Origin of the sequence: Paenibacillus sp. 598K, assembly GCF_003851045.1 — a bacterium.
GTDB lineage: Bacteria > Bacillota > Bacilli > Paenibacillales > Paenibacillaceae > Paenibacillus_D.
The window spans coordinates 2,457-49,479 of sequence record NZ_BFBX01000004.1 but is presented as its reverse complement, the minus strand read 5'-3'; the positions used below and the strand labels follow the sequence as shown (position 1 = coordinate 49,479).

The following is a 47,023-nucleotide window of genomic DNA, read 5'->3' as shown; positions in this document are numbered from 1 at the left end:
CGGCGAGGCTGCCAGATATCCGCCCAGCCAGAGCTTCTGCGACGGCGTCAGCGTCGGCAGCAGCTGGTTGAGCAGATCCGCCTGTTGTTCATTGAATGGACTGTTCGTTACATGGAACTGCATGGGTTCACCTCGTTCATGGATTGCCTAACCTATGACTCCTATTGTATCGGACGGAGCGATACCTGTCATATTAGTACTTTTGATATGATTCGACAGATTTTATTATATATCTGTTTACTTGGAAATGAACAGCAAAAAAACTGTTGCAGCAAGATGCAATAGCGTTGGGACACAGACGATTACGCACATGTTATACTGGTGGACACAGATTATTGCTGCTGAGGTGAACCGCAATGAAGTTAATCTATGATGAAATAGCGGAACGGCTGAACGCCGAACCGGTCGTCTTGCTCGATGTGCATCGGACGACGCTGGCGGGTGAGGGTCGTTACGAAGGACATAAGGAACGCCCCACCACGGCGCCGGCACTGCTCCTCGCATTGCACGGCGAGGCGGTATTTCGCTTTGGCGGCAGCCCGCCCATTCGTCTGACGCCCGGTTGCGCCAGCCTCGGCGGCTTCGATCGGACGCTGACGATTGATGTGGCGGCTGGCGGCTTCAGCTATGTGATTTTTCATTTCGAGCCGGTCGTGGCCGAGCGACTTGGCGGCTTGCACTGGCGAGAGGTCGCCCAGCTGTATTCGCCCCATTCTGTCGAATTGACCGGGCTGATCGAGCAGCTCTGCCGTATCTCCCCTGTCCCCGGTCAACTGGAGCAGCTGCATAAGCAGACGTTGTTCTATCAACTGCTGCACGAGGTGCTCGAGAGCGCGCGTCGATATCATAATAGCCAGAGCTCATCCGTCGTCGAGCAAGCGATCGCCTATATGCATGCCCGTTGCGACGAGGCGTTGACGCTTGATGCGCTTGCGGAGATGTTCGGGATGAAGCCGAAATATTTTTCTTATCTGTTCCACAAATTCACCGGCATACGCCCGATTCCTTACCTGATCCGCTATCGAATGAACCGTGCACGCGAGCTGATCCTGTACTCCGAGCTTTCGATTCGCGAAATAGCAGCGCAGGTTGGCTACTATGATCCCTATTACTTTAGCCGTCTGTTCAAGAAGTATATGGGGATGTCGCCCAGCGCGATCCGCGAGCTTCCAAGGTGAAAATGTCCATCCCTGCGAGGCGAAATCTCCATTCTCGATGTGTCAAGAAACATGATAAAGTAAATTACGATAATGAGAATCGTTATCACATATTCAGACAGATCTCGCAAAGGAGAAATACACAGCAATGAAAACTGTCAAACCTTACCTCGCGATAATGATCGCGACGCTCCTCCTCTCGGCGCTGCTGGCTGCTTGCTCGGACGGCTCCGACTCATCGAATCCTACGGCGCAGCCTCCAAGCTCAGCGAACGAGCCCAAGCAGGCGGACGAAGTCGAACCGTCTGTGGACCAACCCGAAGCCGCCGCTTACCCGCGAACCGTCAAGGATGCCAATGGTGACTTTACGATTCAGCAAAAGCCTCAAAAGATCGCGCTTGCGCATTGGGGATTAAGCGAGGTGCTGCTTACGTTTGATCTGGACCATGCGGCGCTGACGCTGCCGTTCACTGAAGATCAATCGCTGCTAGGCAGCGAGCAATACAAGCCTTACGTCGACAAGATCGGCGCGATAGAGATCATCGGAGAAAATACCGAGGTCAACCTTGAAGCGCTGCTCGAGTATGAGCCTGACCTTATTCTGGCGGGCAGCGATACAAACAAGGCGATCGCCGCGGAGCTGCAGAAGATCGCGCCGACTTACTTTCTCGACGAAGCGGCAGTTAATGTATGGGGGGACTGGCCGACTGTGATGCGCTTGTTCGGCGAGCTGCTCGCCCAGGAAGCGCAGGCCGAGTCCTATATCGAACGCTTCGAGACGTTGAAGACGGACGCCAAACAGCGTCTAGCAGACGTGGAGGGTACGACAGCGCTCTTGCAGGTAAGAAAAGATGCCGTATGGCTGCAAGGACCGGCCTATGCCGAATTGTATTATAGCGGCCTCGGGCTGACGCCGCCATCCGGCACGCTTGCCGAAGAAGGCGGTCAGCTCAGCCTCGAGGGACTGAGCGAGCTGGACCCGGATTATCTGCTCCTCGGCAACTTTACCGTCGGAGACTCATCGCAGCCTGCCGAGATCGAAGCCTGGAAGGACAGCCCGGTCTGGGCTAATCTGAAGGCTGTCAAGCAGCAACGCGTCTATGCATTCGATGGACAACTGGCGCTGGGCTACGGGCCGATCGGTCAGACGTATGGCATCGAGCAAGTGCTCGCAGCGATGGACTGATCCGCTGCGAGTTACCTCCCGCCCAGATAACTCACTTATGACAACAAACCAACGGCTTCACTGCCTTGTGCGCAGTGAAGCCGTTGGTCGTCCAGGCCCGCAGCACATTGCGCCCTCCCGGCTGTTAGTCGAGACGGGCTGCCTCCGCGACCTGCCGCTGCCTTACTCTGCCGCGTCGCAGCAGACCTACCATCGCCAGACCTACGCTGCCCAGGAAGCATGCGGCCAGCATCGGCCAAAACATCGTTCCGCCCCCTCCTGTCAGACCAAGACCAAGCGCCGAGCCGCCAAGGATGCCTAGATTGCGGGCCAGCGCCAGCAAGCCGCCGACTGCGCCCTTGTCCGTCGGCGACGCCCCTTGCATAGCGAGCCGCAGCGCCGGCGAAGCGAGCGCGCCCATCCCGATGCCCGAGAGCGCCAGCGCGCCCGTCTGGAGCCATAGCGCACCCTCGGCAGCGGACAGCATGGCTGCGGACAGGGTGATCAGCGCCAGTCCCAACCATACGAAGGGCATCGATCCGTAACGATCCGACCACCTTCCAGCGAGCGGACCCGTGCAAGCCAGGGCGAGCGGGTAGACGGCGACGGCCAAACCGGCATGGAGCGCTGTGTCTCCGATGGAGGCCATATGCAGCGGGATCGCGACCAAAGCGGCGTTGGCCATCGCAAAGGCAATCCCGCTCGCGATCAACCCGATCCGAACGCCGGACCGCCTCATCGCCGCAAGCGCAAGGAACGGCGCCGGATGCCGAGACGAGCGCCGAAGGAAGAGTGCCAGCACAGCTGCTCCCCCTGCGATCAACCCCAGCGATGTCGGGGAGAGCCAACCCCACGCATCGCCCTGGGCCAGCGCCAGGACGAGCATGCCGATCGCCAGCGTAAACATGGCCGCCCCCCAGCCGTCTATTCGTACAGCCTGACCTGCGGCATCGCGGGGAATCTCGCGGATCGCCCAGAATGAGGCTAGCGCCATGATCAGCGCGGGCAGCGCGAACAGCCATGGCCAGCTCAGCCAGTGCAGCGCCAGTCCTCCGGCGAGCGGACCGCTAACCGCGCCGAGAGCGACCGCCAGACTGACCCAGCCCATCGCCTGACCGCGCCGATCGGGCGCGACATGCGCGGAGATCAGGCCGATGTTGGTGGCCTGATACATCGAGGCTGCCGCACCCTGCAGCACCCGCGCGACGATCAGCATCGACGCGGATAGCGAGCAAGCGGCGAGCAGCGAGGTAGTCGCAAAGGCGATATAGCCCAGGTTGTGAATGCGTCGCATCCCGAAGCGGTCGGCAAGCTTGCCCATCATCGGCAGCAGAATCGTCAGCGTCAGCAAATAGCCGAGAACGATCCATTGCATCCTGTTAATCGGCGTATCCAGCGCATCCGCCAACGTTGGCAGCGCGACATTGGCGGAGCCGATCGTAAAGTTGGAGAGGAACGCGCCGATGCATATCGACAGCAACAGCATCGGCGAGCGGCGTGTGTGTGAATGAGTCATTTTGCAACCTCCATATAGTATAGAAACTAAACTATCATTCTATATAGTTTAGCTCCTAAACCTCAAACGCGCAACCGTTGTTTCTCCTTTGGTTTGGCAGGAGCGCATCGGTCATGCTACACTACTCCTAACTGAAAGAAAGGCGGAAGCGAGCACATGGAGCATACCTTTGTCATCCCCCCGGGCGAGTATACGCCGCTGCCGGATGAGGCGTCGCAAATCGAGAAATGCCAGGAGTGGGGTTTGTTGTCGGAGAAGGCGGTCAAGCTGAAGGAATTCGTCTATAAGGGCGGCGGGCGTCAGCTGTCATGTACGGTGGTCGGCTACATCGATGCGATGACAGCTGTCGTCGAGTTCGAGAACGGTGAACGGCACTGCATCCACCCCTCCTATCTCAAGGAGATGCAGGCCGCTTCGTTTAGCCAACGGATCGGCGCGGCAGACCCGGCCGCTCGCGTCGAATCGGCAGACGAATCCACCCCCGCGACGGCTGCCGCCGAACCCGCTGCTGCCGCGTCGGTGACGCCTGTCTCGGATCGGGACGAGCCCGCAGAGGAGCCCGTTCCGCGCAAGGAGCCGGCCAAAAAAGAGAAAAAAACGAAGCTGAAGCTGCCGGAGGAGAAGGTCAAGCTGACGGCGGTCGTCAAGGAGTTCGTCTCCGTACCCAATCACTTCACCGAGGAGGACGACGAGGTCGTCGTCTACGAGCAGGTACGGATGGTCGAACCGGAGCTGGACATCGGCGACGCCTGGTCGAGCCACAGCAACACGCTCAAGAAGCTGGAGCTGGCGGAGGGCGATGTACTCGCCTTCGAGGCTAAGATCATCGCCAAAAAACTGACGCGACACCCGGTGCCATACAAGATCAACAACCCCTCCAAAATACAAAAGCAATAATCGACAGCGGCTGGCAACGTCGGGCCGGGACGCCAAGCGTCTAGCCCCGGATGTCCAGCCGCTGTTCGCGCCTGCCCCTCCATAGCGCAAGCGCCAGAGCGCTCAGGCTCAACAACGCATAGCCGGCAGCCGATCTCCACCAAGGATCATAGAGACTCAGCAGGCGGTCCAGCAACGCATTGAACCCGACCGTCAGCACGATAAAGAGCAAGGGCACGAGCATGCCGATCAGCACCGGATAGCTCTCGATCATGCGGGACAGCCATACCGTCAAGAGGCAGACGCCAAAAGCGAGCGCATACGTACAGCCCACGGCAAGGAACATATACTGCGCCAGCGTCAAGTTAAGCCAATAGTTGCCTGCCATCAACGCGGAGTTTAACGTCCCTTGCATGAACATCGAAATATCATGCTGCGCAAGCAAGGCGAATAGCACGCCGAGCGCCACCGTCGTCCACGCCGCCGTGCCGATCATCGCTGCCGCCAGCTTGCGCCAATACAGCCGGCGGCCTAGCCTGCTCGTGTATTGCACCTGCAGCATGCCTCGGCGCCGATCGCCGATATGGATTGGCAACGTCAATACGACGACGCCGATCAGGATCGCAGCGGTCGTATACTTGTGCGTCATCTTGAAGTATTGCATCACCTGCTCCGGCAGGATCGTCCGGTATTGCTGCTCCTCGACGATCCGTTGCAGCGCCTGCTGCTGCGCAGTGCCAAACAAGCTGAATCGTTCCGTATCCGCACTGTACTCCATCCATTCCAGGATGTATCGCTTCGCATACAGCTCCCCGAGGAGATCTCTTAGCGCCCCCTTACCGAAGTCCTGCGCATAGCTCCGCAGCTCGCTTGGCTGATGAAGCTGCGAGTCATGATGGACGTACTCCTCGAAGGTCGCCACCCCCGCCTCCTGGAAGCGCGCATCGTCCTTGATCTGTTCGGCGAATACGTGCTGCCTCGCCTCGAATGCGGCGACAAACTGCTTTAACTCTTCGTCATCCAGCTTCGGCCCATAATCGGACACCATCTCGACTGCCGCATCAAATTCATACCCCTCTGACCCGTTCGGGAAATATTCAAAATAAAAAGACATAAAAAGCTGATAAATGATCACCCAAACCGCTCCGACAATCAGTAGCTTCTTCCAATGCAACAGCTTGCGAAGCTCGTAACCGATTACCCGCATAAGCTCCCCCTCCTCATCGCAGATCGCGCCGTATGAAGTGTCTTCGGGCGGGCCCGAGCAGCGCTGCGACGATAACGAGCCAACCGCCGACGGTCACCAGCTCATACGACGGATAAGTCGTGAACACATTTTTCATCATAAACCAGCCATGCGGCACCCATAACAACTGAAACGGATTGGCATACGCCGCAAAAATAAGCAGGCTGCCCGGCGGCGTCACCGTAGTGACGACCCACCCCGCGCCAAGCAGCAGCAAAAACATACAACAAACGAAATAGCTGTTGCGCACATAATGCGCCAGCCAGGCGGCAAAACCGGCAAAAATGAGCTGCAGCGCCATAGCCAAGCCAACGACAGCGCCCAAATACTCCGCAAACCGGAATGGCCACCAGGCGATATAGGGGGTGAACCGGAACTCTCGCATCAAGCCTGTGCTAATCGGCACTTGCCAAAGCTCGCTGTAATCAAACAGTCGGAAGTAGGCCGTCAGATTAACGGCCAGCAGGACAACTGCCGCGAGCAGCGAGGAGAACAGCGCCGCCGCCAGCTTGTCGCGCTGCAGCCTGCGCCCGCGCCGGGTCGCGTACATGAGCGGGTGCGTGTTGCGATCTGTCTCGTAATTCATGATCTGCGCAGTAATCAGCACGCTCAGGAGCATCATCTGGTACAGCATCAGACCGATGACATGCTTGTACAGGAAGCTGTGCATCTTGTGCACGACCCCCTGGAAGAACAGATGCAGGTGCTCGCCCTGCTCGCGAAGCGCAATGACCCGTTGCTCCAGCTTGTCATAGTTCGCATAGACGATGCTGTCCACCTTGTCGCTGGTCGGCTCGGTCATGATATCGAGCATGCCCTTGGCTATCTCCCGCATGTCCATGGCTGCATACTGCTCGCGCAGCTCCGGCACCGCCTGGACATAACGCTCGGTGACGAGCAGTCGCTGCGTCAGCTCGACCTCATCCTCCGTGAATGGACGGGCCGGATCGAGGAGCTGCGAGTTGCTCCCAGCAAACTCCGCCGCGCTGTCGTACGTGCGGCCCAGCTTGGCCTCTGTTATCGTATTAAACGCCGCCAGCTCGCTCTTGTAATACGCACTCAGCTGCTCGTACCCCTCGCCGTTCATGTCATGACCGAATCGCGAGACGAGCGCGCTCAGCATCTGCAGCTCCTCGCGCTGGTAGCTCTGGCCGTACATCACGAACAGATTGAGCGCGGTGAAGACGACGAGCAAGCCTGCGACGAGCGGCGAGCGCAGCGCCTTGGCCATCTCCAGCCCGATGATCCTCATTGCCCGCCGCCCGCTTCCTCGTCGCGGAACACATCGAGGAACAGATCCTCCAGCTGCGGCCGTACCGGTTGCCAGCTCGGGTCGCTGCGCTGCGTCGACAGGAAGCGGATGCGCAGCATCCCTTGCTCTTGCTTTTCCGAGAGCGACAGCACGTCCCGACGAAACTGAGGCGCTGCTGCATAGTCGATCAGCGTCTCGAACACCTGGCCCTCCAGCTTGCTGCACAGCGCTTCTACCGTCTCTTGATAGAGGATGCGCCTGTCCTTGATCATGATGATCTCGCTTGCGATCGACTCGACATCCGATACGATATGGGTCGAGAGGATGACGATGCGGTCGCGCGCGAGCTCGCTGAGCAGATTGCGGAAGCGGACACGCTCCTTGGGGTCCAGTCCTGCTGTAGGCTCGTCCAGGATGAGCAGCTGCGGATCGCCCAGCATCGCCTGCGCGATTCCTACGCGCTGGATCATGCCGCCGGAGAAGGTCTTCATCTTTTTGTTGGCCGCCCCCTCCAGCGCGACCAACTGGAGCAGCTCCTCGATCCTGCCTTTGGCCGCCGTCTTGCCGATGCCCTTGAGCGCGGCGATATACATCAAGTATTGACGAGGATTATAATGCTTGTAATAGCCGAACTGCTGCGGCAGGTAGCCGACCAGCTCCCGGTATCGCTCGTCCAGCTGGACGATCGGCTGGCCGTCGTACAGGATCTCGCCTGTCGTCGGGCGCAGCAGCGTTACCAGCAGCTTGATCAAGGTTGTCTTGCCCGCCCCGTTGGGTGCGAGCAGCCCATAGACGCCATGGGTGAGCTCGAGGTTAATCTCCTTCAGCGCGCAGAAATCGCCATAGTATTTGCTTACATTACGCAGTGCCAGCATCTCAGATATATCCCTCCTTGTGATGAATGGTGATCAATGCGCGCAGGGCGCGGACCATGCCATAACCGGCCGCTACGATCCAGATCGCATAGCCGAAGAGCGGCATCCGCTCCAGCACCGCCGTATAGAACAGCTCATGCCAGACATAAAGCGCCAGATTGACCGCCAGCCAACCGCCGACATAGACGAGCCGCATGCCCTTGGCGGACGAATAGCGCATCAAGGCCAAAAATCCGGTACCAAACAACGTCAACGATGCCGTCGAGACAAGCCATAGCTTCACAGCGTCCAGCTCGGGCAGCGTCCAGACGAGGACTGCGACCATAGCGGTATTGACCGCAGCCGCTACGGCGCCGAACACGGTCATGCGCAGCGCCGCAAGCTGATAGACCGTATATTTGCACACCATCTCCAACTCGTACGTGTCCTGATCGCGCTTGCCGGCGAAGAAGATGATCGCAATCGTCAGATAGAGCACGGGCGAGACGCTGAACAGCAGCACGTACGTCATCGACGGCTGCGGCGCCGCGCTCGACAGATAAGCGGTCAGCATCAACGCGACGATGACGATCGTCGTCAGCGAGACATAGACCAGCTCCGTCCAGTCGCGGAACAGATGCCGCAGTCCGACCTCGCGCAGCATGCGGACCAGATAGGCGACGAAGGTGTGCCGGGGCGGCATCGAGCGGCTCACGATCGCTTCGATCTCGCTGCGGACGACATCGTCGTCGGGATAAGGGACGACCAGCTTGTCACGTTCCATGTTGGTTCTCCTCCTCCTCCTCCTCGAAGTGGCGACGCACGGCGCGCAGCGTCGCATAATAGTCGGTCTTGACGGTGGATAGCGGCATATCGAGCAGCGCTGCGATCTCCTGGAACGGGTAGTCGGCGAACAGCCGGAGCCGGAAGATCTGTTGCGATCTCGCCGCCCGACGATTGACGACCTCGAGGACGCGCTCGACCTCGTCCCGGTAGGCCAGGGAGATCGTGAAGTCCTCCTCCGCTGGCAGCTCCAGCTCATCGATCGGCTCGTGCAGCTTCTGGGCGCGGTAATAGCGCGAGCGGTAGTAATCGACGAGCCGGTTGGTCGCGATTCGATACAGCCATGTGCGGAAGGACGCTTTGCCCGCGTCATAGGAGGCGATCGTCTGCAGCATGCTGCCGAACGTATCCTGCGTCAGATCCTTAGCCAGCTCGGCACTGAGCGTTTGCTTATAGATGAATCCATACATTTCGTTATAATACGCCGCGATCAGCTCGCCTGCCGCCGCCCGGTCGGACCGCCTTTGAATTCGCCTGATCCACCGCTGTTCCTCGTTCATGACTCACCCGCCTCTCCGCCGCGTTCCGGCCTTCCTCTATGTATTCGTAGTCAGTCTCCCAAAAGTTTGACCCTTGCGAAATAATTTTAGCCTCCCATGACGGCACAAAAAAAAGACTGCCTCGATGAGACAGTCTCCGTGGTGTGTCAACCTTATCGACGAGCGAAGTAGCCGAGCAACTGCTTGGTCTCCGGATGGAGCACGACCTTGATCGGCCCGATCAGCTCATCCATGTTGGTGTAATAAGTGACGATAACCATCTGGCCTTCTTCCTTCACCAACGTCTCCAGCGCTTTGGCAGCTACATCGCCGTCAGTCAGAATGCCAGCGGCGCTCGCTGGCGCAACCTCGACCTCTGCGATTTTGTGGTCGCTGATGACGCTTGGCTTCTGCTCATCGGAGACGAAGCTCCAGGCCGCGTCGCGGTAAGCATCGGCCTGCTCGCGAGTCAGCTCGGCGTCTTCGACGATGATGACATGCGCCGGGCTCTGCGGCGGCATGCTCTTCATGAGGAATGGACCGTAATACGCCTTGACGCGGACGCCCGGGTACAGATCGCTCCACTCCACCGGCTCGCCCGTCTCGGAGATGAGCAGCGTCTCTTTGCCGGCATTCAGCTCAAGCGAGGTTTGGAACTTACCGTCGACGCGCTCGCTGAATTGCAGCTTCCAGCCGTCATCCGTCTTGTTGACGCCCGTGATGACATCCTCGATCAGGGACGCCTGCTGCTTCACTTCGATGGAGGCCGCATGCGATCGTCCTGGATAGCTCAGCGCGACGATCGGACCGTATTGGGCCTCGATGCGCATCCCTGCCTTCAGATCCGCAGGCTTGACCGCGCCCTGCTCGCTGCTCAGCACCGTCTCCCCATCGACGCCCAGGATGATCCAGGAGTTCGTCCCATGTCCCATCACTTCGAGCGAATAGATGCCGTCCGCTTCCGTAATGTTGATGATGACGCCGCTCATGCTGATCAGATCGGCCTCCTCCTCTACATCGGTATCGCGATCCTTGAGAACCAGCTCCTGGCTGCTCCAGTTCAGATTATAGCCGAGCAGATCCGCCGTCTCGCGAGCGGGCAAGTATGCCTTGCCGTCGATATAGACCGGCTTTAGCGCTGTCTCGCTGCCGTCGACAGTCACTTTGACATCGCCATGCAGGATGCCGGTTACCTTCTCGACCAGCGCTCCTGCGCCTGCGCCCGCCGACGTGGCGAGCAGACCTGCCGCCGTTATTGCGATCAACCATTTTTTCTGTTTCATGACTCATCTGCTCCTTTTGAGTAAGATCTGTGATGATTGCCATTGTTCACAGTCTCAGACGCAGGAGCTCGTCAAAAGGTTACAACCGTCTCAAGAAGAAGTTGCGCTTGCCTTATACCGGTTCATTTGCTCGACCAGATCGGAGAGCTTTTTGTCCCGCAGATGCTGCTCCATCTTCTCCTCGGCCTCGACCATCACCTGCTGGATCAGACAGGTCGACGGATGGTCGAGCGAGCAATCAAACAGCGAGGCTGTCCCTTCGATCGCATGGATAATATCGAGGAAATTAATGTCGACGCTGCGCCGCAGCAGACGATAACCGCCATTGGCCCCGGAGGCCGACTCGATCAGCCCCGCCTTCACCAGCTTGGTCAAAATCTTGGACAGATAGGTCGGCGATACGCCTTGCGCTTCGGCAAGTCTCTGTACGCCCACCGGCTTGTCCGGAGAGGAAGCGACAAGATGCAGCATCGTATGCAATGCATAATTGGTCGCCTTGGAATATTTCATCGCTTTGTCCGCCCTTTCTTCCTGCCCGACTTCGTCTATCTATCTTAGCGCTCATCCTTGGCGGCCGTCAAGCAACGCGCCGACAGCTTATTCCCGTGTATTCCGGAGTCAGTCCGTTGTCGTTTCGGCATCTGCAGCTTGCTGGTAGGTTTGCAGCATGTAATATTCGCGGTACAACTTCAGCAGCTCGGCCTCCCTGTCCCGAATCCGTATCGTCAGCTCTTCGAGCCGACCCTGCACCTCGCTGTCCTGCGCTTCTCCCGACGGAGGCTCCGCATAGCAGCCGAACGTCTCCTGCGCCCATTGGATGGCGTCATACCTGCCGCCCTTTGTATAGATGGCCGAGAATTGCTCGAGGATGCTATTGATAATTTGCCGTCGTTCATAACTTAGTACGCCCAGGCCGTTTTTGGCGTAGGAGATCGCTTGCATAAGCTGGAACTCGCCCAGCTTGCCGCGCGTATTCTCGATGCGCTCGATCTCGCCGATCAGATCGGGATAGATCGCCTGGAACAGCTCGGCTTCCGCCAGCATATCTTCCATCGTGATGATTGTCTCGTTAGTCATAAGACACGTCCTTCAGATTCATGGTGGGGACTTTCATTATCCAGATTAGCGGAAAAGTGTGACAGGAGCCAATTAATTTTCTATAATCAAAGTCAAAAGCCCCGGACCTGAATCGGCGGGGCCATGTGTGGAGAGGAGTAAACTCAAGCAAAATGCGTCTTCATAAAGGAGAAACATTGTTCCGTCAAGGCGAGAGCGGTCCGCTCTATACGCTCGTCAGCGGCATGCTCAAAATCGAACGCATCCATGAAAACGGCACCTCGATCCTCATGAATATTATCGTACCCGGCGAGACGATCCCGCATCACTCCTTGATCAGTCCGCAGCCTTATCACGGGACGGCGATCGCGCTCGTCACCAGCGAGCTGGAGACGATCCCCTCACAGGACTGGTACCGGGAGCTGGAGCTCCATCCCGCCAAGGCGCTCGACATCGCCAAGCTGCTGCAGACCAAGCTGCGGATGATGCAGCAGCGCATCGACCAGCTGACCCATACCGCCCCGGCTGACAAGCTCGCGGCGCTGCAGGATTGGTTTGCCCAGCATATCGGCCCGCAGCCGCTGACCAATGTGCTGACGCAGGAGGAGATCGGCCAACTGATCGGGCTGCGCCGCGAGACGGTGAACCGGCTGCTACGCGCGTGAACCCGCCCCTGCCGGGGCCTCCTTCAGCTCAAGGCTGCCCATCGGGCCGAAGTACTCATAGCGGATTGCCTCACGGTCGACACCATTGCTCAGCAGGCCATGGTAGACCGCGCGCATGAACGGCTCCGGACCGCACACATAGCACGTTGCCGGCTCCGTCGGCAGCACATCCTTGAGCCATCCGGCGTCGACTCTTCCCTCCCGATAGGCGCGGCCGCTGGCACGGTCCTGCTCCGAGGGCTGGTCATAACAGGTATAGACGTGGGCGCGACCGGCAGTCGCCAGCGCTTCGGTATGCTCCCGCCACGCTTGCACGCCGCTATGACGCACGCTCTGGATGAGCGTGATCGGCCGCTCGGATCCTGACTCCACCAGATGGTTGAGCATGCTCATCAGCGGGGTGATGCCGACACCGCCGGCGATCAGGACGAGCGGACGGCGATCATCCGCCTCGAGGACGAAGTCTCCCGCCGGCGCCGATAGCCAGAGGACATCGCCTGCAGTAGCCGCCTCGTGGAGGAAGCAGGATACCTGACCGGCCGGCAGCTCGCCGAGCGGCTCCTCCCGCTTCACGGAGATACGGTAATACGGCTTGCCCGGCGCGTCCGAGAGCGAGTACTGACGGATATGGGTGTTGGCTGCCCCCTCCGGACGTATCCGGATGCTCACGTACTGTCCGGGGATAAAGTCGGCCAGCGGACCGCCATCCTCCGGCACGAGGTAAAAGGAGGCGATCAGCTCGCTTTCGATCACCTTGCGCTCGATACGGAAGGCCCGGAATCCGTCCCAACCGCCTGGCTGCGCTGCGGCCTCCTCATACATCGCTTGCTCGGTATCGATGAAGGCCGAGGCGATGACGCCGTAGGCTTCCGTCCAGGCCTCGAGGATTTCCGGCGTAGCGGCGTCCCCAAGTTCATCCTTGATCGCCTTTAGCAAGTGCTTGCCGACGATCGGGTAATGTTCCGGCAGCACGCCCAGACTGCGATGCTTGTGGGCGATCTGTCGAACGCTTGGCAGGATTGCCGCGAGGTTATCGATATGCTGCGCCGCCGCATAGACGGCATTAGCCAGCGCCGCTTGCTGCCGGCCTTGCTTTTGATTGGCATGGTTGAAGATGTTGAGCAGCTCAGGGTGCTCGGCGAACATCTGGGTATAGAATCGTTTGGTGATGGCAGTCCCGTGAACCTCAAGTACAGGTACGGTGGATTTGATCATCTGAATGGTCGTTGGCGACAACATCGGGTCACGCTCCTCTTCCTATACTGGAATAATTGGCATGATTCCAGTATAGGAAGAGGAGGCGGCCCGCCTTGTGATCTCAATCACATCGTTTGCCAACAGTCTGTGACGATTGCTCGAGGGGCGACATGCGAGGATGCAAACACACCCTAGCCGGACAGCTCCGCAGATACACGCTTACGACCCTCAGCCGGGCTCGTACGCGATGCCGCGATACGCTGGACGACCGCGAAGACGACATGCGCGAGCGCGACGCCGGCGAATACATCGAGCACGACATGCTGCTTCACGAATACAGTCGAGACGATAATTGAAAAGGATACCATACCGATGAACGTAACCGCGCGGCTGCTGATCGCTTCGCTGCGGCTGGCCGCGAGCAGCAGCAAATAGCTGGTGAGACAATGGATGCTCGGAAAGCAATTGAACGGCGCGTCGTTCGTGTAGACGAACAACACCATCCGGCTCAGCAGATCCTCGCCCAGCATCGCCTCTCTCGGCACAGTCGTCTGGAAAATCATATAGATGCTGTAACAGATCAGTACACAGACCGTGTAGGTGATAAGCGTCCGATAATAAAGCGAGCGATCCCGATAATAAAAATAGATCAGCGTCAAATAGAGAAACGGCATCCAAATCATATAAGGAATAATAAAGCCCTTGATAAACGGAATCTTGCCATCCAGATCAGTGACGAGCAGATGAATCTGGCCGGGCTCGCGGTTGATCCACACATAAATCCAGCCCATCAGCGGGATGACAAGCAACAGCAACAACGGATACGGCTTTGACCACTTACGCATAACGATGTCTCCTTACCCCTTCATTTCATGTAACTTATAGCCAATTATATGTACTTCGCCCCTATCTCGCTACCGACCATAGCCGAGTCCCGGACTGGACTTCAGTCCAAGTTGGCGACGATTCACTCCTAAGGAGAATAGCCGCCAGTCACAACAACAGGGAGGGTTGACCAATGAACCAGCGACGATTAACGATGATGCAGATCATTGATGCCCGCAAATCATTCACGGCTGCCGAGCTGGCTGAGCGCTTCGACGTATCGGTGCGCACGATCCAACGCGACCTCGCGTACTTGCAGCAACTGGGCTTCCCCCTCTACGCGAAGACCGGTCCGGGCGGCGGCTATCGCGCCTTGCCCAATCGTCTGCTGCCGCCGCTGCGGCTGACGCTGCATGAGGCGCTGGGCCTGTTCCTACTGCTGCAGGTGCTGGAGCGGATCCCCGACTTCCCCTTCGGCTCGATCCGCAGCCATCTGGCGGAGCAGTATTACGGCTCGCTGCCGCCCGACGTCCGAGATACGCTCGACAGGCTGCGGCAGCATACGGCGATCCGCTCGCCGGAGCCGCAGCTGCCCGCGCCGCTGACGACCAGACTGCTCGAGGCGGCGATGGAGCGCAGCCGTATCGTCTTCCGCTACGAGGGGCCGTCGGGCGAGCGCCAGTCCGAGGGCTACCCGCTCGGCATCTACTATGAGCATGGCCGATGGTACATGCCCTTGGCCTTGCCGGAGCGCACGCTCCTCTACCGGGTCGACCGGGTCGCCGAGCTGATCGCGGTGGAGCCGGGCGAGCCCATCGCAGACCTCCCGACGCTCGAGCAGTGGCTGCAGACGCCTCCCGCCCGCGAGGGGCTGCGCGTGAGACTGCAGTTCTCCCCGGCAGGCATCCGGGCTGCGTTGTCCGATCCGCTGCTGAAGCCTCACACCGAAGACGGGATCTGGGAGGACTGGGTGCCCGAGACGGAGCTGGAGTATACGTCGCGCCTGCTGCTGCGGTACGGCCCTGATGTGCGGGTGCTGGAGCCCGAACGGCTGCGGACGATGATGATCGAGCATTATCAGAGCAGCCTGGCCCAATATGACGAGCAACTTCATCTGTAGGCGATAGCGCTTCTTCCATTCGACCGGAGAAGCGTTATTTGCCCGGGATTCGCACCTCGTCTCTGAACTTGCTATCATAGATGCTTGCCTCGAATGGAGCCGGTTGCTCCCCCAGCTCTACATCATCCTTTAAAGTATCCTTGACCCACTTGACGAAAGCCAATCCGTCCTCGTTGATCTCCACATAGGTTAACAATCCTTTATACTCCATCACATATCTAAGCGCCTCTCCACGCGGAAAGTAAACATGTAGTTTGCTGCCTGTGCCGCTCGGTTTAATACTTGGACGGTTGTAGCCTCCCGGGAAACCATAGTAGGTTTGCGGCAGCTCCAGGGCCAGCGTTCTTGAAAGGAACAGACTGCCGGTCATTAATTTATGATATCTGTCCTTCCCTCTTAACGTCCTGACAATCACCCGCTTCTCCGACGGTTTATATTGGACATCAGCATCCATATATTCAGCAAAAAAACTTAGCGGAACGTAAGTATGACCCGTTTCATTTACCATAACCGGAGTCTTTAACTCGACCTCTTCCCCATCGACCAGTGCCTTTCGCTCCCCGTTCTTAATCGCAAAATGTTTATCACTAACAGGATCGAGGACTTCAATCGTCTGATCCGTATACCGGAAGGTAAATTCCAGGCGATTGGGCGCATATGCCCGGAGCGGGATCAATACATAATTGTCGACCATTATAATATCCTTCTGATGCAAGCCATCGATGAACACATGAACTGGTGTATTCGGCGCCGAGGCATAGGAAGATCCGATAGATACGATGCCGGTCAAAGTAAATAAAGCGACGACAAGCACCATCCACTTCCGCATGCTTTTCCCTCCTAACAAAATAACTCTTTAAGTAGAACGTTGATTTTACGGAAAAGGTTTCATTTTTTGCACGACTCCGGGCGCCTTCGCATAATCAACCAATCGATGTAGCAGACTAAATTGGCAAAGCCAAGGAGGTGAGGCGCATGAAGCGCAAGCAATCGTTGCTTGAGCAAACCCGGGTTCAGCTCGAGAAGAGTTCGGATGTCGTGTTTCAACCGTTCCGCGTTCCCCCGTTTCATTGTCAGCTGGCCTACATTAACAGTATCGTCAATACCCGTCTGCTTATTGAGAGCATCATGTCCCCGCTGCTCCGGGCTTCGTCGGAGGAAACCGGTGACCATCGGTGGCTGGAGCAGATCGAGAATCGCAGTTTTTTCCCGATCGATTATAATCGTTCGACGGATCAGAAGGAAATCGCTGATGCGATCCTCTCCGGGCACGTCGCCCTTTTCTGCGACGGCCTGCCCACCGTGCTGTTGTTCCCTCTGACCCAGTACGAAAAACGATCGGTGCCAGAGTCGAGCAATGAAGTCGTCGTCGTCGGCCCGCAGCAAGCATTTATCGAGGATCTGGAGGTGAACATGTCGCTCCTGCGGCATATCATCAAGCATCCCGACTTGACCGTCAAAAGATGCCAGATCGGCGTCTATACGCAAAGCACGACTAACCTAATCTATATCCAGGGACTGTGCCGGCAAGAGCTCGTCGACGAGATCTATAGCCGCCTTGAACGTATTCAAGTCGATGGCGTAATGGGGATAAATTATCTCGCTGAGTTTATCGAGGAGGTGCCCTACTCGCCATTCCCGCAGTATCAATATACGGAGCGTCCCGATACGGTAGCGGCCTCGCTGCTTGAAGGTCGGATCACGCTCATGCAGGACGGCACCCCTTACGCTTTGATGCTGCCGGTTACTTTTTTTACGCTTATGCAGTCCGCAGAGGACTATTACCAGCGTTTTTATTTCGCCTCCTTCATCAGACTGGTGCGTTTGTTTTTTATCACCATTTCATTTTTGCTGCCCTCCCTCTATGTGGCGATTACGACCTTCCATCCGGAGATCGTGCCGACGTCGCTTCTCATTACAGTGGCAGCAGCCCGGGAGAACATTCCGTTCCCTGCGCTGATCGAGGCGTTGATTATGGAGCTGACGTTCGAGGGCTTGCGCGAGGCCGGCATCCGTATTCCCAAGCCGCTGGGCCAGACTGTCTCGATTATCGGAGGCATTGTCATTGGTCAGGCGGCCGTTGCGGCAGGCATCGTCTCGGCGCCGCTTGTCATCGTCGTCTCGATTACAGGCATTGCCTCGTTTATCGTGCCGCATTTCGAGCTGTCGCTGGCGTTTCGCCTTCTAAGGTTTCCGTTTTTGATTATGGGCGGCACCTTGGGCATTTTGGGCGTGATCGTCTCCAGCTACCTGCTCTATCTGTATATGGTGAACCTGCGCTCGTTTGGGGTTCCTTACATGCAGCCGCTGGCTCCCTTTATCTGGCGCGATCTTAAGGACACCTTCGTTCGCCTGCCGATGTTTTTCATGAAGGACCGGCCCTCCAGCTATGGCAGCCCCAACAAGCGGAGACAGGGCGCTCGATGAACGGCCAGGCGCATCGCAAGCTGGCGCTGGCCTGTCTGTTGGCCGCAACGACCGTCCTTGGAGGCTGCTGGTCCAAGGTGGAGATCAATGAGCGGACCTTCGTGACCGGACTATACCTCGACCGTACCGAGGATGGACAAGTCGAGGTGACGATCAGCGCGCCGCTGCCCAATCGACTCGTATCGCAAGTCGGCGAGGGTGGCGGCGCGCATGGCAAGCCTTACGCCATCCTCTCCAAGAGAGGGAAGACGATCCCGGATGCGCTGGAGTCGATCCAGATCGATCTCTCTCGCAAGCTGTCCTGGGGGCATACACGCGTCGTCACGGTCGGACAAGCGTATGCGCGCGCAGGCATCGAGGAGCTCCTGGATTGGATTAACCATGAGCCTCTCTTCCACCTCAGCTGCTTTATTTTGGTCGCGGCCGGGCAAACGAAGGAGATCACTCAGCTTGCGCCTGTCTTCGAGGAGTCCCCCACCGAGGTGCTGCGCGAGTTTTCCAACCAGAAAAATCTGATCAGTACGCAAATTCAGGACTTGATGACGTCCAATGCGCTCGATCTTGGAGCAACGGCGCCGCTCCTGGAGACGCATACGATCAACATGGTGAGCGAGAACAACCAACCGAGCGTGTGGGCAGGTCAGGTTGGCGGAGCGATCTTCCTGGACGGTCGCATGGTCGACACGATCAATCTGGCACAGACTACCGCCGTATCGTGGGCGCGCGGTCAGTTGGACCAGACCTACCTCTCCTTCAAAGACAAGGAGCATACAGGCAGCGTCAAGCTCTATGAGCTCGAATCCAGACTCCGGGTTCGCAAGGAGGCAGACAAGCCTGTCTTCTACGTCATCCTTAAGGGCAAAGGCGCGCTCCGCAACAATATGCCAGATACGTTCAATAGTCTGGATTATGCAAAGCAGATCGAGTCCAAGCTGGAGGGCATCGTCAAGCGTGATCTGCAGGGCGCCTTGGACAAGGCCAGGCGTCACGGCTCGGATATCCTGCTGCTCGGATACCGGCTGCAATGGAAATATCCGAAGCTGTGGGCAAACTATCAGGCAAGCTGGCAGGACTATGTCAAGGATGCCATAGACATACGGATCGAAGCCGATATCAATATTCAATACTTCGGCTCGAAATCGCCCGATTAGCGTAACATTGCTTTGACGTTGCGAGGAGAGGGTTTTAGCTCGGAAAAAAAGTGATGGAGGATGTCTGATGTTGGTAATCGTCGCTTTTATCACGTTGGCGTTTGTATTGGGCCTGCCATCGCTTTCGCGCAATCAGCCTCAAAAAAAAGTATGGTTCTGGACGTTAAGTATCGGGCTGCTCATCTGGAACAGCTTGGCTGTACAGGTGAGCTGGTGGCCCTCCCCCAATGAGGTGTTCCTGCTGTTGTTCGGTTGGGTGGATCGATTGTTGAAAGGAGGGTGAGCATGGTCAAGCTGTCATCCGCGCAGGTATACCGTTTTGCGTTTGTGTACCTCTATTCCGAGCCCATCTCCTTTTTGATTCAGCGGTTGTTCCAGATGAGCAAGTATCAAGGGTGGCTATCCGTTTTGGGCGGTTTTGGACTCAGCTTGATCTTCCTCCTCTTCACCGTCAAGCTCGGACGAACATTCCCCGACCGCGGATGGGACGACTTCGGAGGCGATATTGTAGGTCAGCCGATCCATCGTTTTATGCTGCTGCTGGTCGGCATCTATGCTGTCGTGCTGGCCTCGGTCGATGTCGAGAACTTCGTGAGCTTTCTCCGTACCATCTACTTGCCCGATACGCCGGTATGGATGGTGACGCTGCTGACTGTGCTATGCATTGCCTTGACCAGCCGTCAAGGGCTGCTGACGATCGTGTATATGTCGGAGGGCATCTTCATCCTGCAGGTTGTCGCCAGTCTGCTCGTCTTCCCGGCTATTATAGAGGGAAGACAAAAGGCAATTTTGTCCTCCTTGGTTACGCATCACGATATCGGACAGATTGTCAGCGGCTCATTAAATACGATGCCCTGGTTTTCGGAGTGGGCTATATTTCTGTTTCTCGCCCCCTTCACCAGTTTTTTGCTGCCGATCGGCAGGGCGCTAATGTTAGGCGGCTTAACCGTTGTCCTCATCCTGATCACCTACTGGCTGCTCATCCTCATGAACTTTGGTCCGTATGTGAGCGAGGAGATGCAATATCCGCTGCTCGAGCTGATCCGCTTTGCCCGCTATAGCGACTTCATGTCCAATCTCGATCCGGCGCTCATCTCCTTCTGGTCGACGACGATGTTCATGCGTACCTCCTTCCAGCTTTATGTCGCTTCGCTCTGTTTGTCCCGCGTCACAGGCATCGAGGCCAAGTCGCTCGTCTTCCTCATTGCCAGCAGCCTGGCTGCTATCGTCCTGCAATATGCGGCAGACACGATCGAATACGAAAAAGCGATTCGTTCCTACGCGATTGCGGCTTATGCGATGCTCATGAACAGCTTTCCGATCCTGTATATGCTCGTCTACTGGTGGCGATTCGGCGCAGTGCCGTCCGACCGGCCAGTTCCTGTCGCCAAGCCCCCGCCATAGGACGAGAAAAAACCGCCGCTAAAAAATCAGCTGGCGGTTACTTTTACAGAAGATTGGCGTCTCAACTAGGTGAGATCGCTAAAATCAAAATCCTCGTCGCGCAAATGCTCGACGTTCATTGCGCGTACATAGCCATTACCCTTTTTGGAAAAGAAGTCATGCTGCTTGGTCCGCGTACTGAGACCGTTAAAGACGATCGGATTCACCTCGTCGTCCTCAAACACTGGATCAAAGCCAAGGTTCATCATCGCTTTGTTCGCATTGTAACGGAGGAACGACTTGACCTCGTCGGTCAGGCCAATCGGGGTATAAATCTCCTCGGTGTACCGCTCCTCGTTGGCATGCAGGAACTGCAAGAGGCCCGAGAGCGTCTCGTACAGATCCTTTTGCTCAGCCGCGTCGAGCGTCGCATAGATCTCTTGCGCCAGCATGCCGACGTAGACGCCGTGGATGCTCTCGTCGCGCAGGATGAGATCGATGATCTCGCCGCTGCATGTCATCTTGCCCTGTCCGGCCAAGTAGAGCGGGTAGAAAAAGCCGCTGTAGAACAGGTAGCTCTCGAGCAGAACCGAAGCCGCCATCGCCATATACAGCTCCTTGACGGAGCCGATATTCTCATAATATCGGCTGATCGTCCGCGCCTTCAGCTGCAGCTGCGGGTGCCCCTCCACCCAACGGAACACGTCGTCGATCTCAGAGGTCGATGCCAGCGTCGTGAAGATGCTGCTGTACGATTTGGCATGGATCTGCTCCATCATCGCCATAAAGCCGAGCACCGCCTTGCGCTGCAGGCCGTCGACATGCTCGAGGATCTTCGGCATGCCGACGCCGCCCTGCACCGTATCGAGCAGCGTCAAGCCGCCGAGCACCTTCATATAGCAGGCGCGCTCGGCGTCGCTCAGCGTAATCCACGACATTTTGTCGTCCGAGAGCGGGATCTCGTCGTCTGTCCAGAATTGCATTATGTTCTGATTCCAGAACATCGCCGTAAAATCGTCATCCGGGCGGTTCCAGTTGACCGCTTGTATCGCTTTGCCTTGCGTCATGTTCGTTCCGTTCCCCTTCCGCTTGCGCTTGATCCTGACGTTACACCGAGCAGCTGATGCATTCTTCGACGGACAGTCGATTCGTCCGCGTATAGTAGAGCGACTTCAAGCCTTTGCGAGCCGCATACACATAGTAGCGAGACAACTGGCGCGTCGTCACGTCACTGTTGACATGGAGGACCGTAGAGATGCCCTGATCGATATGCTCCTGAATCTCTGCGATCAGATCAAGCACCTTGAACTGGTTCATCTGGTACGCCGACTTATAATAGAAGAAATTGTCCGGGCTCATGTATGGCATCGGATAATAGGTCGTCGAGTTGGCATAGGTCCGAGTCTCGATCTGTTGCGTGATCGGCATGACGCTCGACGTCGCATTCTGCACATAAGAGATGCTCTGCGTCGGCGCTATTGCCAGTCGATACGCATGGTACAGGCCATGCTCGGCAACCTTGGCCGCGAGCTGCGCCCACTCGGCCGGTCCTGGCAGGTCCATCCCTGCGAACAGCTCCTGCACGCGGGCACTTACCGGACGATAGTCGGTCGCTGCATACCGCTCGAAGTAGCTGCCGTCGGCATAGTCGGACTGCTCGAAGCCGGCGAAGCGGATGCCGGTGTCGCGGGCAATCTCCATACTTTTCTCCAGCGAGTAGTAGTTCATCGCCATAAAGAAGGCTCGGGCAAACTCCTGCGCTTCCTTGCTCTCGTAAGCGATCCGGTTCTTCGTCAGATAGCCGTGCAGATTCATCGCGCCGAGTCCGACCGAATGCAGCTCGCGGTTCGCCTTGGCGACGCCTGGCGCATTGGCTACGGTCGTCATGTCGCTGACGGCGGTCAACGCGAGCATGCCCTCATGCACCGACTCGCGCAGCTGGCGGCGCTCCATGACGTTGACGATGTTGAGCGAGGCCAGATTGCAGCTGATGTCGCGGCGGATCACGTCGCCTACGCCATAGTCGTTGATCTCGGACGTCTCCTGGAGCTGGAAGATCTCGGTGCACAGATTGGACATCTTGACCGGGCCGATCTTGCCGAGCGCGTGCCCCTTGTTGGCATTGGTGCGATTCATAATGTACGGATAGCCCGATTCGAGCTGGACCATCGCGATCCGGGTGAGCATGTCGCGGGCGCTCATGACCGGCTTCTTGCGGACGCGGTCGTCGGCCATCAGCTTGTCGTACATCTCATCCATATCCATATCGTCCATATGGACGCCGTACGCCTGATAGATGCTGTAAGGCGCGAACACATGGAGCATCTCATTATCCTCGGCCAGCTTGTAAAACCGGTTCGGCACGATCAAGCCAATCGACAACGTCTTCAGACGCGTCTTCTCGTCGGCGTTGATCTTCTTGCTGTCGAGGAACTCCAGTAGATCCCAGCCGAAGATGTTGTAGTATCCCGCGCCCGAGCCCTTGCGCTGACCCATCTGGTCGGCATAGGAGAAGGCGTCCTCCAGCAGCTTTAGCACCGGCATGATGCCCTTGGCTGCGTCTTCGACGCCCTTGATGCTCTCCCCTCTTCCCCGCAGCTTGGACAGATTGACGGCAACGCCGCCGCCGATCTTGGACAGCTGCAGGCAGGTGCCGAGCACGTAGTTGATCGAGTTCAGCGAGTCGTCCATCTCCAGCAGGAAGCACGAGACCATCTCGCCTCTGCGGCTCTTCCCGGCATTGAGGAAGGTTGGTGTCGCCGGCTGCAGCCGCTGCTCCATCATCGAGACGGCCAGCGTGCGCGCGGTGCTCGCATTGCCTCTGCCCAGATGCAGCGCCACCGCCGCCACGCGGTCGCCGAAGTGCTCCAGGTACTGCGAGCGGTTGTTGGACTTGACGGCATAGTCGGTATAGAACTTCGAAGCCGCCATGTAGGATTGGAAGCGGAACGGATGGGCAGCCGTCAGTTCGAAGACGCCGATCACATCCTCGGCAGCGTACTTGGCGAAGAAGTCTTCGTAATAATCATTCTCGATCATATAGGCCAGCTTGGCCGCCGTATCCGCGAAGCGGACGCTCTTGCGCGCCACTTCCTCCATGAATGCGTCGACCGCCTCGCGGTCCTTGTCGAGTTGGAAAAATCCGCTGGCATCGCGTTTCATCAGCAGATTATTCAGTTCAATATGTTGCAACGCGATTCACCTCCGATTCAAAACTAAGGATATCCTGGCGTGTGCCGGACAGTTCAAACTTGTAAACGACAGGCACGCGGTATTGCTCGGCGATCAGATCGGCGCTGCGGGCAAAGTTGGCCCCCCAGTTGCGATTGCCGCTGGCGGCGACACCGCGCATCAGATGGAAGTTTCGCTTCAGAAACGCGGCGACACGCTCGGGGATCTGCCCGAAGCCCGTCGTGTATGTAACCAGCAGGAATGGCTCCTCGACTGTCATTTTTTCGTCAATTTGCACTGCCGGCATATTCAATTTTGCTATAAATCGCTTGACATTACCCGTCTTCGAATCATAGGCGATCAGCATGCTTCTCATTCCTCTCCCGCAAAGCTTCTATCCAAATATTTCTCAATATGTAGTGTGCGTTTACTTAATTTATAACAATATATAGACAAAGTCAATCGGAGCAAAACACAAAATGTTGTCCATATGTAAATTTGGGCTCCCCATATATGGACTAGAATCTACTTGACAACACCATATATGGCTTCGTGCAAGGGCTGCCGACGGTTATGAAAAATAGCTTTATAGACTTTCAGGACAAACTATTTTTTACGGCGAAATGACGACATATTTTGTCGTAAATACAAGCTACAATCAATATGTAGTCAGATAGACATGAAATGGAGGAAAACGAAATGAAGTCATTGCAAGGCAAAGTTGCACTGGTGGCGGGCGGAACCCGGGGAGCCGGTCGAGGTATCGCCGTCGAGTTGGGCGCTGCGGGCGCTACCGTCTACGTGACTGGACGAACGACGCGCAGCCAGCGCTCCGAGTACAATCGCCCGGAGACGATCGAGGAGACAGCCGAGCTGGTAAGCGCCGCCGGCGGACACGGGATCGCCGTCCAGGTCGATCATCTGGAGCCGGAGCAGGTGCGGTCGCTGGTCGAGCGGATCGACCGCGAGCAAAGCCGACTGGATATCCTGGTCAACGACATCTGGGGTGGCGAGAATCTCGTGCAATGGGAGACGCCGGTATGGGAGCACTCGCTGACGGACGGCCTGCGCATGCTGCGCCTGGCGATCGACACCCATCTCATCACCAGCCACTATGCGCTGCCGTTGCTCATCCGCCAACCGGGCAACCTGCTCGTCGAGATGACGGACGGTACTGCCGAGTACAATGCCGAGCATTACCGGCTGTCCGTCTACTATGACTTGGTCAAAACCTCAATCTCCCGCATGGCATGGGGCCTCTCCCAAGAGCTGGCTCCGCATGGCTGCACGGCGGTCTCCCTGACGCCGGGCTGGATGCGGTCGGAGATCATGCTCGATCAGTTCGGAGTGACCGAGGACAACTGGCGCGACGCCTGCGAGCAGGAGCCGCACTTCATCATCTCCGAGACGCCGCGCTTCGTCGGCCGCGCGGTGCAATCGCTGGCCGCCGATCCGGAGGTCGCCCGCTGGCAAGGCCAGTCGCTCTCCAGCAGCAGACTGGCAGCACACTATGGCTTCGACGATATCGACGGTTCGCGACCGGACTGCTGGCGCTACATGCGCGAGGTGATTGAGGCCGGTCTGCCTACTGACGCCGCGGGTTACCGCTGAGCTGAGCAGCTTGCGGGAACATGTAGGCTTCGTGAGATGGGACCGACGGGACGTGTGAGCTGTGTGCGGGGCATGTGATCATCTGCAAACCAAATGAGCCTGAGGGCGCAGGGAGACTCCCCGCGCCCTCAGGCGATGGATTGCTATAGAGTGGCGGATGCTGTCGCTCCGCCGTCGAGCACGCGTCGTCCGGCCTAGCTCTCGGCCCAGTTGCCGTCGCGGAAGATCGGCTCGACCGACCCGTCCGGCAATACGCCGTCGATGGATAGCGACGCCGAGCCGATCATAAAGTCGACATGGATGAGCGAACGGTTCGCGCCGGCCTCTGCCAGCTGCTCGGCCGACATCGCGGAGCCGCCCTCGAGATTGACCGGGTAAGCCTGTCCGAGCGCCAGATGGCATGAAGCATTCTCATCGAACAACGTATTGTAGAAAATAATGCCCGAGTTGCTGATCGGCGAGTCGTCCGGCACCAGCGCCACCTCGCCGATCCGCCCGGCCCCCTCGTCGGCTGCCAGCAGCTGCGCCAGCACCTCGTAGCCTTGCTCGGCCTGGAAGTCCACCACCTTGCCGTCCTGGAAGGTCAGCGAGAAGCCGTCGATCAGCTGGCCGTTGTAGTTGAGCGGCTTGGTGCTGCGGACGGTACCGTTCACCTGGTCCTTGTGCGGCATTGTGAACACTTCCTCGGTCGGCATGTTCGGATTGAAGTCGTCTCCCTTGGCATTGGCCTTGGCCCCGCCCAGCCACAGATGGCCCTCCGGCAGCCCGATCGTCAGGTTCGTGCCCTCGCTCCGGTAGCGCAGCTCGGTGTAGCGTTTGGCATTGAGACGGTCGACGCGATCCTTGAGCCGCCGGTTATGCTTTTTCCAAGCTGCCACCGGGTTGGCCGCATCGAGTCGTGTCGACTCGATAATACGCGCCCACAGCTGCTGCTCGGCTTCGTGGACCGGCAGCTCGGGATACACCTTGGCCGCCCACTCCGGCGTCGCATACGAGATCAGCGTCCAGGCGTTGGCATGATTCATCAGCTTGCTGCGATAGTTCTGGAGCGCCTGCGACGCCGCCTTGATCGTCTCGCCTACCCGACGCGGATCGATATCGCCGCTCAGCAGGTCCGGATTCGGCGCGTAGATCGTCACGAACGCCGCGCCGCTGTCGGCGTATTCCTCCCACGCCTTGGCCCGCCACATTGGATATTCCGAGAGCGATTCCTCGGGAGCGTGCTTGTACTTGACCAGCGACAGCTCCTCGTCGTTGTATTCGACATGGACATTATGCGCCCCGGCCTCGTAGGCGGCGACAGCGATCTGCCGCGCCAGCCGCGCCGCAGAGATTGGCGACATGACGACCACCGTCTGGCCCGGCTGCACATTGACGCCGATCATCGCGATCAGCTCTGCATAATCCATGATCTGTTTGTCCGTTGGCAACATCGATTCATCATCTCCTTCATTAAGTCCGACCATTCACTTTCCATTATAGGCTTTTATTGCCGCCGAACTCAAATCGCAGCTCTACCCGCACGCTAAAAAACCGCCCCGCCCCGACATCATGTCGGAGCGAGGCGGCCGCTATGCCGTCCTGCCGGGACGGCGCCGGTACCCGTGGCGCCTTGCCTTGCTATGATCCGCATCCCGCGCCTCTGCCGAACTCCAAGCTCTAGAGAGCGGCAGATCGGGTAAGGGACGCGCTCAACATAAGACTACTAATGTTGACGCACCTCCTTTCCTGATAACGATACTATACCATATGCACCCGTCCAGATGCTACACTATTGTTGGAATGTTCAGAAAACATGATCCTCCATCGCAAAATCCATAAGCAATAGAATCAGGGCAGCGACAGCCATGCCCTGCCCCGCTGCCTGCCGACGTGAACCGGCGTCTCGAAAAAGGCCGACAGCGTCTCGCTCTGCAGCAGCTCGTCCGTGCGGCCGCGAGCGAACACCTCGCCTCGGCGAATCATCAGCGTATGGGTGAAGATCGGCAGGATCTCCTCGATATGATGCGTGACGAGCAGCAGCGTCGGGGCATCCGGGCGAGCGGCGATCTCGGCGATCCCCGCCAACAGACTCTCGCGCGCCAGGAAGTCGAGGCCGTTGCACGCCTCATCGAGGATCAGAAGCTGCGGAGACGCCATAAGGGCGCGGGCGATCAGCAGCTTTTGCTTCTCCCCCTGCGAGCAGGTCTGGTACGTCCGGCCGACCAGATGCGCACAGCCGAGCTGCGTCATCAACTCGAGCGCACGCGTCTGGTCCGTCTCATCGACCTCGTCGTAGAGGCCGATCGTCGCATGCTTGCCGCTCAGCACGATGTGCTCGGCGCGGCTCGACGGGTAGAGACGCTCCTGGAGCGACGAGCTGACCCAGCCGATCGACTTGCGGAGCTGGCGCAGATCCACGGTGCCGAACGGATGGCCGAGCACGCTGACACGGCCGGAGGTCGGCCAGATATATCCATTAATGAGGTTAAGGATCGTCGTCTTGCCGGAGCCGTTCAGCCCCATGACCGCCCAGTGCTCGCCTCTGGCGACTTGCCAGTCGATCCCGCTGACGATTGGCTTGCCGTCTCTCGTCCAGGTTACCTGGTCCAACTCGATTACATTCTCTTGCAATGTCAGTCCTCCTATCTCAATCTTGCCAGTCGCCGCACAAGCATCCAGCCGCCCAACAGGACGAGCAGCAGACCGCCGATCGCCGACCCCCAGGTCAGGATCGGCTGCCACTGGCTGAAGCGGCTGCGCAGATCGACCTCGATCGTCGGTGTCTGACCCTCGCCGAACGCGGCTATATCCTCCATCGCTCTCGGACTCTCGGCGGCAGCCGACCTGCTGCAGTCCCTCACCACCAGATTGTCGCCGTCCTTGGCCGCATAGAGCAGATAGGACATGTCGTCCTGGAACGGAAACCTGCAGTTGGTCCATGCCGTGTAGACGATCACCTGTGTCGTCTCCACACCCTTCCAGGCGCGCTCGACCTCCAGGATGACCGCGTCATAGCCCTCGTCGCGCCGCGGCTGCTTGGCGATATCGATCACCCTGCCCTTGAACACAGCGCTCGCCTCATCCAGCGCCTCCTGCGCATCTGGCGGATACCCGCACTCGCAAGCGTGCGCAGCGGCAGGACGGAGCAGCAGCAGCACGGGCAACAACAGCAGGAGCATCGCCATCGCAGACCATGTCAGAGGCCGCCGTTCGCTTGGCGCTTGTCTCACTTGTATCCCTCCTTCGTCCTTCACTTCCGGCATTGTATCACGACAGGAGTCCCCTGCACAGAGGAGTATGCTATTATAGTAGGATATCAACGAAGGAACGCAACACTGTCGGGGAGGCCCTCCATGGAACACGAAATGTCCTACACGACCGAAGAAATCGCCAAGCTGCTCAAGGTGTCCAAGCTTACGGTCTACGATCTGATCAAAAAAGGCGAGCTGCCCTCGTACAAGGTCGGCAAGCAAATGCGCGTCGACGCCGCCGATCTGGAAGCGTACAAAGCCCGCTCGCGTCAGGCGACATCCGCAGCTGCAGCCCACGTTACGTCGGGGCCGGGAGCGGGGGTGACCGCTGCTGCGATGGCAACACCGCCGGGAACGATCGTCATCACCGGCCAGGATGTCAGTCTCGATATCCTCGCCAACCATCTCGCCCGCGAGCTGCCCGCGCTGCGACCGCTGCGCAGCTACGTCGGCAGTCTAGACTCGCTGATCGCCCTCTATCGCGGCGAGAGCGATATCGTCAGCACCCACCTGCTCGACGGCGATACTGGCGAGTACAACCTGCCCTACATCCGACGACTGCTGGTCAACGATCCGTATCTCGTCGTCCATCTGCTGGCGCGCCGCGCCGGCCTCTACGTGGCGCGCGGCAATCCGCGCGGACTCGCCGGCTGGGCCGATCTGGCGCAGCCCGGCCTACGGCTGATCAACCGCGAGCGCGGCGCTGGCGCGCGTGTGTTGCTCGATGAGCAGCTCCGGCTGCACGGCATCGACCGCCGCCGCATCCGCGGCTACGACGATGAACAGCCGAGCCATCTCGCCGTCGCCGCCCGGGTCGCCTCCGGCGGCGCCGACGTCGGCATCGGCATCGAGAAAGCCGCCGCCATCGTCGGCGATGCGGTAACCTTCGTCCCGCTCATCACTGAGCGCTACGATCTCGTCATGCGCAAGCGGCCGGAGCGGCTGGACTGGCAGGAGCGCGTCCTTTCGATCCTATGCTCGCCGTCGTTCCGCGAGGAGCTGTCCGCGATCGACGGCTATGACACGATGGACACCGGACGCATTCTGCTGGAGACGTAATCCTCGCTTAGATCGACTGCGGCGCCTCCAGACCGATCAGATAGAGACCGGTGCGCAGCGTCTGCGCCGTCGCGCCAACCAGACGCAGACGGGCTTCACGGACGGCTGGAGCCTCCGTCAGCACCGGACAATGATGATAGAATCGATTAAAAGCCTGGGCCAGCTCGATCAGCGTCTTGCTGATGACGGAGGGCTCGAGGCTGCGCTCCGCTTGCTCCACCCGCTCCGGGAAGCGGTGGAGCGCCTGAACCAGCGGCCACGCTGCGTCGTCCGTCAGATGCTCTGCTCCTCCTGCCGCCACGAGGGAGTCTTCATCGAATTGTTCCACCCCTCCATCCACCACGAGGGAGTCTTCATTGAATTGCTCAGTCCATCCATCCGCCACAACGGAGTCGTCAACGAGCTGCAGCGCCCCTCCTGCGGCTGCCGGGTTGTCCGGCTGTGGCGCAGCGCTCGCGCGCGCCAGCAGCCGACAGGCTCTGGCATGCGTATACTGGACATATGGGCCAGTCTCGCCGTCGAAGTTCAGCACTTGCGACCACTCGAAGGAGACGTCGTGCAGACGATGGCGGCTCAGATCGTGGAAGATGACCGCACCGACCCCAACTGCTCTCGCCACCTCGGCGCGGGCACGGCTATCCCTCACCTTATCCCGCATGATCGCCTCCGTCTTCTGGACAGCCTGCTCCAGCACCTCCTCCAGCTTGACGACATTGCCCTTCCTCGTCGACAAGCCTTCGCCTCCGAAGCTGACTCTGCCGAACGGCACATGCTCGAGCGCCGATGCCCACGGGTAACCCATACGCTCGATGACGGCGAACCATTGTTTGAAGTGAAGCTGTTGCGCGTAATCCGTCACATAGAGGATGCGGCTGGCAGCATAGTGTGTCTTGCGATAGAGCGCCGCAGCGATGTCGCGAGTCGGATAGAGCGAGCTTCCGTCTTGCTTGAGTATAAGCGCAGGCGGCATCCCATAGTCGTCGAGTCTGACCACCTGCGCCCCGTCATCCTCCTCCAGCAGCCCCTTGGCTCGCAGCTCCTCCAGCACCGCCGGCATCTTGTCATTATAGAAGCTCTCTCCCGTGTAAGCGTCGAAGCTGACGCCGAGCCGCTCGTAGACGCGGTTGAAGTGCGCGAGACTGATCTCGACGAATCGGGCCCAGCGCTCCGCCGCCTCCGGATCGCCTTGCTCCAGTCGGGCGAACCAGCCTCTCGCCTCGTCCTCCAGCTCCGGCCGCGCCTCCGCTTCGTCGTGGAACCGCACATACAGCCGCAGCAGCTCGTCGATGCCGTCCCGCTCCACCAGCGCCTCGTCGCCCCAGTGCCGATAGGCGGTCAGCAGCTTGCCGAACTGCGTGCCCCAATCGCCGAGATGATTGACGCCGATACAGCGGTACCCCGAGAAGCTTAAGATCCGCCGCAGCGACTGGCCGATCACCGTCGAGCGCAGATGGGCGATGTGGAACGGCTTGGCGATGTTGGGCGACGAATAATCGATGACGACCGTGCGCCCGGCTCCCCGGTCCGAGGAGCCATAAGCCTCTCCTTGCCGCTCCAGCGCCGCGAGCGTCTGCTCGGCGACCCAAGCTCGGTTCATAGACAGATTCAGATACCCCGAGACGGCTCGCGCTTCGGCCACTGCGTCATCCTGCAGACGCTCCGCCCAGTCTTCGGCGATGGCTTGGGGCGAACGTCTGAGCCGCTTGCTCAGCTTGAAGCAAGGCAAGGACAAATCGCCGTGCTCCGGCTCCGCCGGACGCTCGAGCCACGCCTCCAGCTCGCCGGCATCGGCACCTGGCTCCAGCGCTGCGAGTATTCTTGCTATTCTGTGCGTTATCGTTTCCATAGGGCAGCTCCTTCTTCATAAATTAAAAAAGCTCTCGTCTCCATAATTAGAGACGAGAGCTTGCTCCCGCGGTACCACTCTAAGTAGCGAATGCTAACATTCGCTCACTCGATCGACGGATAACGGCGTCTGCCGGATCTGCCTGCTGCGCGTTCGACAGATCGCCTCCCGAATTCCGTTTCCCCCAGACTTCCGTACCGGCTTCCACTCATTCCGGCTCGCTGCGACTCTCTGCCTGGCGTACTTGCATTCGTTCATTGGCGCTTCATGTAAATTAAAATTAGTTATAACGCATGCTCCAGGCTCTGTCAAGAGCGATTTCGCATAAGCCACAGCAACCATGAACGCCTCAAAACGAGCGGCGCCTACGACTTCCGCGCAGCGAATGCCGCAGATTGCGCCGCTGCGACGGTTGTCACTGTCGGTATTTTAAGGTACGCTTAGAACATGACATGCAGTCAGCGTCAGCTTTTCGGCCGCATATCTGAGCCGAACCCGACCGACCCTTACAGAATTGGAGCGAAAACGATGCGCAGATACAATTTTATGAGACCGCTTTTATTGCTGGCGGTCGCCTACTTCGTCTACAATGCCGTCTCCTCCCTCTGCATCCTCGCCTTCAAGATGACGCCAGAGGAAGCGGGCAACTATGCCTTCATGGCCATGATGATCAGCGTCGTTATCGCGTTCACGCGATTGCGCCGCAGCCAGATGAAGGGCCGCAAGCCGCCGGGCCAGTCTTGAGCTACTCCACGTAGCTCTCGTACTGTGCCTCATCAGCCAACGCCTGTACCTCCTCCGCCGTGATGAGGTAATAGCCGTAGCCCTCCCGTTCATGCTTGCGCCAAGCCCGTTGTTTGATGAACCTCGGGCTGGCTTCGCCGCGCTCTTCGTCATAGAACAACAAGATGCCGTCGGACTTGCGCAGCAGCAGGTCGTCGCGCGCCGCCAGCTGCCACGTCCCCTGATAGGGCTGCTGGCTGACCACCCCGTAGTAGTCGACCCGCTGCGTCAGCTCCCGATAATACGTCTGCTTCTCTTCCTTCCAGTTCGCCTCGGGATGCTCATACGCCGCCAGGATCGATACGCGAAGCCCGGGATACAGCTCCCGCAGCTCCAGCACAACCTCGCATGCCCACAGATCGACGCCATACTGCCCTGGCGTGATGACCCATTCCAGCCCCGCCTCAGCCAGCCCGATCAGTCTTGCCCGGATCGCTTGCTTGATGAACGGGATGCCCGGGTGCTTGTCGTCATAGATATTCAGCTCATGGGCGCGATAGCCCGTCACCAACAGATTTTTCATCCAGACCTTCCCTCTTGTCGCATCGTTATTTCCCCCAGTGTAGCGTGACTGCCGGACGAATGCAAAAAAACAGCTCGGCCGCGGCGCAAGCTACCCTGAACACAAAGGAGTGCATTGGAATGAAATCGAAATGGACGCGCACATGGCTCGCCGCCGGACTTGCCTTCTCCCTAATGACTGCACCGCTGGCAGCCGTTGCTGCCGAGACACCGCTCTACCGAAGCTATACGAGCCATTCCCTGATCAAGCAAGACGGCACCTATTGGGTGTGGGGTGACAAGCAACCCGTGCCTGTGCGTATCGACGGGCTTGGCGATGTGGCCGCCGTCTACGATGGAGATCTGATTCGGCTCGTCGATGGCACCGTTCATTATGCAGGGGCTCTGCTCGCCGGTCAGCCGATGACAACGGTCGCGCTGCCGCACTTCGATAACCTGAAGCAAGCATACGCAACGTCTACGGAGCTGTTCATCATCGACTCCATGGGCCGCTTGCACCTCATCCCCAAGCAAGACGGTCAGCTGCGCTTGGCGACGCTGCAAGACAGCCAGCCATTGGCCGCGCCTGCAGGCATCGAACAGGTCAGCGCTTATTATGAATGGTACGACAACACGAGCGAGCTGACGTTGATCGCCCGCACCGAGGATGGCTCCATCTGGAGAAGCCGCGCTGGTGCTCAGCGTCTAGCGGATTGGACACGCATCCCTGATATCAGCGATGCGATCGACATACAGGACAATCTCGCTCTTACCAAGACTGGCGAGCTGTACTCCTGGACGATCCGCAACACCCGCGAGCTTTCCGTCATGCAGAGCACGCCGGGCCGTCCCATCCCGATCACAGGCGGCGTGCGCTGGCTCCAGGCTCATCGGCTGGCCCATCTTGCCGTCGATGTCGACGGTCGCTTATGGTTCTGGGGGCATACGGTCACTGGCGTCTCAGATAGCACGCTGTGGCACGAACAGCCGGAGCCCATTCGCTTCACGACGATTGACAAGGTGCGGGAAGCGTACATTGTGGAACGCTCCCTGCTCGTCCTCACAGAGGGCGGCCAGTTGTACCGCACGTCGATGTATCGGGAATCGATGCCGCATAATCCCGAGTTTGAGCTGCTCCAGGAGAAGGTGCGAAGCGTCCAGCCCGGCTCGCGTCATCTGATGATCGAGTTGCAGGACGGCTCGTTATGGGGCTTGGGCATCAACAAATCCTTCGAGCTTGGCGCGGGATACTCGCATTTCGAGCAGCATACGCCGATTCCACTGCACAAGCCTGTCGACGTCTTGCTTAACAACGACCCGGTGCCGCTCCGCAGCGGAGTGATGATCCGGGACGGACAAGCCTTTATCCCGCTTCGCTCAATCTTCGAACAGATGGGCGCAACACTAACGTGGGATGCCAGCCGCAAGGAGACGACGATTACGCGGGACGCATCGGGGGCAACGCCTGCCGTCTCCATGCTCATTCGCTATGCGAGCGGCGAGGTACTCATGCAAGGCCGGCCGATCGCACTCGCCAACAAACCGTTTATTGTGGAAGGCGTGACGTATCTGCCCTTGCGTCTGGTGAGCGAGACGCTCGGCGCCCAGGTCCACTGGAGTGCCGAGGAGCAGAAGATCCGCATCGTACATCCTTAGATGCACGCAGCATTTATAAGAGATCAAGACAGGACCAATGACGTCTTCTTGGCCTCCCTGGCCTTGCCATCGGATGCGGAAGCGTCTGACGAGCCCGGGGAGCTTGGCGAGTCTGCCGATGCGCCTGACGCCGACTGCTCCTGCCAGACTCCGTCCGCGACGACCAGCGTCCGATCGCAGATCGCCTCCACATCCTCGCGGTCATGCGAGACGAGCAGACAGGAGGTGCCGGTGCGGCGCAGGATCGCCCGCAGCTCGGTGCGGATCGACTGCCGCAGCTCGGCGTCCAGACTGCTGAACGGCTCATCCATCAGGAGCAGCGCCGGTCCTGGCGCCAGCGCCCGCGCAAGCGCGACGCGCTGCTGCTGGCCCCCGCTCAACTCATGCGGATAACGGCGGGCGTATGGCGCCATCTGCGTCAGCTCCAGCAGCTCAGACAGCCGCGTCTTGCGCTCCCTGCGGCCCATCCGATGCAGGCCGAAGGCGATGTTGTCCGCCGCGCTCAGGTGCGGGAACAGCGCATAATCCTGGAATACCATACCGATGCCGCGATCCGCGGGCGGCACCTCGACGCGCGCGTCCGAGAGCACGCGCTCGCCGAGCCGGATCATCCCCTGCTCGGGCGTCTCCAGTCCGGCGATCAGACGCAGCAGCGTGCTCTTGCCGCTGCCGCTCGCACCCAGGATGCCGACGATCTCGCCAGTCCGCACTGTCAGCGACACCTGCTCCAGGATGAGCGGCTGACGCCGCTCGTATCGATAGGACAAGCCCTGTATATTCAGCTCGCTCATCTCTCTCTTCCCCTCTCCAGTCGTAATACGATCGCCACCGACAACAGACTGAGCGCCACCAACAGCAGCGAAGGCAAGGCGGCTTCGTAGATGCGTTCATCGATCGCGTACTGATACGCCCTTGTAGCCAAGGTGTCGAAATTGAACGGTCGCAGCAGCAGCGTTAGCGGCAGCTCCTTGACGATCTCGATGAAGGTGAGCGCCACCCCTGTCAGGATCGCCTGGCGCAGCAACGGCAGCTCGATCCGGCGGAAGACGCTACCCTGCCGGTGGCCGAGCGTGAGCGCCGCCTCGGTGTAAGCGCGGGGGATCTTGTCGTAGCCAGCCTCGACGGCATGGTACCCCGTCGCCATGAAGCGGATCACATAACCCGCCAGCAGCATCGTCAGCGACATGCTCAGCACGAGCGCCCCCTCGGCACGGCCCAGCCAGACATAGAGCGGCGAGAGCCGCGCATCCAGCGCGATGAAGACAGCCAATACGCCGATCGCTACGATCGCTCCGGGTATCGCATACCCCGACGTCATGAGACGCGACAGCGCATAAGCGCTGGCCAGCGGGAACATCCTCACCGCCTTGGCCGACAGCACGGCGAGTGCCATGACGATGATCGTCGCCCAAGCCGCGCCCGTCAGCGTGTTGACGAGCAGATGGGCGAAGTCGGCGCGCCATACCTTGCTGTAGGTCCAGCCGGTCCACAGGATGAGCTGGGCGATCGGCAGCGCAAAGCCAAGCGCAAACACCAGCGTGCAGCCTGCCGTCGCGGCCGCGGCAGCCCACCCTCGCAGACGAACCGGCTGCAGCGGCTTGCTGCGGCTGCTGAGCGCGCCGTAGCGGCGATTGCGCCGCAGCAGGCGTTCCACCAGGAAGATGCCGACGATAATGACGAGCAGCCAGGCGGCCAGCCTCATCGCCGAGTCGATGTCATACATGCCGAACCAGGTCTGGAAGATGGCGGTCGAGATCGTCTGTACGCCAAAGTAGCTGGCGACGCCGTAGTCGCTCAGCACCTCGAACGTCACCAGCATCGCGCCTGCGATGATTGCCGGGCGAGAGATCGGCAGGACGACGCGTGTGAACAGCGACCAGCCGCTGCGACCGAGCAGGCGGCCATTCTCGATATAGGAGCCGCTCTGCCGCTCCAGATACGTCCGCATCAGCAGGAAGACATACGGGAACAGGAAGATCGACAGGGTAAACATCGCCCCGCGCGTCGAGCTGAGCTCGATCAGTCCGTGCGGCAGACGGATGTCGAACTGGTTGCGCAGCGTCGACTGGATGATGCCGGTATAGCTCGTCATCGTGCCATACGTATAGGCGGCGATATAGGGCGGTACCGCAAGCGGCAGCACGAGCGCCCAGCGATAAAACCGCCGCAGCGGAAACGTGTAGCCAACCACCAGCCAAGCTAGCAAGACGCCCATAAGCGACGCCAGCAGCCCGGTGGACAGCACCAGCTTCGCCGAGCCGAGCACATAGTCGGTTAACAGATAGGCTTTGACAGCAGACCAGTTCTCATTGACGGGACGGAGCAGACCCGACATCACATAGAGAATAGGCAGCAGGATGGCTGCTGCCCCGAGCAGGCTGGCGATCAGCCAGCCGTTCGTGTATCTCCGTATGATCTTAGACGCGCGCATCCTTACTTCCAGCCGACTTTATTAGCGATCTCGACCGCTTTCGGATTGTTTTCGCCGTACACGGCGAAGTCGAGCTGCTGTGTCTTGAACTCGCCCCAGCTCGCCAGCAGCTCAGGCAGCTTGGCCTCTGCGTTCACCGGGAATTCGAAGTTGGCTTGCGAGATTTTCTCTTGCGCAGTCTTCGACGTCAGGAATTCCAGCAGCTTGATGGCATTGGCCTGGTTTTTGCTATGCTTGATCAGTCCTGCGCCGCTGATGTTGATGTGCGTGCCGGTCGTCTCCTGGTTCGGGAAAAATACGCCGACCTGCTCCGCAACCTTAACTTCCTCGGGATCGTCAGAGACGCTCATCTGACCGACATAATATGTGTTCATGATGGCGATATCGCCTGCGCCAGCTACGACAGCCTTCGCTTGGTCGCGGTCGCCGCCCTCGGGATCGCGGGCCAGGTTGGCAGCGATGCCAGCCGCCCAGCGCTCGGCCGCCTCCTCGCCGTCGATCGCGATCAGCGAGGCGAGCAGCGACTGGTTATACAAGTTGGTCGAAGAGCGGACGAGCAAACGTCCCTTCCACTTCTCATCGGTCAGCGCCTCATACGTGGACAGCTCCGACGGCTCGACCCGGTCCTTGGCGTAGACGATGACGCGAGCGCGTGTCGACAAGCCGACCCATTCCTTATCCGTATCGGTCAGCCCCTCGCCGATCTGAGCATCGAGGACCGCCGATTCGATCGGCTGCAGCAGACCTTCTGTCTTGGCGGTGTTGAGGATGCCGCCGTCTACAGTGATGAACAGATCCGCCGGCGTGCTTGCGCCCTCACGCTTCAGCTTCTCGATCAGCTCGGGCGCCTTGCCCTCGATGACATTCACCTTGATGCCTGTCTCCGCTGTGAATTCGCTGTACAGCTCCGCGTCTACATCGTAATGGCGCGCCGTATAGATGTTGACCTCGCCGCCGGTCTGTTCGGTCTGCTCCTGCGTCGTCTCGGCCGGATCTGCCGCCCCCTGGCTATTGTTTTTGGCTCCCGTTGCGCCGTTTCCGCCGCCGCATCCTGCCACGAGCGCCAGCGCCATGATCAGCGCTGCTCCGATTGTCCACGTCTTCCAACTTGCTTGCATGTGTAGATGGCCTCCTCGAATCTCTTTTATCTTCGCAGTCGATAACGATCCTTCGCCTGATTGAATTTAATTCTCATTCTCAGTGGCGAAGCATTAGAAAAGGGCGTTCTCCGCCCTTTATCCAACATGATAATGAATATCGTTATCATTAATTGCGATCTCAAGATTCATTATAGCGAACGAAAATGAGAATTTGCTGTGAAATCAAATTCTATCCCCGATCCTATCCGGATGATCACCAGCCAGCACGGACCAACAGCTCGGCAGCCAGCTGTTGGCCGTCGGCCAGATCGTCGAAGTCGATCGCTTGCGGCTCCAGTCTCCCCCACGAGCGGAGCACTGCGGGCAGCTCCGCCTCGGGATGCACCGGATACTCGTAGCTGTGGGCGCTCAGCAGCGATTGGGCTGCGGGACTGATCAGATAGTCTACCAGCCGCTCGGCCTCAGCGCTGTGGGGCGCCTGCCTGAGCACACCAAGCGCGCTCAGATTGACATGTGTGCCGCCGCTCGACCGATCCGGGAAGACCGTCCCCAGCCCAGCGGCGGCTTCGCGCTCCTCCTCGTCGCCCGACTCGAGCATCTGCGCGATATAGTAGCTGTTCATCACGCTCACATCGCCTGCCCCCTCGGCGATCCGCAGCGCCTGCTCGCGATCGCCGCCCTCCGGCGGTCCAGCCAGATTGGCGCCGATCGCATCGGCCCATGCCCGCGCCGCAGCCTCGCCCTGCTCGCTGATCAGCGAGGCGAGCAGCGACACATTGTATTGGTTGGCGGGCGAGCGCATCAACAGACGTCCTTGCCAACGGGGAGAGGCCAGATCGTCATAGCCGCGCAGCTCACCCTCGCCTACCCGATCCTTGGCATAGACGATGACTCTGGCTCTAGCTGTCAGACCGATCCACTGACCGTCATCGTCTCGCCATCCGGCCGGCACCTGCGCCCACGCCGTCGTCGTATCGAGCGGCTGCAGCAAACCTTCGCGCTTGGCTTGCACCATCGGGGCGGCATCGACAGTGATGAACAGATCCGCGGGGCTATCGTCTCCCTCTTGTCTTAGTCGCTCCAGCAGCTCCTGCGGCGTCCCCTTGACCTCCCTGATGCGGATGCCCGTCTGCTCGGTGAATGCCTGGTACACTAGCTGATCCGCTGCATAATGACGAGAGGAATAGACTGTGACCTCCGGTCCGGTCGGCCGGATACCGGAGGCGCAGCCCGCCAGCATGACGACCAGCAGCAGCAAGGCCGCAGCGTCTGCAGCAATCCTTCGAATCATCGCTTCCTCCTCCTCTCTGTCGTCGCGCCCGTATGTCCTCTTACAGGAAGCTGAACTTCTACGCTTGTCCCTATATTCTCAGTACTGCTGATCTCGATCATACCGCCGCCCCGTTCCACTAGACGCTTGGCGATCGACAACCCAAGTCCGGTGCCCCGCGTATCGGCGCTGCGAGCCTTGTCCGCCCGGTAGAAGCGGTCGAATACATGCGGCAGATCGGCTGCAGCGATGCCGACGCCACGATCTGCGACGACGATACGCACCCTGTCGCCCTCGCGCCGACCTTCGATGCGGATCGGCTGTCCGGCAGAAGAATACTTCGCCGCATTGTCGATCAGAATGATCAGCGCCTGCTCCAGATGCCCGGCAGACCAAGTCAGCGGCACGCCGCCGAGCGATTCGGCTCCCAGCTCCACCGGATGCGCAGCATAGACTGGCCGCACCTTGTCGACGATCGCCTGCAGAGTCGCTCCGGCATCGTCCAGCCCGCTCTCCTCAGCTGCCGGCTCCTGCTCGGAGCGAGTCAGGATGAGTAGCTCTTCGACCAGCCTGCGCAGCCGCTCGATCTCCTCGGTCGAGGCTTGCAGCGACTCCTTCAAGACCGCAGGGTCCCCGGCGCCCCAGCGCCGCAACAGATGGAGGTGGCCAAGCGCGATCGCGATCGGCGTCCGCAGCTCATGGGAGGCGTCCTGGGTGAACTGACGTTGGCGGTTGAAGGCATGCTCGACCTCATCCATCATCTCGTTGAACATCCGCATGAGGATATCCATCTCGTCGTCGCTCGTCCGTACCGGCATCCGCGCGTGCCAGCCCTCCTCGCGGACGCGGCGGATCGTCGCCGTCATCTGCCGCAGCGGACGGAGCAGCAGGCTGGACAGCCAGGCGCCCCCGAGCGCGCTCAGCAGCACCGCGCCAAGACCCGTGTACAGCATCACTTGGCCGACTCTGCGGATCAGCTCGGCGGTCTCGTCCATCCCGCGCACGAGCTCGATCGTCCCCTGGTAGCTCAGCACGGTGATCGGCGCTCGCAGCACCATATAGCGGACGCCGTCATCCGTACGGATCGACAGCTCGGGGAGCGCTGCCGGATCAGCCGAGCGCGCCGCCTGCTCCGGGATGCCCTCCGTGACGATGAGCGTCTCGCGTCCCTCCCGGTCCGTGATGCGGATGAGCTGCCCCTGCTCGCCCAGCCGCCGCAATGCCTGGCGCAGCGCAGGCAGCTGCTCTGCCTCGAAGCTCATCTCCCGCTCGAGGATATGATTGAGCATGGCATCCATAGATGCCCGCATCGACCGCTCGACCCGGGCGGTCATCGTCTGCTCGATCGCCATATACTGTGCGATATGGTAGATGGCGAAGATGACGAGCAGCATGACCGCCGAGCCCAAGGTCAGCTTCCACCGAAGCGGCAGCCGCCCCGAACGTCTCCATCTGCCGCGTCTCATCGCTTCAGCATATAGCCGATGCCTCGAAGCGTCTGGATATAGCTGCCTGGCCGCTCCGGCGCGTCGATCTTGTTGCGCAGATAGCGGACATACACATCGACGACATTCGCATCCACCTCCGCCTCCAGTCCCCACACTTTATCCAGCAGCAGCTCCCGCGAGAGCGCGCGATTTGGATATTGCATAAATGCGGCCAGCAGATCGTACTCTCGCTTGGTCAGGGCGAGACGCTCTATACCGCGCGTCACGCTTCGGGTCGCCAGATCCATGCTCAGATCCTGGTACACGAGATATTGGCGATCCTCCTCCTGCCGGCGGAAGATCACGCGGATGCGAGCCAGCAGCTCCTCCATCGCAAACGGCTTCGGGATATAGTCATCCGCGCCCAGGTCAAGACCCGACACCCGATCCGCCACAGCGTCCCTAGCCGACAGCATGACGATGGGCGTCCTCTTGATCCCCCTCAGCTGCCTGCAGAGCTCCAATCCGTCCAGCCCTGGCAGCATCAAATCGAGCAGCACCACATCCCAGGGCTCGCCGAGCGCGCGCTCCAGTCCGGTCCGGCCGTCATAAGCGACGGCGACCTCGAAGCCTTCATGCCGCAGCTCGAGCTCGATGAAGCGCGCCATATTTCTTTCGTCTTCGATGAGAAGCACTCTTTTCATGGTCCGATTCCTTTCGCAGCTTGTCCATAATCCCAGATCGGTTCATTGTCATTATAATGAGAATGTTTATCATTAACAAGTGTTTTCGCGCCATTTCGCCGCCTGGAACAAGGGATTCCAGCTTGTTTCTGACATTTTCACTAAAAATGGCGCGTATCATTTGAAATTGCACGCGAAATAGCGTAACTTAATAGGACAATGGTGGCGAGAAAGGAGAATTATCGAATCAATGAATACGGAAAGCATTATGGTATGCGTATATTATGGTCCAACCGGCGAACGGTTGATTAAACGGGGAATCCGGCTCTCGCAGCTGCTCAATTGTCCGCTCTATGTGTTGCGCGTCGACACCGTGCCGGATGAGGAGCTGGATATGGATGAGGTCCGCTACGTATCCGTGTGGAAAAAGATGGTTGAAGAAGCAGGCGGCGAATTTATTAACAAGGAATGCAAGGACCGGAAGATCGCCGATGCGATCATCAAAGTAGCCGAAGAGAAAAAAATTACGCAGCTCGTCCTCGGCCAGTCCGGGCAGACGCTCTGGCAGCAAATGACCAAGGGGTCGCTCGTCAACAACCTGCTGAATCGCGTCGGCGCGATCGACATCCATATCGTCGCCGTCAAACGCTCGGTGGACCAGCTGGAGGAGACGCATGAGCAAGGGGTCAAGGCTTACCTCGTTCGCTCCGGCGACACCTTCCATCTGAGCGAAGCGCCGGAGGGCAAGGATGTGCGCGAGGGCGTATTTTTCAAGGATCTGCACACCGAGTTCGAATGCGGCCTGTTCAAAATGGAGGTCGAGGGCTCGTATATCTACGCCAAAATCAATAGGGGCAAGGTAACCGACTCGTCCGTCATCACCGGCAAGGTGAAGAAGTAATCGGCGGTCCAGGTTCCATGGCCAGTAACGAAAGGACCCCCATCCCGCTCTGAAGCGACGATGGGGGTCCTATTTGCATGGGGCGACTCCGCCCTCGCAGCATAAAATCAGTAGCCGCTGCCGCTGCCGCCTGTGACGAGCTGAACGCCGGAGCTCGTCCCGAGACGGCTCGCGCCTGCGCGGAGCATGGCCTGCGCCGCCTCTGTGGTGCGGACGCCGCCGGACGCCTTTACCAGGACGCCTGCGGACGTATGTCGGTTCATGAGCGACACATCGGCCTCCGTCGCGCCGCCAGGCCCAAACCCGGTCGACGTCTTCACATAATCCGCACCGGCCAGATCGCAGATAATGCTGGCGACGATCTTCTCCTCATCGCTGAGCGCTCCGGTCTCAAGGATGACCTTGACGAGCGCTCGTCCCGCTGCCGCCTCGACGACCTGGCGGACATCCTCATAGACGTCGGCCAGCAAGCCGGACTTGAGCGCCCCGACATGCAGCACCATATCCAGCTCGGTCGCGCCGCTGTCGATCGCGCAGCGAGCCTCGAACACCTTGGCCCGAGTCGCCATCGCGCCGAGCGGGAAGCCGATGACCGTAGCGACGCCTACGCCGCTCTCGTGCAGCAGCTCAGCGGCTAGCGCTGTCCAGGCGCCATTGACGCATACAGTTGCGAAGCGATGCGCCTTCGCCTCCTGACATAGCTGTACAATCTGCTCCCGGGTCGCCTCGGGCTTCAGCAGCGTATGATCGATGCGCGCCGCCAGATCGCTCTCATCCGACGGTTGGCGGACGCCGAGCGTTGTCGGGCGATCGGCGCGGTCTGCCGCGACTATCGCGCCCTGCTCCATCAGTTGGCGGATGACGCGTTCGCGCCAGTTGGTCGTCTGTTCGTTCTGATTCGTTTCTTCCATGTCTTCGCTCCTCCTCTTGATGATCAGGCGTCCGCGCCCAGGCATTGATTGATGAGCGCCATCCGGATATAGAGTCCGTTCTGAGCCTGGCGGAAATACGCCGCGCGCCGATCCTGGTCGACATCCGTCTCGATCTCGCCGGCTCGCGGCAGCGGATGGAGGATGAGCGCATCCGGATGCATCCGGTCAAGCAAAGGCCGATCGATGATGTACTTGCCGGCAGCCAGCTCGTACTGCTCGACCGACGGGAAGCGCTCCTTCTGAATCCGCGTCTGGTAGAATACATCGACCTGCGAGGCTGCGCTCACCAAATCGCCAGTTTCTTCATAAGCGACCCCCTTCGCGTCCAGGTACTGCTTGACGCTCTCCGGGATACGCGCATTGGGCGGCGCGATGAAGGTGATCCGGATGTCGTTGTAGTTGGCCAGCAAATAGCTGAGCGAGTGTACGGTCCGGCCATAGGTAAGGTCGCCGATCATGGCGATGTGGATGCCGTCAATCCCGCCCCTCTCCTTCTGTATCGTATACAGATCGAGCAACGCCTGGGTTGGATGCTCGCCGGAACCGTCGCCAGCGTTAATGACTGGCACCCCGGCCACCTGCGCTGCCCGATGAGCTGCGCCTACCTCGGTGTGGCGCAGTACGATCAGATCGCAGTAGCCGGAGACGACGCGGATCGTGTCCTCCAGTGTCTCGCCCTTGATAGCCGAGGAGAAGGCGGCGGCATTTTCTGTTCCGATGACGCGCCCGCCCAACCGGTACATCGCCGATTCGAACGACAGCCTTGTCCGCGTGCTCGCCTCGAAAAACAGCGAGCACATAATTTTATCCGAGCGAATGAGTGAGCCTCCGTTGTTCGCGATCGGCTCCATCGTCGCCGTCATATCGAACAGCCGCTGCAGCGACGCGCGGTCCATCGTTTTCGATTCGATAATATGTAATAAACGTCGCATGGACAGCCTCCCCTGATGATCCTGAAAATTGTGCCCCTACATTATAACGCATATCGCGCCGCGAGAAAAATGATGCCCTCGCGCTACCGGTCCTGAATCGCAGGCTCCTGCTCGAGCCAGCTCCACTCGTTGTTCTCCACGAACAAGCTGACCGCCTGATCATACGTGATGCCCCATTCCTGATAGCCGGAGATCATCGTCAGGAACGCGTCGATCCGCTCCTTGTTCGGCTCTCGCAGCAGTTGATCCGTAGCGTCCATATAGCCGTCCGGCTTTTGCGTCGCCCCGGCGGTCGCCGCCATGAGCGACTTGTGGCAAGGGAACAGGACGCGATTATAAGCCAGCAGCATGCGCGAAGCGAACAGCACCAGCTGACTGACCGCATGGCGGAGCATAAACTCATTGTCCTGATCGATCGCCTGCTTGGCGAAGTAGCGACCATACAACAAAACCTGAGCGTAGAAATCTCTCATATTGCGTTCGCGATTCGCCTCGGGGTACACCGGGATGCGGTCGACGAGCGCCTGCAGATCGGGGATGCGGCTGAAGAAGACCTCGGAGCCGATGAACGACGCCCGCGTCGGCTCGCTGCCGCGTTGTTCTGCTTGCACGACAAACGAATAAGGAATGATTTTACCGTCGATATAACCGCCTTCGTAGTCGCAAATGTCGGGATTATAATAGAACAAATCCTGTACGCGCCGCCTCGCTTCGAATTCCTGATCGGTCATGACCATATATACATCGACATCGGACGACGCTCTCGCCGTCCCCTTGGCGACCGAGCCGCCGACAATAATCGCCAACAGCTCCTCGCGATCCCGCCATAAATCGACCATTCGTTCCGCTGCCTTGCGATGATGCTCTCTCATGCTTGCACGCCTCCAATTCACATCTGGTATATCTAACATCATATACCAGCTTGTTAGCGTTTGCCCAGCTCCAAAAAGCCGCGTGCAGAGCGCACGCGGCTAATGGCGGTCAATCAAATACGCGCAAACGCGACTCGAGCGACTGATACGACTTGTCTCCCGGCTCGACGGTCGGCTTGCCGAACGGCATCTGGGCGATCAGCTTCCACGTCTCCGGCAGATCCCACTCTGCCGCCACATGCTCGTCAATCAGCGGGTTATAATGCTGCAACGAAGCGCCGTAGCCTTGCAAGCGAAGTGCAGTCCAGACAACATACTGGTGCATGCCGGACGATTGCTCCGACCAGACCGGGAAACGCTCCTGGTAGCTGGCATATTGCTGCTGCATCGACTGGATAACCGACTGATCCTCGAAAAACAGCACCGTGCCGTACCCCGCCTGGAACGCCCCCATCTTCTCCTCGGTCGAGGCGAACTGATCGGCTGGGACGATCGCGCGCAGCGTCTCCGTCGTGATCTCCCACAGCTTGTCATGCTGCTCGCCCAGCAGCAGCACGAGCCGTGCGCTCTGCGAGTTAAAGGCCGACGGGGTGTGCAGCAGTGCCTCTTCGAGTATTTTTTTCAGCTCGCTGTCGCTGCCCGCCTGCTCCTTGCTGATGCCATAGATCGAACGACGGCTTTTGACCGCCTCCAAAAATGCCTTTGCCATGCATTCCACTCCTTTTCCTGTGCAGTCCCACATAGATTACCCTTTGGAGGAAGCTTCTACGCAGTGAGATGGACACAGCAAGGCCGTGGAGCACGCTTAGTCGCCGGCTCGGAAGGTAAAATCCTTGATCTCCTCCAACCGTTTCATGCGTGAGTTGCCGATGGCCGGACGGGAACTTCGGGGCGGCAGCACCTCGGCTGCAATCGCATCAAGCTGATCGGCATTGTGCTCGGCGACATCCAGGAGCTGTGCTAGCGACGCCAGCACGGCCGCCACAACGATCCCTGTCAGCAGCGCGAGCAGCCCCCACCAGACGTTTCCTGTGATGATGAGCAAAATGCAAACCGCAAGCCCTAAAATGCCGCCAATCCAGGCCAAGCCTCGCAATATCGGTTGCATCGGACAACCTCCCTTCGTAGTTGCATGTTAACACTTGAAGTCTTCATAACCTATACGCGACTCACCACAAGAAAGTTTCATGGCTGCAACGTCTGCGACACGCTTTAGCCACATGACAAGTCCCGCAGTAGCTGTGACGAGCTTCACATCCGGCTTCAGGGCGCGTATTCCTTGCTTGCATCGTGGGCATCGCGTTATTTCACACCATTAATTAATGGGATTAAATAATTGATTCATGTCATTAAATGATGAAAAAAGCCGACTTTTGTTCACAAAGTAGTTATACTTATCTGTATAGCGACCGAGGCTCGATGTTGTTGCTATGTTCCAAAATCGGCAGCCATGCTATAGTGAAATGATCAATCCATAGAGACAAAAAGGAGAAAACCATGAACTGGGACATGATCTTTACGCTCGTCATCCTCACGGCGGCGGCGGTCTTGTTCATGAGCGGCAAAGTCCGCTCCGATCTGGTCGCTGTCTGTTCCCTGCTCGTGCTCGTCGCGCTCGACATCCTCTCGCCGAGCGAAGCGCTCGCCGGCTTCTCCAACTCGGTCGTCGTCATGATGATCGGCCTGTTCGTCGTCGGCGGCGGCATCTTTCAGACGGGGCTCGCGAAGATCGCCAGCGGCAAGCTGCTGCGCCTCTCGGGCACAAGCGAGACGCGACTGCTCATTACCGTCATCCTGGCGACTGCGCTCATGGGCGCGTTCGTCAGCAATACAGGGACGGTAGCCGTCATGCTGCCGATCGTCGTCAGCCTCGCCGCCGGCGCAGGCATCAGTCCCGGCCGGCTCCTGATGCCGCTGGCCTTCGCCAGCAGCCTCGGCGGCACGCTGACGCTGATCGGCACGCCGCCCAACATCGTCATACGCGAGACCTTGATGAACAACGGCTTCGGCGAGCTGTCGTTTTTCTCATTTACGCCGATCGGTCTCGTCTGTCTGACAGCCGGGACGGTGCTGATCGTCGTACTCGGCAAGCTGCTGCTGCCCAAGACGCCGCCCGGCTC

At 59.1% G+C, this 47,023-nt stretch carries 47 protein-coding genes and 1 other annotated feature; of the genes, 15 read left to right on the top strand and 32 right to left on the bottom strand.

Translation table 11 applies throughout. The annotated features are described in order from the left end of the window. A partial coding sequence (locus tag PA598K_RS38955; RefSeq protein WP_376739030.1) for a hypothetical protein occupies positions 1-123 on the bottom strand: 123 nt, incomplete at its 3' end. A gap of 233 nt (positions 124-356) precedes the next feature. Between PA598K_RS38955 and PA598K_RS01850 the strand changes: the two genes are divergently transcribed. Further along, complete coding sequence (locus PA598K_RS01850) at positions 357-1,178, top strand: helix-turn-helix transcriptional regulator (RefSeq protein WP_128655210.1); 822 nt, start codon at positions 357-359, stop codon at positions 1,176-1,178. A gap of 127 nt (positions 1,179-1,305) precedes the next feature. Next, positions 1,306-2,343, top strand: coding sequence for an ABC transporter substrate-binding protein (locus tag PA598K_RS01845; RefSeq protein ID WP_128655209.1), 1,038 nt, complete (start codon positions 1,306-1,308; stop codon positions 2,341-2,343). A gap of 124 nt (positions 2,344-2,467) precedes the next feature. Here the strand turns inward: PA598K_RS01845 and PA598K_RS01840 are convergent, their stop codons facing one another. Then, positions 2,468-3,838, bottom strand: a complete 1,371-nt coding sequence (locus PA598K_RS01840; RefSeq protein WP_128655208.1) for an MFS transporter — start codon at positions 3,836-3,838, stop codon at positions 2,468-2,470. Between the two features lie 156 nt (positions 3,839-3,994). Here PA598K_RS01840 and PA598K_RS01835 point away from each other — a divergent pair, with 156 nt between their 5' ends. After that, on the top strand, positions 3,995-4,735 hold the full coding sequence (locus tag PA598K_RS01835) for a hypothetical protein (protein WP_128655207.1): 741 nt from the start codon (positions 3,995-3,997) through the stop codon (positions 4,733-4,735). Positions 4,736-4,775: 40 nt separating this feature from the next. On the opposite strand, the gene PA598K_RS01830 is transcribed toward PA598K_RS01835, so the two are convergent. From PA598K_RS01830 to PA598K_RS01795, 8 genes are all read right to left on the bottom strand, one after another. Then, positions 4,776-5,921, bottom strand: coding sequence for a hypothetical protein (locus PA598K_RS01830; RefSeq protein ID WP_128655206.1), 1,146 nt, complete (start codon positions 5,919-5,921; stop codon positions 4,776-4,778). 13 nt (positions 5,922-5,934) lie between these two features. Then, positions 5,935-7,212, bottom strand: a complete 1,278-nt coding sequence (locus PA598K_RS01825; protein WP_128655205.1) for a hypothetical protein — start codon at positions 7,210-7,212, stop codon at positions 5,935-5,937. Then, on the bottom strand, positions 7,209-8,087 hold the full coding sequence (locus PA598K_RS01820) for an ABC transporter ATP-binding protein (protein WP_128655204.1): 879 nt from the start codon (positions 8,085-8,087) through the stop codon (positions 7,209-7,211). Before PA598K_RS01820 ends, PA598K_RS01825 begins: the two co-directional genes overlap by 4 nt. Before the next feature lies 1 nt (position 8,088). Then, positions 8,089-8,850 carry a hypothetical protein gene (locus PA598K_RS01815; protein WP_128655203.1) on the bottom strand — a complete coding sequence of 254 codons (762 nt, stop codon included), beginning with the start codon at positions 8,848-8,850 and terminating at the stop codon, positions 8,089-8,091. After that, positions 8,840-9,409, bottom strand: coding sequence for an RNA polymerase sigma factor (locus tag PA598K_RS01810; RefSeq protein WP_128655202.1), 570 nt, complete (start codon positions 9,407-9,409; stop codon positions 8,840-8,842). The genes PA598K_RS01815 and PA598K_RS01810 overlap by 11 nt, the downstream gene beginning before the upstream one ends. A gap of 152 nt (positions 9,410-9,561) precedes the next feature. Continuing rightward, positions 9,562-10,671 carry a hypothetical protein gene (locus PA598K_RS01805; RefSeq protein WP_128655201.1) on the bottom strand — a complete coding sequence of 370 codons (1,110 nt, stop codon included), beginning with the start codon at positions 10,669-10,671 and terminating at the stop codon, positions 9,562-9,564. 90 nt (positions 10,672-10,761) lie between these two features. Further along, positions 10,762-11,181, bottom strand: a complete 420-nt coding sequence (locus tag PA598K_RS01800) for an RrF2 family transcriptional regulator (protein ID WP_128655200.1) — start codon at positions 11,179-11,181, stop codon at positions 10,762-10,764. Positions 11,182-11,289: 108 nt separating this feature from the next. Then, positions 11,290-11,748, bottom strand: coding sequence for a hypothetical protein (locus PA598K_RS01795; protein WP_128655199.1), 459 nt, complete (start codon positions 11,746-11,748; stop codon positions 11,290-11,292). A gap of 152 nt (positions 11,749-11,900) precedes the next feature. Between PA598K_RS01795 and PA598K_RS01790 the strand changes: the two genes are divergently transcribed. After that, positions 11,901-12,392: a Crp/Fnr family transcriptional regulator gene (locus tag PA598K_RS01790; RefSeq protein ID WP_128655198.1), complete on the top strand. Its 492-nt coding sequence runs from the start codon at positions 11,901-11,903 to the stop codon at positions 12,390-12,392. Here PA598K_RS01790 and hmpA read toward each other — a convergent pair. Continuing rightward, positions 12,381-13,631: an NO-inducible flavohemoprotein gene (gene hmpA / locus PA598K_RS01785; RefSeq protein ID WP_128655197.1), complete on the bottom strand. Its 1,251-nt coding sequence runs from the start codon at positions 13,629-13,631 to the stop codon at positions 12,381-12,383. The genes PA598K_RS01790 and hmpA overlap by 12 nt on opposite strands. Before the next feature lie 149 nt (positions 13,632-13,780). Further along, positions 13,781-14,434 (bottom strand): phosphatase PAP2 family protein, encoded by a 654-nt coding sequence (locus PA598K_RS01780; protein ID WP_128655196.1) that lies wholly within the window; start codon positions 14,432-14,434, stop codon positions 13,781-13,783. A gap of 173 nt (positions 14,435-14,607) precedes the next feature. Between PA598K_RS01780 and PA598K_RS01775 the strand changes: the two genes are divergently transcribed. Beyond that, a complete protein-coding gene (locus tag PA598K_RS01775; RefSeq protein ID WP_128655195.1) occupies positions 14,608-15,534 on the top strand; it encodes a helix-turn-helix transcriptional regulator in 927 nt (308 codons plus the stop codon). A 34-nt stretch (positions 15,535-15,568) separates the two neighbouring features. On the opposite strand, the gene PA598K_RS01770 is transcribed toward PA598K_RS01775, so the two are convergent. Further along, the gene (locus tag PA598K_RS01770) at positions 15,569-16,363 is read right to left on the bottom strand and encodes a copper amine oxidase N-terminal domain-containing protein (protein ID WP_128655194.1); all 795 of its coding nucleotides are present in this window, start codon (positions 16,361-16,363) and stop codon (positions 15,569-15,571) included. Positions 16,364-16,509: 146 nt separating this feature from the next. Between PA598K_RS01770 and PA598K_RS01765 the strand changes: the two genes are divergently transcribed. The 4 genes from PA598K_RS01765 (at position 16,510) to PA598K_RS01750 (ending at position 20,516) form a co-directional block, all read left to right on the top strand. Then, positions 16,510-17,961: a spore germination protein gene (locus tag PA598K_RS01765; protein WP_128655193.1), complete on the top strand. Its 1,452-nt coding sequence runs from the start codon at positions 16,510-16,512 to the stop codon at positions 17,959-17,961. Further along, entirely contained in the window at positions 17,958-19,112 is a 1,155-nt protein-coding gene (locus tag PA598K_RS01760; RefSeq protein ID WP_128655192.1) for a Ger(x)C family spore germination protein, read from the top strand. The genes PA598K_RS01765 and PA598K_RS01760 overlap by 4 nt, the downstream gene beginning before the upstream one ends. Positions 19,113-19,179: 67 nt before the next feature. Continuing rightward, positions 19,180-19,395 carry a hypothetical protein gene (locus PA598K_RS01755; RefSeq protein WP_128655191.1) on the top strand — a complete coding sequence of 72 codons (216 nt, stop codon included), beginning with the start codon at positions 19,180-19,182 and terminating at the stop codon, positions 19,393-19,395. A gap of 2 nt (positions 19,396-19,397) precedes the next feature. Next, positions 19,398-20,516 carry a GerAB/ArcD/ProY family transporter gene (locus tag PA598K_RS01750; RefSeq protein WP_128655190.1) on the top strand — a complete coding sequence of 373 codons (1,119 nt, stop codon included), beginning with the start codon at positions 19,398-19,400 and terminating at the stop codon, positions 20,514-20,516. A 65-nt stretch (positions 20,517-20,581) separates the two neighbouring features. Here the strand turns inward: PA598K_RS01750 and nrdF are convergent, their stop codons facing one another. Genes nrdF through nrdI form a run of 3 tightly spaced genes read right to left on the bottom strand, consistent with a single transcriptional unit; the run spans position 20,582 to position 24,033 of the window. Then, the gene (gene nrdF / locus PA598K_RS01745; RefSeq protein WP_128655189.1) at positions 20,582-21,562 is read right to left on the bottom strand and encodes a class 1b ribonucleoside-diphosphate reductase subunit beta; all 981 of its coding nucleotides are present in this window, start codon (positions 21,560-21,562) and stop codon (positions 20,582-20,584) included. Positions 21,563-21,602: 40 nt separating this feature from the next. Next, the gene (nrdE, locus tag PA598K_RS01740; protein WP_128655188.1) at positions 21,603-23,687 is read right to left on the bottom strand and encodes a class 1b ribonucleoside-diphosphate reductase subunit alpha; all 2,085 of its coding nucleotides are present in this window, start codon (positions 23,685-23,687) and stop codon (positions 21,603-21,605) included. Further along, positions 23,674-24,033, bottom strand: coding sequence for a class Ib ribonucleoside-diphosphate reductase assembly flavoprotein NrdI (gene nrdI, locus PA598K_RS01735; protein WP_128655187.1), 360 nt, complete (start codon positions 24,031-24,033; stop codon positions 23,674-23,676). Before nrdI ends, nrdE begins: the two co-directional genes overlap by 14 nt. 332 nt (positions 24,034-24,365) lie before the next feature. Between nrdI and PA598K_RS01730 the strand changes: the two genes are divergently transcribed. Continuing rightward, a complete protein-coding gene (locus tag PA598K_RS01730) occupies positions 24,366-25,277 on the top strand; it encodes an SDR family oxidoreductase (RefSeq protein WP_128655186.1) in 912 nt (303 codons plus the stop codon). Positions 25,278-25,471: 194 nt separating this feature from the next. Here PA598K_RS01730 and PA598K_RS01725 read toward each other — a convergent pair whose 3' ends face one another. The 3 genes from PA598K_RS01725 to PA598K_RS01715 form a co-directional block, all read right to left on the bottom strand. After that, the gene (locus PA598K_RS01725; RefSeq protein WP_128655185.1) at positions 25,472-26,710 is read right to left on the bottom strand and encodes an aminopeptidase; all 1,239 of its coding nucleotides are present in this window, start codon (positions 26,708-26,710) and stop codon (positions 25,472-25,474) included. Between the two features lie 397 nt (positions 26,711-27,107). Further along, a complete protein-coding gene (locus tag PA598K_RS01720) occupies positions 27,108-27,890 on the bottom strand; it encodes an ABC transporter ATP-binding protein (RefSeq protein ID WP_128655184.1) in 783 nt (260 codons plus the stop codon). Between the two features lie 11 nt (positions 27,891-27,901). Next, on the bottom strand, positions 27,902-28,489 hold the full coding sequence (locus PA598K_RS01715; RefSeq protein WP_128655183.1) for a hypothetical protein: 588 nt from the start codon (positions 28,487-28,489) through the stop codon (positions 27,902-27,904). A gap of 123 nt (positions 28,490-28,612) precedes the next feature. Here PA598K_RS01715 and PA598K_RS01710 point away from each other — a divergent pair, with 123 nt between their 5' ends. Next, the gene (locus PA598K_RS01710; protein ID WP_128655182.1) at positions 28,613-29,569 is read left to right on the top strand and encodes a helix-turn-helix transcriptional regulator; all 957 of its coding nucleotides are present in this window, start codon (positions 28,613-28,615) and stop codon (positions 29,567-29,569) included. Between the two features lie 7 nt (positions 29,570-29,576). Here PA598K_RS01710 and argS read toward each other — a convergent pair whose 3' ends face one another. Further along, complete coding sequence (gene argS / locus PA598K_RS01705) at positions 29,577-31,415, bottom strand: arginine--tRNA ligase (protein WP_185601433.1); 1,839 nt, start codon at positions 31,413-31,415, stop codon at positions 29,577-29,579. Positions 31,416-31,460: 45 nt separating this feature from the next. Continuing rightward, positions 31,461-31,682: a binding site (T-box leader), on the bottom strand. 261 nt (positions 31,683-31,943) lie between these two features. Here argS and PA598K_RS01700 point away from each other — a divergent pair. Continuing rightward, positions 31,944-32,159, top strand: a complete 216-nt coding sequence (locus PA598K_RS01700; protein ID WP_128655181.1) for a hypothetical protein — start codon at positions 31,944-31,946, stop codon at positions 32,157-32,159. A 1-nt stretch (position 32,160) separates the two neighbouring features. Here PA598K_RS01700 and PA598K_RS01695 read toward each other — a convergent pair whose 3' ends face one another. Next, the gene (locus tag PA598K_RS01695) at positions 32,161-32,721 is read right to left on the bottom strand and encodes a DUF1273 domain-containing protein (protein WP_128655180.1); all 561 of its coding nucleotides are present in this window, start codon (positions 32,719-32,721) and stop codon (positions 32,161-32,163) included. Between the two features lie 119 nt (positions 32,722-32,840). Between PA598K_RS01695 and PA598K_RS01690 the strand changes: the two genes are divergently transcribed. Continuing rightward, positions 32,841-34,355 (top strand): stalk domain-containing protein, encoded by a 1,515-nt coding sequence (locus PA598K_RS01690; RefSeq protein WP_185601431.1) that lies wholly within the window; start codon positions 32,841-32,843, stop codon positions 34,353-34,355. A gap of 23 nt (positions 34,356-34,378) precedes the next feature. Here PA598K_RS01690 and PA598K_RS01685 read toward each other — a convergent pair whose 3' ends face one another. The 6 genes from PA598K_RS01685 to PA598K_RS01660 all read right to left on the bottom strand — a co-directional run bounded on the left by PA598K_RS01685 (position 34,379) and on the right by PA598K_RS01660 (position 41,287). Then, on the bottom strand, positions 34,379-35,146 hold the full coding sequence (locus tag PA598K_RS01685; protein WP_128655178.1) for an ABC transporter ATP-binding protein: 768 nt from the start codon (positions 35,144-35,146) through the stop codon (positions 34,379-34,381). Then, positions 35,143-36,786 (bottom strand): ABC transporter permease, encoded by a 1,644-nt coding sequence (locus PA598K_RS01680; protein ID WP_128655177.1) that lies wholly within the window; start codon positions 36,784-36,786, stop codon positions 35,143-35,145. The genes PA598K_RS01685 and PA598K_RS01680 overlap by 4 nt, the downstream gene beginning before the upstream one ends. A 2-nt stretch (positions 36,787-36,788) precedes the next feature. Then, positions 36,789-37,904, bottom strand: a complete 1,116-nt coding sequence (locus PA598K_RS01675) for a Fe(3+) ABC transporter substrate-binding protein (protein ID WP_128655176.1) — start codon at positions 37,902-37,904, stop codon at positions 36,789-36,791. Positions 37,905-38,139: 235 nt separating this feature from the next. Continuing rightward, complete coding sequence (locus tag PA598K_RS01670; protein ID WP_128655175.1) at positions 38,140-39,177, bottom strand: extracellular solute-binding protein; 1,038 nt, start codon at positions 39,175-39,177, stop codon at positions 38,140-38,142. Continuing rightward, the gene (locus tag PA598K_RS01665; protein WP_128655174.1) at positions 39,174-40,622 is read right to left on the bottom strand and encodes a sensor histidine kinase; all 1,449 of its coding nucleotides are present in this window, start codon (positions 40,620-40,622) and stop codon (positions 39,174-39,176) included. The genes PA598K_RS01670 and PA598K_RS01665 overlap by 4 nt, the downstream gene beginning before the upstream one ends. Beyond that, the gene (locus PA598K_RS01660; RefSeq protein WP_128655173.1) at positions 40,619-41,287 is read right to left on the bottom strand and encodes a response regulator transcription factor; all 669 of its coding nucleotides are present in this window, start codon (positions 41,285-41,287) and stop codon (positions 40,619-40,621) included. The genes PA598K_RS01665 and PA598K_RS01660 overlap by 4 nt, the downstream gene beginning before the upstream one ends. A gap of 229 nt (positions 41,288-41,516) precedes the next feature. On the opposite strand from PA598K_RS01660, the gene PA598K_RS01655 reads away from it, so the two are divergent. Beyond that, on the top strand, positions 41,517-42,167 hold the full coding sequence (locus PA598K_RS01655; protein WP_128655172.1) for a universal stress protein: 651 nt from the start codon (positions 41,517-41,519) through the stop codon (positions 42,165-42,167). 107 nt (positions 42,168-42,274) lie between these two features. On the opposite strand, the gene deoC is transcribed toward PA598K_RS01655, so the two are convergent. The 5 genes from deoC to PA598K_RS01630 form a co-directional block, all read right to left on the bottom strand. Next, positions 42,275-43,078, bottom strand: a complete 804-nt coding sequence (gene deoC, locus PA598K_RS01650; protein WP_260405218.1) for a deoxyribose-phosphate aldolase — start codon at positions 43,076-43,078, stop codon at positions 42,275-42,277. 23 nt (positions 43,079-43,101) lie between these two features. Further along, positions 43,102-44,031 (bottom strand): aspartate carbamoyltransferase, encoded by a 930-nt coding sequence (pyrB, locus tag PA598K_RS01645; RefSeq protein WP_128655171.1) that lies wholly within the window; start codon positions 44,029-44,031, stop codon positions 43,102-43,104. An 83-nt stretch (positions 44,032-44,114) separates the two neighbouring features. Next, positions 44,115-44,903: a nucleotidyltransferase domain-containing protein gene (locus PA598K_RS01640; protein ID WP_185601428.1), complete on the bottom strand. Its 789-nt coding sequence runs from the start codon at positions 44,901-44,903 to the stop codon at positions 44,115-44,117. Positions 44,904-45,012: 109 nt separating this feature from the next. Further along, positions 45,013-45,612 (bottom strand): nitroreductase family protein, encoded by a 600-nt coding sequence (locus tag PA598K_RS01635; protein ID WP_128655169.1) that lies wholly within the window; start codon positions 45,610-45,612, stop codon positions 45,013-45,015. A 96-nt stretch (positions 45,613-45,708) separates the two neighbouring features. Beyond that, positions 45,709-46,011 carry a hypothetical protein gene (locus PA598K_RS01630; protein ID WP_128655168.1) on the bottom strand — a complete coding sequence of 101 codons (303 nt, stop codon included), beginning with the start codon at positions 46,009-46,011 and terminating at the stop codon, positions 45,709-45,711. A gap of 389 nt (positions 46,012-46,400) precedes the next feature. On the opposite strand from PA598K_RS01630, the gene PA598K_RS01625 reads away from it, so the two are divergent. Continuing rightward, positions 46,401-47,023, top strand: a 623-nt coding sequence (locus PA598K_RS01625) for an SLC13 family permease (protein WP_185601426.1), incomplete at its 3' end; no start/stop codon positions are given.

Bases quoted from the DNA above. Each gene is read 5' to 3' on its own strand.
- PA598K_RS01850 (WP_128655210.1), top strand. From the start codon at position 357: ATGAAGTTAATCTATGATGAAATAGCGGAACGGCTGAACGCCGAACCG.
- PA598K_RS01845 (WP_128655209.1), top strand. From the start codon at position 1,306: ATGAAAACTGTCAAACCTTACCTCGCGATAATGATCGCGACGCTCCTC.
- PA598K_RS01840 (WP_128655208.1), bottom strand. From the start codon at position 3,838: ATGACTCATTCACACACACGCCGCTCGCCGATGCTGTTGCTGTCGATA.
- PA598K_RS01835 (WP_128655207.1), top strand. From the start codon at position 3,995: ATGGAGCATACCTTTGTCATCCCCCCGGGCGAGTATACGCCGCTGCCG.
- PA598K_RS01830 (WP_128655206.1), bottom strand. From the start codon at position 5,921: ATGCGGGTAATCGGTTACGAGCTTCGCAAGCTGTTGCATTGGAAGAAG.
- PA598K_RS01825 (WP_128655205.1), bottom strand. From the start codon at position 7,212: ATGAGGATCATCGGGCTGGAGATGGCCAAGGCGCTGCGCTCGCCGCTC.
- PA598K_RS01820 (WP_128655204.1), bottom strand. From the start codon at position 8,087: ATGCTGGCACTGCGTAATGTAAGCAAATACTATGGCGATTTCTGCGCG.
- PA598K_RS01815 (WP_128655203.1), bottom strand. From the start codon at position 8,850: ATGGAACGTGACAAGCTGGTCGTCCCTTATCCCGACGACGATGTCGTC.
- PA598K_RS01810 (WP_128655202.1), bottom strand. From the start codon at position 9,409: ATGAACGAGGAACAGCGGTGGATCAGGCGAATTCAAAGGCGGTCCGAC.
- PA598K_RS01805 (WP_128655201.1), bottom strand. From the start codon at position 10,671: ATGAAACAGAAAAAATGGTTGATCGCAATAACGGCGGCAGGTCTGCTC.
- PA598K_RS01800 (WP_128655200.1), bottom strand. From the start codon at position 11,181: ATGAAATATTCCAAGGCGACCAATTATGCATTGCATACGATGCTGCAT.
- PA598K_RS01795 (WP_128655199.1), bottom strand. From the start codon at position 11,748: ATGACTAACGAGACAATCATCACGATGGAAGATATGCTGGCGGAAGCC.
- PA598K_RS01790 (WP_128655198.1), top strand. From the start codon at position 11,901: ATGCGTCTTCATAAAGGAGAAACATTGTTCCGTCAAGGCGAGAGCGGT.
- hmpA (WP_128655197.1), bottom strand. From the start codon at position 13,631: ATGTTGTCGCCAACGACCATTCAGATGATCAAATCCACCGTACCTGTA.
- PA598K_RS01780 (WP_128655196.1), bottom strand. From the start codon at position 14,434: ATGCGTAAGTGGTCAAAGCCGTATCCGTTGTTGCTGTTGCTTGTCATC.
- PA598K_RS01775 (WP_128655195.1), top strand. From the start codon at position 14,608: ATGAACCAGCGACGATTAACGATGATGCAGATCATTGATGCCCGCAAA.
- PA598K_RS01770 (WP_128655194.1), bottom strand. From the start codon at position 16,363: ATGCGGAAGTGGATGGTGCTTGTCGTCGCTTTATTTACTTTGACCGGC.
- PA598K_RS01765 (WP_128655193.1), top strand. From the start codon at position 16,510: ATGAAGCGCAAGCAATCGTTGCTTGAGCAAACCCGGGTTCAGCTCGAG.
- PA598K_RS01760 (WP_128655192.1), top strand. From the start codon at position 17,958: ATGAACGGCCAGGCGCATCGCAAGCTGGCGCTGGCCTGTCTGTTGGCC.
- PA598K_RS01755 (WP_128655191.1), top strand. From the start codon at position 19,180: ATGTTGGTAATCGTCGCTTTTATCACGTTGGCGTTTGTATTGGGCCTG.
- PA598K_RS01750 (WP_128655190.1), top strand. From the start codon at position 19,398: ATGGTCAAGCTGTCATCCGCGCAGGTATACCGTTTTGCGTTTGTGTAC.
- nrdF (WP_128655189.1), bottom strand. From the start codon at position 21,562: ATGACGCAAGGCAAAGCGATACAAGCGGTCAACTGGAACCGCCCGGAT.
- nrdI (WP_128655187.1), bottom strand. From the start codon at position 24,033: ATGCTGATCGCCTATGATTCGAAGACGGGTAATGTCAAGCGATTTATA.
- PA598K_RS01730 (WP_128655186.1), top strand. From the start codon at position 24,366: ATGAAGTCATTGCAAGGCAAAGTTGCACTGGTGGCGGGCGGAACCCGG.
- PA598K_RS01725 (WP_128655185.1), bottom strand. From the start codon at position 26,710: ATGTTGCCAACGGACAAACAGATCATGGATTATGCAGAGCTGATCGCG.
- PA598K_RS01710 (WP_128655182.1), top strand. From the start codon at position 28,613: ATGGAACACGAAATGTCCTACACGACCGAAGAAATCGCCAAGCTGCTC.
- argS (WP_185601433.1), bottom strand. From the start codon at position 31,415: ATGGAAACGATAACGCACAGAATAGCAAGAATACTCGCAGCGCTGGAG.
- PA598K_RS01700 (WP_128655181.1), top strand. From the start codon at position 31,944: ATGCGCAGATACAATTTTATGAGACCGCTTTTATTGCTGGCGGTCGCC.
- PA598K_RS01695 (WP_128655180.1), bottom strand. From the start codon at position 32,721: ATGAAAAATCTGTTGGTGACGGGCTATCGCGCCCATGAGCTGAATATC.
- PA598K_RS01690 (WP_185601431.1), top strand. From the start codon at position 32,841: ATGAAATCGAAATGGACGCGCACATGGCTCGCCGCCGGACTTGCCTTC.
- PA598K_RS01685 (WP_128655178.1), bottom strand. From the start codon at position 35,146: ATGAGCGAGCTGAATATACAGGGCTTGTCCTATCGATACGAGCGGCGT.
- PA598K_RS01680 (WP_128655177.1), bottom strand. From the start codon at position 36,786: ATGCGCGCGTCTAAGATCATACGGAGATACACGAACGGCTGGCTGATC.
- PA598K_RS01675 (WP_128655176.1), bottom strand. From the start codon at position 37,904: ATGCAAGCAAGTTGGAAGACGTGGACAATCGGAGCAGCGCTGATCATG.
- PA598K_RS01670 (WP_128655175.1), bottom strand. From the start codon at position 39,177: ATGATTCGAAGGATTGCTGCAGACGCTGCGGCCTTGCTGCTGCTGGTC.
- PA598K_RS01665 (WP_128655174.1), bottom strand. From the start codon at position 40,622: ATGAGACGCGGCAGATGGAGACGTTCGGGGCGGCTGCCGCTTCGGTGG.
- PA598K_RS01660 (WP_128655173.1), bottom strand. From the start codon at position 41,287: ATGAAAAGAGTGCTTCTCATCGAAGACGAAAGAAATATGGCGCGCTTC.
- PA598K_RS01655 (WP_128655172.1), top strand. From the start codon at position 41,517: ATGAATACGGAAAGCATTATGGTATGCGTATATTATGGTCCAACCGGC.
- deoC (WP_260405218.1), bottom strand. From the start codon at position 43,078: ATGGAAGAAACGAATCAGAACGAACAGACGACCAACTGGCGCGAACGC.
- pyrB (WP_128655171.1), bottom strand. From the start codon at position 44,031: ATGCGACGTTTATTACATATTATCGAATCGAAAACGATGGACCGCGCG.
- PA598K_RS01640 (WP_185601428.1), bottom strand. From the start codon at position 44,903: ATGAGAGAGCATCATCGCAAGGCAGCGGAACGAATGGTCGATTTATGG.
- PA598K_RS01635 (WP_128655169.1), bottom strand. From the start codon at position 45,612: ATGGCAAAGGCATTTTTGGAGGCGGTCAAAAGCCGTCGTTCGATCTAT.
- PA598K_RS01630 (WP_128655168.1), bottom strand. From the start codon at position 46,011: ATGCAACCGATATTGCGAGGCTTGGCCTGGATTGGCGGCATTTTAGGG.